The 40,950-nt window shown below is 42.2% G+C and carries 34 protein-coding genes and 4 pseudogenes; 18 read left to right on the forward strand and 20 right to left on the reverse strand.

All coding sequences use genetic code 11. From position 1 onward, the window contains the following. The coding region (locus ACM0OZ_RS36790; RefSeq protein ID WP_414587785.1) for a VOC family protein at positions 1-516 on the forward strand (516 nt) is incomplete at its 5' end. A 14-nt stretch (positions 517-530) separates the two neighbouring features. Next, positions 531-1,151 (forward strand): TetR/AcrR family transcriptional regulator, encoded by a 621-nt coding sequence (locus ACM0OZ_RS36795; RefSeq protein WP_414587786.1) that lies wholly within the window; start codon positions 531-533, stop codon positions 1,149-1,151. A gap of 624 nt (positions 1,152-1,775) precedes the next feature. On the opposite strand, the gene ACM0OZ_RS36800 is transcribed toward ACM0OZ_RS36795, so the two are convergent. The 3 genes and pseudogenes from ACM0OZ_RS36800 to ACM0OZ_RS36810 form a co-directional block, all read right to left on the reverse strand. Continuing rightward, complete coding sequence (locus tag ACM0OZ_RS36800; protein ID WP_414587787.1) at positions 1,776-2,249, reverse strand: nuclear transport factor 2 family protein; 474 nt, start codon at positions 2,247-2,249, stop codon at positions 1,776-1,778. A 38-nt stretch (positions 2,250-2,287) separates the two neighbouring features. After that, the gene (locus tag ACM0OZ_RS36805; protein ID WP_414587788.1) at positions 2,288-3,370 is read right to left on the reverse strand and encodes an RNA-guided endonuclease InsQ/TnpB family protein; all 1,083 of its coding nucleotides are present in this window, start codon (positions 3,368-3,370) and stop codon (positions 2,288-2,290) included. A gap of 260 nt (positions 3,371-3,630) precedes the next feature. Continuing rightward, positions 3,631-3,753: pseudogene (locus ACM0OZ_RS36810) on the reverse strand (helix-turn-helix domain-containing protein); the annotation flags it as partial. Between the two features lie 52 nt (positions 3,754-3,805). Between ACM0OZ_RS36810 and ACM0OZ_RS36815 the strand changes: the two are divergent. Both ACM0OZ_RS36815 and ACM0OZ_RS36820 read left to right on the forward strand, forming a co-directional pair. Further along, positions 3,806-4,048: a hypothetical protein gene (locus ACM0OZ_RS36815; RefSeq protein ID WP_414587789.1), complete on the forward strand. Its 243-nt coding sequence runs from the start codon at positions 3,806-3,808 to the stop codon at positions 4,046-4,048. 200 nt (positions 4,049-4,248) lie between these two features. Beyond that, complete coding sequence (locus tag ACM0OZ_RS36820; protein ID WP_414587790.1) at positions 4,249-5,934, forward strand: NAD(P)H-quinone oxidoreductase subunit 4; 1,686 nt, start codon at positions 4,249-4,251, stop codon at positions 5,932-5,934. Positions 5,935-6,504: 570 nt separating this feature from the next. Here the strand turns inward: ACM0OZ_RS36820 and ACM0OZ_RS36825 are convergent. The 3 genes from ACM0OZ_RS36825 to ACM0OZ_RS36835 form a co-directional block, all read right to left on the reverse strand. Beyond that, on the reverse strand, positions 6,505-8,088 hold the full coding sequence (locus tag ACM0OZ_RS36825) for an alkaline phosphatase D family protein (protein ID WP_414587791.1): 1,584 nt from the start codon (positions 8,086-8,088) through the stop codon (positions 6,505-6,507). Positions 8,089-8,536: 448 nt separating this feature from the next. Then, positions 8,537-10,060, reverse strand: coding sequence for a flavin monoamine oxidase family protein (locus tag ACM0OZ_RS36830; RefSeq protein ID WP_414587792.1), 1,524 nt, complete (start codon positions 10,058-10,060; stop codon positions 8,537-8,539). A 289-nt stretch (positions 10,061-10,349) separates the two neighbouring features. Next, entirely contained in the window at positions 10,350-11,138 is a 789-nt protein-coding gene (locus ACM0OZ_RS36835; RefSeq protein WP_414587793.1) for a hypothetical protein, read from the reverse strand. Between the two features lie 545 nt (positions 11,139-11,683). Here ACM0OZ_RS36835 and ACM0OZ_RS36840 point away from each other — a divergent pair. The 3 genes from ACM0OZ_RS36840 (at position 11,684) to ACM0OZ_RS36850 (ending at position 16,354) form a co-directional block, all read left to right on the forward strand. Next, positions 11,684-13,315 carry an AAA-like domain-containing protein gene (locus tag ACM0OZ_RS36840; protein WP_414587794.1) on the forward strand — a complete coding sequence of 544 codons (1,632 nt, stop codon included), beginning with the start codon at positions 11,684-11,686 and terminating at the stop codon, positions 13,313-13,315. A gap of 130 nt (positions 13,316-13,445) precedes the next feature. Beyond that, entirely contained in the window at positions 13,446-15,947 is a 2,502-nt protein-coding gene (locus ACM0OZ_RS36845; RefSeq protein WP_414587795.1) for an AAA-like domain-containing protein, read from the forward strand. A 260-nt stretch (positions 15,948-16,207) separates the two neighbouring features. After that, positions 16,208-16,354 (forward strand): hypothetical protein, encoded by a 147-nt coding sequence (locus ACM0OZ_RS36850; protein ID WP_414587796.1) that lies wholly within the window; start codon positions 16,208-16,210, stop codon positions 16,352-16,354. 17 nt (positions 16,355-16,371) lie between these two features. Here ACM0OZ_RS36850 and ACM0OZ_RS36855 read toward each other — a convergent pair whose 3' ends face one another. The 3 genes and pseudogenes from ACM0OZ_RS36855 to ACM0OZ_RS36865 all read right to left on the reverse strand — a co-directional run. Next, positions 16,372-17,088, reverse strand: coding sequence for a hypothetical protein (locus tag ACM0OZ_RS36855; protein ID WP_414587797.1), 717 nt, complete (start codon positions 17,086-17,088; stop codon positions 16,372-16,374). Positions 17,089-17,353: 265 nt separating this feature from the next. Beyond that, positions 17,354-17,548, reverse strand: a complete 195-nt coding sequence (locus tag ACM0OZ_RS36860; protein WP_414587798.1) for a hypothetical protein — start codon at positions 17,546-17,548, stop codon at positions 17,354-17,356. Positions 17,549-18,088: 540 nt separating this feature from the next. After that, positions 18,089-18,325: pseudogene (locus ACM0OZ_RS36865) on the reverse strand (RNA-guided endonuclease TnpB family protein); the annotation flags it as partial. Positions 18,326-19,011: 686 nt separating this feature from the next. On the opposite strand from ACM0OZ_RS36865, the gene ACM0OZ_RS36870 reads away from it, so the two are divergent. After that, positions 19,012-19,698 (forward strand): GntR family transcriptional regulator, encoded by a 687-nt coding sequence (locus tag ACM0OZ_RS36870; protein WP_414587799.1) that lies wholly within the window; start codon positions 19,012-19,014, stop codon positions 19,696-19,698. Between the two features lie 29 nt (positions 19,699-19,727). Continuing rightward, the gene (locus ACM0OZ_RS36875) at positions 19,728-20,441 is read left to right on the forward strand and encodes a haloacid dehalogenase type II (protein ID WP_414587800.1); all 714 of its coding nucleotides are present in this window, start codon (positions 19,728-19,730) and stop codon (positions 20,439-20,441) included. A gap of 705 nt (positions 20,442-21,146) precedes the next feature. Here ACM0OZ_RS36875 and ACM0OZ_RS36880 read toward each other — a convergent pair. The 3 genes from ACM0OZ_RS36880 to ACM0OZ_RS36890 form a co-directional block, all read right to left on the reverse strand. Continuing rightward, entirely contained in the window at positions 21,147-22,748 is a 1,602-nt protein-coding gene (locus tag ACM0OZ_RS36880) for a hypothetical protein (protein ID WP_414587801.1), read from the reverse strand. A 152-nt stretch (positions 22,749-22,900) separates the two neighbouring features. Beyond that, on the reverse strand, positions 22,901-23,974 hold the full coding sequence (locus tag ACM0OZ_RS36885; protein ID WP_414587802.1) for a hypothetical protein: 1,074 nt from the start codon (positions 23,972-23,974) through the stop codon (positions 22,901-22,903). Positions 23,975-24,440: 466 nt separating this feature from the next. After that, entirely contained in the window at positions 24,441-24,617 is a 177-nt protein-coding gene (locus tag ACM0OZ_RS36890) for a hypothetical protein (protein WP_414587803.1), read from the reverse strand. Positions 24,618-24,675: 58 nt separating this feature from the next. Here ACM0OZ_RS36890 and ACM0OZ_RS36895 point away from each other — a divergent pair. Then, positions 24,676-24,992: pseudogene (locus tag ACM0OZ_RS36895) on the forward strand (amino acid ABC transporter ATP-binding protein); the annotation flags it as partial. Positions 24,993-25,008: 16 nt separating this feature from the next. Here the strand turns inward: ACM0OZ_RS36895 and ACM0OZ_RS36900 are convergent. Then, on the reverse strand, positions 25,009-25,515 hold the full coding sequence (locus ACM0OZ_RS36900) for a sterol desaturase family protein (RefSeq protein ID WP_414587804.1): 507 nt from the start codon (positions 25,513-25,515) through the stop codon (positions 25,009-25,011). Between the two features lie 482 nt (positions 25,516-25,997). Here ACM0OZ_RS36900 and ACM0OZ_RS36905 point away from each other — a divergent pair, with 482 nt between their 5' ends. Then, on the forward strand, positions 25,998-27,050 hold the full coding sequence (locus ACM0OZ_RS36905; RefSeq protein WP_414587806.1) for an isopenicillin N synthase family dioxygenase: 1,053 nt from the start codon (positions 25,998-26,000) through the stop codon (positions 27,048-27,050). Positions 27,051-27,053: 3 nt separating this feature from the next. Here ACM0OZ_RS36905 and ACM0OZ_RS36910 read toward each other — a convergent pair whose 3' ends face one another. Beyond that, positions 27,054-27,464: a phosphomannose isomerase type II C-terminal cupin domain gene (locus ACM0OZ_RS36910; RefSeq protein ID WP_414587807.1), complete on the reverse strand. Its 411-nt coding sequence runs from the start codon at positions 27,462-27,464 to the stop codon at positions 27,054-27,056. Positions 27,465-28,114: 650 nt separating this feature from the next. Then, positions 28,115-28,501, reverse strand: a complete 387-nt coding sequence (locus tag ACM0OZ_RS36915; RefSeq protein WP_414587808.1) for a phosphomannose isomerase type II C-terminal cupin domain — start codon at positions 28,499-28,501, stop codon at positions 28,115-28,117. 987 nt (positions 28,502-29,488) lie between these two features. On the opposite strand from ACM0OZ_RS36915, the gene ACM0OZ_RS36920 reads away from it, so the two are divergent. Beyond that, on the forward strand, positions 29,489-30,001 hold the full coding sequence (locus ACM0OZ_RS36920; protein WP_414587809.1) for a hypothetical protein: 513 nt from the start codon (positions 29,489-29,491) through the stop codon (positions 29,999-30,001). Between the two features lie 143 nt (positions 30,002-30,144). Next, positions 30,145-30,831 carry a class I SAM-dependent methyltransferase gene (locus ACM0OZ_RS36925; protein ID WP_414587810.1) on the forward strand — a complete coding sequence of 229 codons (687 nt, stop codon included), beginning with the start codon at positions 30,145-30,147 and terminating at the stop codon, positions 30,829-30,831. Positions 30,832-30,894: 63 nt separating this feature from the next. On the opposite strand, the gene ACM0OZ_RS36930 is transcribed toward ACM0OZ_RS36925, so the two are convergent. Beyond that, positions 30,895-31,788 carry a LysR family transcriptional regulator gene (locus ACM0OZ_RS36930; RefSeq protein WP_414587811.1) on the reverse strand — a complete coding sequence of 298 codons (894 nt, stop codon included), beginning with the start codon at positions 31,786-31,788 and terminating at the stop codon, positions 30,895-30,897. 104 nt (positions 31,789-31,892) lie between these two features. On the opposite strand from ACM0OZ_RS36930, the gene ACM0OZ_RS36935 reads away from it, so the two are divergent. Next, positions 31,893-32,696, forward strand: coding sequence for a methyltransferase domain-containing protein (locus ACM0OZ_RS36935; protein ID WP_414587812.1), 804 nt, complete (start codon positions 31,893-31,895; stop codon positions 32,694-32,696). On the opposite strand, the pseudogene ACM0OZ_RS36940 reads toward ACM0OZ_RS36935, so the two are convergent. The 4 genes and pseudogenes from ACM0OZ_RS36940 to ACM0OZ_RS36955 form a co-directional block, all read right to left on the reverse strand. After that, a pseudogene (locus tag ACM0OZ_RS36940) lies at positions 32,675-32,839 on the reverse strand (IS1 family transposase); the annotation flags it as partial. The gene ACM0OZ_RS36935 and the pseudogene ACM0OZ_RS36940 overlap by 22 nt on opposite strands. A 164-nt stretch (positions 32,840-33,003) precedes the next feature. Beyond that, positions 33,004-33,519: a GIY-YIG nuclease family protein gene (locus ACM0OZ_RS36945; protein WP_414587813.1), complete on the reverse strand. Its 516-nt coding sequence runs from the start codon at positions 33,517-33,519 to the stop codon at positions 33,004-33,006. A gap of 450 nt (positions 33,520-33,969) precedes the next feature. Further along, positions 33,970-34,242: a dienelactone hydrolase family protein gene (locus ACM0OZ_RS36950; protein WP_414587814.1), complete on the reverse strand. Its 273-nt coding sequence runs from the start codon at positions 34,240-34,242 to the stop codon at positions 33,970-33,972. Then, positions 34,206-34,562: a DUF4440 domain-containing protein gene (locus ACM0OZ_RS36955; RefSeq protein ID WP_414587816.1), complete on the reverse strand. Its 357-nt coding sequence runs from the start codon at positions 34,560-34,562 to the stop codon at positions 34,206-34,208. Before ACM0OZ_RS36955 ends, ACM0OZ_RS36950 begins: the two co-directional genes overlap by 37 nt. 266 nt (positions 34,563-34,828) lie before the next feature. Between ACM0OZ_RS36955 and ACM0OZ_RS36960 the strand changes: the two genes are divergently transcribed. From ACM0OZ_RS36960 to ACM0OZ_RS36975, 4 genes are all read left to right on the forward strand, one after another. Further along, positions 34,829-36,295 carry a hypothetical protein gene (locus ACM0OZ_RS36960; RefSeq protein WP_414587817.1) on the forward strand — a complete coding sequence of 489 codons (1,467 nt, stop codon included), beginning with the start codon at positions 34,829-34,831 and terminating at the stop codon, positions 36,293-36,295. Positions 36,296-36,585: 290 nt separating this feature from the next. Then, complete coding sequence (locus ACM0OZ_RS36965) at positions 36,586-37,467, forward strand: aspartoacylase (RefSeq protein WP_414587818.1); 882 nt, start codon at positions 36,586-36,588, stop codon at positions 37,465-37,467. 129 nt (positions 37,468-37,596) lie between these two features. Further along, a complete protein-coding gene (locus ACM0OZ_RS36970) occupies positions 37,597-38,994 on the forward strand; it encodes an ATP-binding protein (protein WP_414587819.1) in 1,398 nt (465 codons plus the stop codon). A gap of 258 nt (positions 38,995-39,252) precedes the next feature. Continuing rightward, a complete protein-coding gene (locus ACM0OZ_RS36975) occupies positions 39,253-40,566 on the forward strand; it encodes an amino acid permease (RefSeq protein WP_414587820.1) in 1,314 nt (437 codons plus the stop codon). Positions 40,567-40,950 lie beyond the last annotated feature (384 nt).

Below are 40,950 nucleotides of genomic sequence, written 5' to 3' on the forward strand. Positions count from 1 at the left end.
CGAAACTCGCGTAGTGAGTTAGAACCCCCTGCATTTATGCATGGGGTATCTCAGATACAGAATAAAGTTCAAGCACAAATCTCAGGCATTGATCATCTAACCCTTCCTGTGCATGATCTCGACCTTGCTGAGCGCTTCTACACCCAAGTTTTAGGTGCCAAGGTAGTGTACCGAACTGAGCGATCAAGACAGATGCCCTTCATTGCCATCACGATTGGAGACAGTCCTTTGATCGATCTATTTTTCCAACCTTGGGGGCAACCTGCTGTGAATCAGGTCAATCCCCATCTTGCTTTTGCAGTCCGTGGTGAAGACTTGCTGGATCTCAAGCAACGCCTGATTACTAACCATGTCCCCGTTGCAGGTCCCATTCGCTTTGGACCACCCGGACACGGATCGCTCTATTTTCACGATCCTTCTGGCAACCATCTGGAATTGTGTGCCAGAGATTTTACGGGCGAAGTAAATTTAGAACCGTATAACATGGAAAAGCTATCCTATCAATGGCAAGGTTGAGCGCACGGTAATCAATGACAACGACAAGGCAACGGCTTTTAGATGCAGCAGAGCGGGTGATTCGCACAAAAGGGTTAGCAGCAGCCTCAACCCGTGAAATTGCCCGTGAGGCAGGCTGTGCGGATGGCACGCTCTACAACCACTTTGCTGATCGCGCCGATTTATTTGTGGCGATTTTCTTAGAAAAACTGCTGCCGGACTATTGGGATGCTCTGTCAAAATTGCCCTATCGCATTGGCGAGGGAACGGTTCAAGCTCACTTGGAGGAGTTAGCGCAAATTGCCCTTGCCTTCTACTACAAAGCCGCCCCCATGAGAGCGGCTTTGTTTGCGGAACCAGAGCTACTTGAACGATATCGGGAAGCACTCAAATCACAAGCTCAGAACCGAAAGCAGGAGCGTCCTGCCCCTGTGTTAGCCGCCTACTTACGGGCAGAACAGCGGCTCGGTCGCGTCGCTGCCCAGGCAAATCCAGCGATCGCTGCTGAGGCATTTTTTGGAACCTGTGCAAGTTATGCCTTGAGGCAGTGCTTTTTTGGTGAGCCTCCGAACCCTGAAGCAGATCGTCAGTTTGTGCAAGAACTGGTGCGATCGCTAATGGAAGGATTGTCACCCCGCGAACCTTCAAGCGATTGATATTGATGGTCTGGGCAACTGCGATCGCAAGCAAAAAGCAGTTGATCACGTTTCCTGTGCAGTTTGCCAATTTGGATCAACTTCAGCTGCGTGTTAACATCCACGCTTAGGTTTTGCTTGCTAGAAATTGCACGATTGCAGCAGTATCTGAGTGAAGTACCCCATGAGTGCTTCGCTGAAAAAGGGGCTTCCAATTCCAGTTCCGCAACGACGGTCTTATTCGTATGAGTGAGTTTCCCGTCTCATCCGCCGACGCCTCCTCAAACACGCCAGAACCCTAGGTCGGGAAACCCTCCTGCAGTACTGGCTCCCGTGTTTGATTTGGTCTTACTCCGCGTCCACAGGCAGCCGCCCGTCAACCAAGGGCAGTTAATTTCTTTTCCGTACATTCCTGTATGGCTTATCTTTTACCGCAGAGGGTAATCATACGAACCAGTGACCGGAATCTTTCCCCCTTGCTCTCGCTAGTTACTGACGCCGCGCATCCTTTCTGCTACTTCGTGTTGTGGTCAGCCGAGTGGTGAGGGAGCCAACCAATAATAGTGTAGCACCTGAACCGGAGAAATTCTGGGGAAAACCTAGAAATACGGGCGCGATTCTTCGGACATTCACGGACGCGCCCCCTCAGGGTGAGCATACGTCGCAAATGCCCTCCTGAGCGCCCGCTCTCAATCTCCACCCTATGAGTACATTGAGGGTGGAGCCTTCCGCGCCTCGGTAAAACATTTGGGATTCAACAATTTTTCCATTGCGCAGTTTATAGACGTTTACTGCTGGCAAATCGATCCTTCTGCCGCTGCTCAGTTCCAGTCCTTTCAACCGCCAAAGCGCGATGACATACTCTGCACAGTCCAGAAAGACAGCATCCAATTTTCGCTCGGCTGGGGAGGGTTTGAAGGGATTCCAAGTTTGAGCAGCGCCTTCAATATGCTGCTTTGCTCCTTCAAGACCATGATAGATGCCGCCATACGGCAGTGATTCTGCATCGCGGATGACAATCTCAGGATCATAGGTGGCAAGAACTCCAGCGACATCGCGTTCTTCTACAGCCTTAAATAGACGGTGAGTATTTTCTATATTCTCTTGACGCTCCCACACCTAGAAGGTGTGGGATTCTTAAAGACTAAGCCAAGTCTTCAATATCCCATAAACTCAATTGAGTTGGCGGGTTCCCAGGCACACCTTGGAAAGCTATTTCTAGCACGGTGTTGCTTCCTTTTACCCGTTGTCGATTCAACGGTGGGCGTTTCAAACAGTATTAACTGTTTGGGTTTCACAGAGTCCCTGCGTACCTTTTTAAGTTTCTTGATTACTAACCCGTTTTGTTGTACAGCACGGGTTTTGATGTTGCCCGCTGCTTGTTTGTCTGCGTGTGCTTCATGTCCGCATGATGTGCAAACAAACTTTTCTCCAAAGCGAGACAAGGCATCAACGACGCCGCACTTAGAACAGGTGCGGCTTGTATTTTTTGGGTCTACCTTGAAAAAACTTTTTCCCGACTTCGCAGCCGCGTACTGAATTTTTTCTATCAAAGTTCCCCATGAAGCATCGGAGATGGAACGATTCAAACCGCGTTTAGCGGATTGACCATTTTTGAGAAATCGACCTTGTTTAACATCATCAGGCTTGGGTTTACACTTTGCCTTCATCCCTTTGATGTTCAAGTCTTCTACGCTAATAGCATCAGCCTTATTAACTATCTTGTTGGCTACAAACCATTGATAAGCACTACGTTTATCGGCGTGTTTTTTGTGGAGTCGAGCCAGTTTTTGTGCTTCAAATTTGCGATTAGCGCTACCAATATTTTTCCTGGATAATCGTCGCTGCCTGATTTTTAAAGTACGCTTTTCTTTTTTGGAGGTACTGGGGCGAGGATTGTCAAAGTCAGAACCATCTGAACAATGAACAAGCTTAGTCAATCCCATGTCCAATCCCACAATAGTATTAACTTCTTTTGGGGTCGGATAATCAGGAACCGAATCATCTTTAATTAATATACTCGTGTACCAACCATCTGCTTTTTTACGCAGTGTTACAGTACGAATCTGGAATCCTTGTGGAATAGGACGAGAATTATAAAAACGCATCCACCCTATTGATGGCAGATATATTTTGTTCCCATCGAGCTTAACGTCACCTGGCTTGTACTGGAAAGAACGAAAGTTAGACCTGTTTTTAAATGAAGGAAATCCGCGACCATGTTTAAAGAAGCCTTCCATTGCCGTGTCAAGACGCTTACCCTGATCTGCAACACGTTTGAGTGGATCGCTTTATACCAAGGTCTAGCTTGCTTCATTTCTGCCAAATAAGCATCTTGCATTAAACTTACAGAACGCTTTTTGACTACTCCGTTTTTGTCTGGGTTTTTCCAAGGATTATGCAAGTTTGAGTTTTTGCTCAAAGAACACGTCAACGGATATTGCTCAGATTTGGTTCTGATGTCGCAATATCCACCCATGATAAAGGTCTGATAGTAGCCATCAATGCGATCAGCTAGAAACCAGTTATACAGGCTACGCTGCATATCTAGCCAAGAATCCATCATTTGAGACTGACTTTGTTTAGGGCGTAACTTGTATTGGTAACTGACCTGCATTGACATATATTCCTTATCGACCTATTTTTAGCATAGACGTGCGTACTAATTACTGTCAATGACTAAAGGACAAAAAAGACTAAGAAATACTCCCGTTTTTTACGACGAGCTCAAAAAGTCTCATACCGTTAAACTAACCGATACTGCTTGGCACGAAATCAACAAAGTAGCTCAACAGCAAGGTATCAGCGCTAGCGAGTTGATTGAAAGATGGGGACGGGGACTAAAGGAGCCAGCGCTGCAGGAGGGTTTCCCGACAGCAGGCGACTGGCGTTCCCCTACGGCTTCCTCCCACCCCTGAAGGACGTTAAAGGGAGAAAACTTCTTGGTTTTCTCCCTTTAACTGGTGGGCTTCCGCCTTAAATTTTTGTGAATTTTGATAATCATCTCTGCAATTATAGATATCCCTATATGGCTAGCTGGGGTAAAGACTAATTTATCAATGTTTACAAAGTTGAGTACAATAACTTTATTCAAATATAAGTACTTTTGCTCACTGTTATGAGAGTGGATCAATTTCCTTGGCTCACCATGATTGTGGTGCTGCCACTCGTTGCTGCGCTGCTTATTCCCGTACTACCCGATAAAGATGGCAAGCGCGTGCGGTGGTATGCACTAGGCGTAGGAATCGCGGATTTTGTCTTGATGTGCTACGCCTTTTGGAAGCATTACGATGCGAGCAACGCTACTTTTCAACTTGCACAGAAGTATGCCTGGGTGCCTCAGTTAGGTTTTAGCTGGGCAGTTTCAGTTGATGGACTATCTGTCCCACTCGTGCTTCTAGCAGGATTAGTAACGACACTTTCGATCTTTGCAGCTTGGCAGGTTAATGTTAAGCCCCGACTGTTCTATTTCCTAATGCTGGTGCTCTATTCTGCACAGATAGGGGTGTTTGTAGCCCAAGACTTGCTGCTGTTTTTCATTATGTGGGAGCTAGAATTGGTTCCCGTTTACTTGCTTGTCTCTATTTGGGGCGGGCAAAAGCGCCGCTACGCAGCAACTAAATTCTTATTGTATACCGCAGCTGCTTCTATATTTATTCTGGTAGCAGGGCTGGCAATGGCTCTCTACGGCGGCAATATGACCTTCGATATCGCCGCGCTCAGCATGAAGAATTTCCCACTAGCGCTAGAATTGCCACTTTATGCAGGATTGCTGATTGCGTTTGGCGTCAAGCTGGCTATTTTCCCTCTGCACACTTGGTTGCCTGACGCACATGGTGAAGCTTCTGCTCCGGTATCAATGATTTTGGCTGGTGTGCTGTTGAAGATGGGCGGATACGGATTGATTCGCCTGAATCTGGAACTTCTGTCTAACGCACACATTTACTTTGCACCGATTCTAGCCACTCTGGGCGTTGTCAACATTATCTATGGTGGGTTGAACTCCTTTGCCCAATCCAATATGAAACGTCGCCTAGCATATTCGTCAGTGTCCCACATGGGTTTCGTACTGCTGGGTATTGCGTCCTTTACCGAGTTGGGAGTCAGCGGGGCGATGTTGCAAATGATATCGCACGGTTTAATCGCAGCGGTGCTGTTCTTCCTGGCAGGCGTAACCTATGATCGCACTCACACGATGGCGATGGACAATATGGGCGGTGTTGGTCAGGCGATGCCCAAAGTGTTTGCTCTGTTCACAGCAGGTGCGATGGCGTCACTAGCTCTCCCCGGCATGAGTGGCTTTGTCAGCGAACTCTCGGTCTTTGTTGGCATGACGACCAGTGATATCTACAGTTCGTCTTTCTGTACCGTGACAGTCTTCTTAGCCGCAGTGGGAGTCATCCTCACGCCGATTTATCTGCTCTCGATGTTGCGACAGGTATTTTACGGTTCTGGTGTCGCACCTACCTGTGATATTAACAATGCAGGCTTGGAGAATCAAGAGGATGAGGGAACACTTTGCTTCGGTACGGACTGTCTCCTACCTACCGAGGCAGTCTATATCGATGCTAAACCACGTGAGTTGTTTATTGCTGCCTGTTTTCTGCTGCCGATAGTTGGCATTGGATTCTACCCCAAGCTGGCTACGCAGATATACGATGTGAAAACTGTCGCTGTGAATGCTCAGGTTCGCCAATCCTATATCCAAATTGCACAAACAAATCCGCAGATTTATGCTAAGGGATTCTTGGCTCCTAGAATTACAGAGCCTGAAGTAGCGCCCGTTTTGGGAATTGTCAAGTGAACTTATCGACCCTTACTTCTATGGAAAATCGATCGCTCTTTCAGGGGCGATCGCAGGGTTTGAACTGCAACTTTAGGTATAGCAAAACTTCCTTCAACTTCTAGGCAAATCTAATCATCTATAGTCAATTGTTCCAATTTTGGTGCAGGTAATTTAGCTATCCATGCCCTGACGACATCTGAAACAGCTAGTCCTCTTCTTTTAGCTTCTTGTTCTAGTTGTAATACTAACGATATCCTATTCCATGGCAACATTTCCAGCTTGGAAAACCATCGGGTGCAGATTTGTAATGCATACTTTAGAGTGAGAAAGGGGTTGCCGACAGCAACCCCTTTCTCACTCTCTCACAAGGCTGCGTGGCGATTTCACTTCAAAGATGGGCTTTACCACCCCATTAAATAAAAGTCCCCTAACTTACAGCACTTTTCATTGATGTTTTCATTTATTTGAACCACATCGAAAGTAGGGGTACAGCAATGCTGTGCCCCGGAGAGCGTGGTCTATTTACCTGAAAATAGCTGTAAGGTTTAATACAGCCAAAAGGTGAACTATCTGGTGATGCTGCTTTCCCTAGCTAATTTGCTCAGCGCCTGGTTGCCCATTCAAAACGATAAATGAAGCAAGGTTGCTAATTGTAGCAGTGTCTCGATTAGCAGTTGTCGAAACGCTTCGGTAGTCACTCTGCCAAGTGTCGTGTGTAACTGAAGCGCGGACATAGCCACGAACATCGCCGTTAAAGAACTTGACGTGCGGATTTTCTGATAGGCTTGCTTGGACGTTAGAAGCCCACGGACATAGAGAGCTAATTGACGTACCAGCAAATTCGGTTGCTAATGTTTTGGAGTTTGGGTCGTCAAAGTTTTTCTTCAAGTCCTGGGTGCAGAAAGAGTGCCAGTCTCCTGTAATAACGACAGGATTCGACGGATGACGACTCTCAATAAAATCTAGAATTCTTTGCCTCGCAGCGGGGTAACCATCCCACTGGTCCATATTAAATGCCTGCCCTGGTCCTGGTTGGTAGTCAATTTGCCCAAACCAAATTTGCTGAGCAAGAACATTCCAACGGGTGGAAGATTTACCTAATCCTTGGAATAGCCACTTCTCTTGTTCTGTGCCAGTCATAGTCAGTGACGGGTCAAGTCGTTCCGGACAGTCTGGTGCTGATGGGAAAGTTTGCAAGCAGACTTGGTCGGAACGATACTGGCGAGTATCAAGAACATGGAAAGAAGCTAGATCACCAAAAGTAAACCGTCGATACAGCCTCAAGTCGTCCCATGGAAAGGATGGTTTAATGCGTAAGGGCATATGCTCGTAATATGCTTGGAAAGCTGCTTGACGGCGTTGATAAAATTGTTCGGGTGACTGATTGTCTGGGTCTTCTGGAACAAGACCTGCCCAGTTATTGTCCACTTCGTGGTCATCCCAAGTCACAATCCAGGGGAACGCTGCGTGAGTTGCCTGTAAATCTGGATCACTTTTATACAGACCATAGCGGTTGCGATAGTCGTCTAAAGTGATAATTTCTGGACTATTGTGCTGACGTACTCTATTCGTATTAATTCCGCCTTCATAAAGATAATCACCTAGGTGAATAACAAAGTTCAGGTCTTCCTCAGCCATGAATTTGTAAGCTGTGTAGAAGCCGCTTTGGTACTCTTGGCAGGAAGCAAACGCAAAGTCAAGTCGGCTAACAGGTGTGCGATTATCAGGCAATGTACGGGTGCGCCCAATAGGGCTAATTTCACTCCCTGCTTTGAATTGATACCAGTAAACTTTGTCTGGTTCCAGTCCTCGGACATCAACGTGTACAGAGTGAGCTAAATCAGCAGATGCGACTGCAATTCCTTTTCGCACGACTTTTTTCATATTGGGATCAGTCGCCACCTGCCATTGTACTTGGACATTCTCCTGTGGCATACCACCCCCGTTAATTGGATCGGGAGCTAGCCGTGTCCACAAAATAACTCCATGGGGCAGTGGATCGCCAGAAGCAACACCAAGAGTAAAGGGGTAGCCAGAAAACTTTGGCTGTGCGAGTACCCGATGTGACCATTGGCTAGCAACAGTAAAACCTACTAAACCTCCAGCACCAATTAACAGGTTTCTCCGTTTAAGTCTTACCTCGAGCAAACGTTCAAAATTTAAACGGCTCACAAGTTCCTCCTTGTCTGTTATTGTCAACCCAAACAGAAGAGAGTATTGATTTCGTTAGGTGTGGTTAGTACAGAGACTTTTTCAGCAAAACTCAATATGGGAAACGACTGGTTAGGATGTAGCAATGCTAGTTTCCCGCAGAATACGCCCGAAGTGTCTTTGCACCCGACGATATCAATTTCACTCACTTAGCCTTCTTGTTTTCCTTTTTTTCTCAAACAGAGATTATCACCGGAACGTTAAGTGTGCTTCAAATTATTATCAATTTGCGGTTAAAACTGAGTTAATAGTGTGGGGTGGCGCTACGAGGAGAAAGATAAAAAAGCCCGCTTTGGGGCGGGCGAAACAAAAAGGGATTTATTAGCTGAATTGAATATGGACTGTTAGTTGTTAAATTTTCTTGATGCTTACCTCCGAACTGTAATAATTTAGATGAACGTGGTTATAACTACCGAACTCCAACTGTGACCATTTGAGGATTTTTGCTCCAAGAATTGGCTACGGGCACAGCAGTGGATTGTGCAACGCTCTTGTGCTTAACGATATCGTAGACCGCTTCCAGTGCTGACTCAATCGAACCTTGTAACCATGCTGGGAAGCGAGAGCAGTGTTCACCAGCAAAGAACAGAGTGTTTTGAGGTCTTTGCGCTTTGAGGTAACTGCTAGAGCCATCTGTCGAATCCCAGTGAATTGTGCATCCGCCAGCACTCCACTTGTAGTTACCCCAAGCAATGGATGCTTTGTCCACTATCACACCAGGTGTATTCAGTTCAGGATGAATCTTGCTTACAGTGTTTTGGACGTAATCAAAGCGCTCAGACTCAGACATCATCCCCATGCGTTGAGCATCGTCACCGATGGTGTAGCTAGCCAACATCACGCTACCATGCTCAGGATTGAACTTTACGCTAGGGTAGTATGTTTGACGCACACCTTCACCACTGAAAGAAGCACCACCTTTGATGCCTTGTTTATCCCAGAAAGCCTCGCGAGTGTGAAAGGCAACTTTCGTTCCGGGGCAGTAAACAGTGTTGTGAATTGAATCGAGTTTATCATCATCAAAGCCGCTCAATTCCAACTTGCGTAATACACTGAAGGGAATCGTGCATAGTACATAATCGCAGTTCTTGGTGTGCAACTGTCCGTTTTCCTTCCAAGTGATTTGGACATAGTCATTTTGCACGCGCAGGGCAACGATTTCTTGGTTACACTTGATAGAACCTTTGATTGAAGCTGCCAAACGTTGGATGAGTTGATCCATCCCACCTTTGAGTTGCAACAAGTCATGGCTGGTTTCTGTCATGATGTCGCCGAGGAAAATATCCAATCCTTGAGAACACTTTGCCCGGAAGCTTGGGTTTTGTCTCAGGAATGAGTGCAAGTCAATCGTTTCGCCGTCTTCGCTAAAGTAGGGGTTTAAATCTAAGCGCTCTAACTCATCCATCAAGTGAGAGTTCAAGTCGCGTTCAAAATCAGAACGGAGATTACCAGGAGCGATAGTATTAATAATAGTTTTGAGCCAAGCTGCAAAGGCGCGAGTTCTTTCACTGTAGCGAGTGTCACTGAAAATACCGCCTTCTGTTTGTTGCAGAACACCAGGTGCGTCTTTCATTTTCAGCACTTGTCCGTTGATGTTCATCATTGCGTTGCTTTCCTCAAACACTGTCATAAACTTACACAGTTTGTCAGACAGTCCCATTTCATGTACGTAGTGCAGAGTCATTTCGTGGTCGTTTGGGATACGCATTGCTCCCAGTTCGGCGTAGGGTGCATCAGGGGAGTTACCAAAGCGGTGTGTCCATACCCGTCCACCGATGCGTGGGCTACCTTCCATAATTTCGACTTCATGTCCCAGGCGCTCTAGCTCATATGCTGCTACTAAACCTGCGATACCTGCGCCCAGTATCGTGATCCGTTTGCCTTTTTGAAAGTTTACCAGTTGGAATTGCTCAAGTAAAATTTTGGTGTCCATTGTTCCAGCTTCCCTTTTTTGTTTGTGTGGCGGCGGTTTTGATTTCAACCGCCTCTGTTCTTTCATAAGGGAGACTAGAAATTTTTATGCACTTCTGAAAGCAGGGCTGTTTCATTCCACAAGAGAGAAGAGTTTGTCAATATCGTTAGATATAAATCGTTGGGCGCAAGTGACAGAAGAATAACCATTACGGTGCAGAACATTGAGGGCGATTGGGCGAAGCCCACTGCCCTTCGGGCAATCGCTCCGGGTGCGTGTCCTCTGGACTCAGCCAATCGCTTTTTAGCTGCTAAAAATACAGAGCGCCCAGTATCTCTTCTGCTTTCTCTCTTTCCTCTCTCGCAGTTCGCAGCATCATCCATTCAGTTGCGTCCTTTGGATTCGGAAGCCTGTTGATGAGTTCGTTGGCTTCCCTGATTTGGCTGAGGAGCGATTGAATTTCTTCGCTCTGAGTATCCATATATTGTGCCAATTCCTCCTGTGCCCCCTGCCAGCTTTGGGGTACTTCCTCATGGCGCTGGATGAGATTAGATAGATACAAGGGGAGCGGTAAGCCTGATTTTTTGTATCCGCTTTCAATGGCGAGTGCCGCATCTCCATCCGTGAGGCGCAATACAAGAGTGCGCGAGCCTTCCCGATTCCTCTCCCATTCGATCACAGGCTTGGGCATCTTTGGCTGTGGTGGCTTCTGGTGCTGTTTAATTTTTTGAGCAGCAGATAACTGGGTGTCGTTCTCAGTCAAGTGTTCGACGGCGTCCCCATTTCGCTTCTGTCCAAGTTGGAGCAAGACATATAAACCAAGTTTTGGGGACAACTTACTGGGGAGATTATCGGCAATCTCAGCAGCTTTGATGAACTTATTCAACTGAGTTTTTACCAGTCCTACGCTCTCTAGTCCCCTTACATACTGGCGCTTTGTTTCTGCTTTTACCTCAGCGAGGTACTGCCCAAACTTTAATTGTTGCTCGTTAATAAACTCGTACCACTCTTTTACTCTGAGAAATCTCTCGTCGATTTCACCAGAAATGCCAGAAAATTTTGGGCAGGCGATCGCATCCGTGATGTTTTCTGTTATCATGGCTTTAAGAAATATATAATGTTTCAAACAAAAGCGCCTACTTTGTCAGAGCCGGGCGCTTTGTTTTATTTATTTTACCACGATAGCGGGAATTTCTTAGAGGAAATTGGAGGGCGATTGCGCAAAGCGCAGTGCATAAAGGCGATCGCACTCCGCGCACTGCCCCGAATCGCAACCTTTCCAGTATTCAGACAGCCTAGTCGCGATTTAGGGCAGTGGCTTGGGCTAATCGCAAGAAAAAATATTTGAGTGGAATCCGGAATCCTGGAATCTGGTTTTGTAACTTACTTTGTCACTAAAAAACAGTGACGCATCAAAACTTATCGATGATTTAATTTATTAACTTTTAAAATCACTATAACTAACCAAGCCACACTGTTTTTCAGCAGTGTGGTCTTATAATATGCATTTTTTATTCAATCCACAAGTACTGCGGTACAGACACCATCCTTTATTATTAAGTGCATAAGCAATGAGTGCTTGCACTTATACAAAAGAGTCTGTGTCAATGCGAGGTCATAACTCTTGAACACCTTAAGTTTCTCATGAGTGATAATCCCAGTCCAAACCGAAAAATCCTGCTGATGTCAGCAAATCCCTCTGGAACAAGCCCATTGCGTCTGGATGAGGAGATGCGCGAAATAAAGGAAGGGTTAAGACGGGCAAAGAAACGCGATCGCTTTTCAATAGATCGGGCAGAAGCAGTACGCTACAGAGATATACACAGAGCTATTCTGGAATACGAACCGCACATCATTCACTTTTCCGGACACGGTTCTTCTGAAGATGGTTTGGTATTTGAAGATGAAGCGGGTCAAATCAAGCTAGTTGATGCAGAAGCATTGGCAGGATTGTTTGAACTGTTTGCTGACCAAGTTGAGTGTGTTGTCCTTAATGCTTGTTATTCAGAGTACCAGGCAAGGGCGATCGCACAACACATCAATTATGTTGTAGGCATTCGTCAGGCAATCCAAGATAAAGCAGCAATTGAGTTTGCTGTGGGTTTTTATGATGCACTCGGAGCAGATAAGAGTTATGAGTTTGCTTATAAACTAGGTTGTAGTCTCATTCGGGTAGCAGGGATACCACAGCAACTCATTCCTCAACTTATGACTCAGAATAATTTACAATCCCAACGTTCAAAAGAAACACTACCTGGAAATTATACACCAGAACCAGATGAAATCATATATATTGAACGACCGCCCATTGAGGAGAAAAGCTTTGGTGCGATTGTACAACCAGGGGCGCTGATTCGCCTTAAAGCACCGCAGAGAATGGGAAAAACTTTACTATTGGAGAAATTGCTCGACTATGCGAGAGAGCAGGGTTATCAAACAGCTAAATTAGATTTGAAACTTGCTGATACTGATACCTTAACTAGCTTAAAAAGTTTCTTGCAGTGGTTATGCGTTGATGTTTCTGATAGTTTAGAACTTCAACTTAAGGTGAACGAATACTGGCAAGATATCTACGGGCTGAATAAAAACTGTACTCGTTACTTTCAAAAGTATTTACTCTCAGATATCAAAACTCCTCTGGTCTTTGCTATAGATAATTTTGAACGGTTATTTGAATATCCTGATATTTTCTCCCCATTTTGCTTGCTTCTGCGGAGTTGGTATGAAACAGCGAAACAAGGGGACAAAGTTGGTAATATTTGGAAGAAACTGCGGTTAGTTGTGGTTCATTCCACCGAAGTTTATCCATCCTTGGATACCAATCATTCACCGTTTAATGTTGGATTAGCGATAGAGTTACCTGAATTTAACCTTTCTCAGGTCATAACTCTTGCCAACCAGTATGAATTAGATGGACAGTTGGGAGAAGATGGATTTCGTCAGTTGATGCAGTTGGTAGGAGGACACCCATATCTTATACAACAGGCTTTAGCCAACCTCAAGAGTCAGCAAATCACTCTAGAAGAACTTTTAAGCCTTGCGCCGACGGAACAGGGAATTTTTAGCGACCATCTGCGACAGGAACTGTGGAATTTACAACACAATCCTCAGTTAGAATCAGCTTATAAAAAAGTGGTGATGGCAGATGAACCTATGAGACTTGATGCGGAAGTTGGGTTTAAACTGCACAGCTTGGGGTTAGTGAAATTCTCTGGTAATGATTGCGTTCTCAGTTGCGATTTATATCGTCAGTATTTTTCCATGCGTTTGGGGTAATATGATGTCCAACGAATTAACCATAATCCTGACGTTACCCCTCCCTAACCCTCCCCTTGCCAAGGGGAGGGTGCCGATAGGCGGGTGGGGTAGATTTGTCATGGGTAATAGAACCAACATGATATAAGCTATGGTTGACCAGTATATCTTTTCTGGAAGTCTACCCGAAGAAGCCACCACTTATGTGACGCGAGAAGCTGATGGCGAATTGTATGAAGGACTCAAGGCGGGTAAATTTTGTTATGTGCTGAACTCCAGACAAAGTGGAAAGTCCAGCTTGCGTGTGCGAACCATGCGCCGATTACGAGAGTCTGGCGTAGAATGTGCAGCTATTGACCTTTCTGCTGGAGGGATTCAGAATGTCCCACCAGAACAATGGTATGCAGATTTGATTGATACGCTCGTTGAGAGTTTTGGATTGGATGTAGAATTTGGGGATTGGTGGTCACAAAATCAGTTAAATTCGCTTGTCACGCGATTTCGGAAGTTTCTTGAAGAGATACTGCTTGCTGAGATTAAAGAGAATATTGTCATTTTTATTGATGAGATTGATAGTGTTCTCAGCCTCAATTTCCCCACAGACGACTTTTTTGCATTTATCCGTGCCTGTTACAATCAGCGTGTTGATAATCCTGAATATAATCGCCTCACCTTTTGTTTGTTGGGAGTCGCATCACCAAGCAATTTGATAGAAGATAAGAAGCGCACCCCGTTTAATATTGGGAAAGCTATTTCTCTCAAGGGATTTCAACTGCACGAAGTCGAACCGTTAGAGAAGGGGTTGCACGGAAGGTATTCTGATTCTCAAGCAGTGATGAAAGAAATCTTACACTGGACGGGAGGACAACCGTTTCTGACGCAAAAGCTGTGTCAGTTTATGGTGGAATCAGAAAGAGATAATCCTCGTACTGTTGAACAGGTTGTGCGATCGCGCCTGATCGAAAATTGGGAATCCCAAGATGAACCCGAACACTTCAGGACTATTCGAGATAGGATTCTCAGGGATGAACAACGCGCATCTTACCTGCTGCAATTGTATCAGCAAATCCGGTGTTCAGAAGAGCAATCTGAGATTACAGCAAATGAGACTCAAGAGCAAAGCGAACTACAGCTTTCAGGATTAGTCGTTAGACAACAAAATAAGTTAAGAGTTTACAACCCAATTTATAAAGAGATTTTCGAGCAGAATTGGATTGAAACTCAATTAAGAAATTTACGCCCATATTCAGAGAATTTTAAGTTTTGGGTAGCTTCTGGGGGTAGCGATGAGTCCCGACTGTTGCGTGGAAAAGCATTACAGGATGCATTAGAGTGGTCAAAAGATAAAAGTTTAAACTATCAAGATAGAGAGTTTTTAGCAGCGAGTCAAGCGAAGGAACGAGAAGAGGAAATAGCTGCATTGGAAAAAGAAGCTGCATTGGAACGTGAGAGAAAGGATAGGGAAGCAGCAGAACAAAGGAATCAAATACTGGCGGAAGCTAATAGGAAAGCTCAACGGGAGATTCGTAAAGGAATTGTTTTTTTAAGTGTGACATTATTTGCAGCAGTTATCTTCGGAATAGTGGCGGTAATTTCTGGCTCTAAAGTTATAAAAGCTCAAAAGCAATTACAGAAAATAGAAAGGTACATTGTAGATGCCCAAAACCTCAGAGAACTAGCGAATAAACTATCAAGCTATCGTTTGTATTCTGAAGCATCCGAAATATCCAGACTAGCAGAAGTGTCCAAGCAAATTAAAGACAGTCTTATACTTAATCAAGCATTTCTACACGCTTCTAAATCTTTGGCTTATCAATATTTAGAAAAGTGGGATGAAGCAAAATTTTACATTGAAAATAGCATGAAGTTATTAAAGACACGGGAGAACGAAGAAATTTCCAGGAAATATTCTAGTCAAGATTTACAAATAAAATTATTTGCTTGGACTATTTTCGGTAAATTCCTCAAGCAACAAAACAATAATCAAGAAGCAATCAAAGCTTACAAAGAAGCTTTTAATATCTTGAAAACTCATAATGATATTACATTGGAAAACAATCTTCCTAAAATTATTGATCGTAATAGTATCAAATCAATTCATAAAGTATTAATTGAGCTACTACCGGATAGTGAAAAAAAAATTCGGTCTGAGGTTGAAACGTCTCTCAAAAATTACTACCTATTTGAACTCGAAGACTTAATGAAGGCGAGAAATTGGAAGGAAGCCGATCAGACAACAACGCAGCTTATATTTATCATTGCCAAGAGAGCAAGAGAAGGTAGCTTAGACATTGACTCAATAAATAATATTTCCTGCCCAGACCTTAAAAAAATTGACCAGCTTTGGCTAACACACTCGGATGGACATTTTGGTTTCAGTACCCAAAAACGTATTTTCTTGAACACTGGAAATAAACTGGATTTAAGACTAGAGAATGTAGACGAAGAAGCTTACAAGCGTTATAAGCGTTATGCTGTTCGTGTGGGGTGGTATGATGAAAAGCGTAAAGAATGGAAATATACGCATTTTAGCGATCTCGATTTGAATATTACTGCCCCCATTCACAAGAATGTCCCCAAAGGGTACTTACCATCACTACTCTACCCATACCACACGATCCCTAGTCAGTTCTTCTCTCGCTGCGACTTGTAAACTTGATTAACACATAAGCCTTTTAGTTAGTTGTAACAATATTTTTACAAAAGCACTTTCTACGAAAACATAAGCATTTCACCGATTTCGATACCTGGCACTCGCTTCGCTCAAAGTCAAAAGCCAAAAGTCAAAAAAACGGCTCTTGCTTTTGACTTTTGATTTTTGATTTTTGAATTCTCCAAAGGGGTTGCTTCCCCAGTGATAGCTTTCTGTTGGTTTTGGCTGTGGTTTATATTTCTTACTAAACCCCCAATAATATGAATGCCGCACATTCTGACAAAGATTTCCCCAACTCCAAAAATAGCTGGATGCCATTGAGTCAACCCATCATCACTCAACAAGAACGTTCGTGCCGTTATACCTCCCTGTTCACACAGAAATTACAGCAGTTTGCAACTAAGTGAGCTAGACAACCTAGACTTCAGGCGCCAGATATGAAAGCTGTTTGACTCCTGACTCCCGTCGCCTGACCCTCTCTTAAGCCTGACTCTTGACTCCTCAATTCTGCTGTATCATCGCCATTGAGGATTTTGTCATCTACCAGGCGCTCGACACTCACCCCACCATCAACCATCAACAAAAGCGCTTCAGAAATGATTGTTTGAGGAAGTTTCCCAGTTTCTTTGACCAATTCCTCCAATACAACTCCCGCCTCTTGGTCATAACTTTTCCCGCTCTCCCAATACCGTCGCCCATTCTTATCCAGTTTCCAGACACTGACCTCTTCCTCTTGAGCCATTAGCTCACGCTCCATTTTCCGCATCAGCTTCGCGTCGTCCATCTTGGCTTGCACAGCCTCTTGAGTCACCTTATCACCAGTCGCGGTAAAGTAATCTCGTACAGGCTCCATCATGGGTGTGACTAACTGAAGCGCCATGATTGTCCCAACCTGCCATAACACCAATGGCAACCGGACAAGCTTTATCCGTTTATTCGCGTCGCGTTCTGTAATACCGTTTTCTTGCAAATACTCTTGCCACTTGCGCTTGTTCTTGCCACACTCTTGCTTCTTATCCGCCAATTGCTGTGCTATCTGCCGACTTGCATCCGCCTCTCTCTTAAGCAGTTCCTGAATTGTAGGATTTTTTTGTAAATTTTCTTCAGAAGCGATCGCAGTTGAGTCAAGATTTGTTATCATGGCTTTAAGTTTAATAAATGGACTGAACAAAAGCGCTCAAAGTTTGCGAGACTGCCGGGCGCTTTTGTTTTTTGTATTGTACCATGCTTTTTTAATTAAAAAGCACAATAAATATAAATTTTAGTCGTATTTTTCAGGTTTATTTTTGTTACAAAACCCCCATATTTAGGCGCACATTCTTAGGGCGTGATTTCCCCAACTCCAAAACAGCTGGATACTACCAGACTGCCATAACATCAATAGCAACAAGACTTGCTTTATCCGTTTATTTGCGTCGCTTTCTGTCAAATCCTTTTCCAAATCCTCTTGTCACTTGCGGTTCTTCTTGCTTCTTTCGGGCTAATTCCTCTGCTATCTGCTGCCTTGCAAGCGTCTCCAGTTTAATCAGTTCCTGGATTGAAAGATTTTTTAGAAGATTATTCCTGTGAATGCGCTGAATCTCGGAAAAATTTGATTTCATAACTTTAGTTAATGAATAATAACTAAACAAAAGCGCCGTCGGTCTCTAAACTTTGAGCGCTTTGGTTATTGTATATTACCATGCTTATATAACTAAAAAGAACAAGATACAGCAGATTGCATTTTTCTTGAGGTACAGCTTTTCAACTCAAAAGCCAGATATAGAGGAAATTTTACTTCTGACTCCTGACTTCTGACGTTACTGAATTGCTGCTGTATATAGATTTCAGCCCTGTTCCCCAGGCTTATATTTCAAACTTTTAGATGGACGAGTAACAGCAGCAGTTTTGCTCTTATTAATGATTTGTGTGTTGAAATATTTGATTTCATCTTTTGCAGTGAGCGGTTACCAGTTACCAGTTATCAGTTATCAGTTATCAGTTATCAGTTACCAGTTATCAAATTGATAAACCCGATTTCCAATTTTGACCCTATTACCACTAAGAAACTCGTAACTAACACATTTAAAAACCCTTATAGAGCAGGGCTTTTAGCCAAACAAGAATGCAGGTGTTTGTTTGATTTGTTCCGAGGGGGTTTAATACTTTTGATTTGTTACCTTCACTTTTGACTTCCCCCTCGTGGGGCGCTTATATCCTGCTTGTTTAAGGGTGAATGATTTATACTTCTTAACTTTTTTGAATCCTGGTGGACGAACCCCCTTCTTATTGTGCTTAAAAAACAATTGATAGGCTTTTTCAATGCGCTGACAAATATCTTGCACTGCTTGAGAACCTACTGAGTGCCACAGCGGATTACGCTTCCGCAACTTGGCAATATGAGATTGAAGTAGAGCACAACAAAGAGTGCTTGCAGAAGCCTAAAGACAAAGAGAAAGCCGCTCATGCGCGGAGGGGGCTTTAAACCCAGTTTTCCGGTAATAAACCTTGAAGTCAGAGCTAGCAAGTTCGTCTACTACCGCCAAATTTCCCTTTCCCCATGTCTGCTCACAGAATTGACGGGCGATGTCCTTTGGACAGGCACTTTGTGCGATCGCCTTGTTTTTTTTCTTGTGCTGACATGACTTATACAGCAGATTGCATTTTTCTTGAGGTACAGCTTTTCAACTCAAAAGCCAGATATAGAGGAAATTTTACTTCTGACTCCTGACTTCTGACGTTACTGAATTGCTGCTGTATCTTCCTTAATGTGATTAACGTACAGCACATTGCAAGTAAATGAAGTACAATTTTGAGGTCTAAAAGCTAGACATAAAGCCCTTTTTACTTCTGACTTCTGACTTCTGACTCCTGACTCAGGAATTGCTGCTGTAAGTTTTTTTCCGCGATTGTACTCATTTTATCCCTGATGCTAATAACCAGTCATTAAGGTTTGATGAAAATTGTCGATTGTTGACAATCGACAATTTGCCAGATACAGTTTGACTATCAGTAGTTTGCATGAAAAAAGCAGTCGCAAGTCAGCAACTGCGCTCAACTTGTTCGCATTTCTACAAAGATCAAAATGAAAGGGAAGCAACCCCAGCCTGCCATCCTACCTCGGAGCTTAGATGTTCAAGCAGCTGATGTCATTCGAGAACAAATTCTCAATGGTACACTTGCACCGGGAACTCGTTTGCTAGAAATCAATCTGGCAGAGCAATTTAATCTCAGTCGAGCAACTATACGCTCGGCATTACAGCAACTAACTTATGAAGGCTTGGTTGTACAGTTACCCTACAAAGGTTGTACTGTTTCGGGGCTGAGTTCGCAGGATGCTTGGGAGCTATACACGCTGCGGAGTGCGCTTGAGAGTCTGGCGGCGGGACTGGCGGCTGTTGCAATAACACCGAGTCAGGCAAAAGAGTTAAATGCTGGCTTACAACAGTTAGTCAAAGCTGTCCAGAAGGGGAATTGGAGCCAAATCGCTGATGCAGACTTTACCCTACATAAGGCAATCATTCAACTTGCCGGTCATCGTCGATTACAGGAGCAGTACAAAATTGTTGAACAGCAAATCCGCCTTTACATTATTTCCTGCAATGCAATACATCCAGATTTAGATGACATTGTAGAGCAGCACCGGAAATTAGTAAATGCAATTTGCTCAGGGGATGATAAGAGTGCGGAGCAAATTGCCCGAGACCACAATATAGACGGTAAAGCACTAGTGGAACACCTACGGGCAATAGAAAAACAAAATCTAGACTAACCGAAGTATTGAATTAGGAACCATACATCATGATTGACCTGAACCAATATGAAATCTTGACTTTTGACTGCTACGGAACCCTGATTGATTGGGAAAAAGGAGTGATCGAGGCGTTGCAACCAGTTCTCTCAACCCATCAGATTCAACTGAGTGAGAACGAAATCCTTGAGTGGTTTGCTCGCTTTGAATCGAATCTGGAGCAGGGAGACTACCGCAAGTATAAAGATGTTCTGAGGGGGGTTGTACAAAAGTTTGGGGAGCAGTTTGGATTTACGCCTTCTCCCACAGAGTTGAATGCGCTTGTTGATTCTATCAAGTATTGGCAACCCTTTCCTGATACAGTTGAAGCCCTGAAGGCTCTGAAACAGCGATTCAAACTGGCAATCATTTCCAACGTTGATGATGAGCTATTTGCTTTGACAGCAAAACATTTGCAAGTTGAGTTTGATGAGATTGTAACCGCCGAGCAGGTAAAAAGCTACAAGCCTTCACTGCAAAATTTTCGAGTGGCGCTTGAAAAAATTGGACTACCCTGTGAAAAAGTTTTGCACGTTGCTTGTAGTGTTTACCACGACATTGTTCCGGCAAATTCCTTAGGGTTATCAACGGTTTGGATAAATCGCAGACTAGGTCAAGAAGGTTCTGGAGCTTATCTACCAGCTCAAGGCAAAGCAGATTTGGAACTGCCAGATTTAAAAAGTCTAGCTGCAATTGTTGGCAACAGTGTTTTCTCAGCAAAGTGATGACCTTCGCACAATTGCTCTGATGGTAGGGCAATCAATCCGGTTTTCACTCCAGGCTTGAATCCTACCCGCTCATAGAAGTGCAACGTCTCCTCCTTTTTTTCTTCATTTTGCACATACAAAAGTTTCATCGAAGATGACACGGGGAGACGGAGACGCTCCGCGTCTTTGCGTCTCAAGTGTCTTCGTCTCCAAGGGTACCGGACGCGAAGCGTCCAAGGGTCTGAAACCCCGCTTGAATCAGAGATTCAGGCGCTTAAAGTCAGGCGGGGTCTCAATCCCCGTCTGACTTTTCTCCGTGTCGCCCTGCTAGTAAGGCTGGGGCGGCTTGTAATTCGTTACGAACGTGTAAAATTCTCTACTAAGGATATGGGACAAAAGCGAGTACTAACAGGGATAGACAATGGTGCTGTATAATCGCTAACTACTTAAAGCAATTATTTGACTCAATGAAGTGCCACCTTCAATGCAAATTTATTTCTACTGGATTCGCTGGTAGAGAAGATGAAAGCATTCACGTAAAAAAAATCTTCCACAAAATGACAAAAAAAATTTCAAGTAAGATTTTTTCACGAATTATTGAAGACTACCATATATAGAAATCCGGTTTGATTTCTGAACTTACTCGTAGAGGTAGGGAACTCTTAATTCTTAACAGGGAATAGGAAATAAGGGAGGTAGAGGTGTACTGAGTTTTTTCAAAAATCAAATACTAGTCCTATATTTTGAAATCACATACATACCAAAGTCTTGATAGAAATATGGTTTACCCAATTTCGATTCTGAAGTTACTATCAATTTTTCACTAGATTCATGTTTGTTTGAGAAATATGAGTCGTGACCTTTGATTAAGAATAAGTTAAATTTTCTTAATTTTAAATTTTTAGATTTTATAGTATAAAGTATATTTGACAAGAAATCGTTGTAACCTTCAACATCTCCAGTTAGAACAATAAAAAATATATCTAATTCTTTTGTATTTAGATTAATATTTGATATTTTTTCATTGAAATTCTTGCTTACTTGGTCAAGTTTCTTAGGTTCCCATACTATAATTTGTTTTTGGGATGGTATATTTTTAAAGTAATAATTGACTGTTTGTTGAATAAATGCAGGATAAAATATAACCAAGTCATTTGGTTGCCATTCTGATTCTACTAATCGAGCCACTGCTCGATTTTCTTCTACAGGTTTATAGGCTTGATTGGTTATCCAGTTTGCGGAATAGCTGATGCTTAATATAATTAAGCATACAATAGATGCCATTTTAATTTTTTTAGTCGGTATAGTTGCTATCTGCAATGCTATAAATGCAGTAAATGGTACTAGACTAGGCAAAAGAATTCTATAATAAAATATTGGACTATCTATTATTGAATAAATTAAAATTTCTAGCCATAAAATGACTGCCGTAACAAGAAAAGTAAAACTGGTTCTCCATTTCCCGAAAAAAAAGGAAGTAGCTAATATAGCTGAAAATAGAAACGCAAACCAGGGAATAAATTTAATAGGTAAATATAAAGATGATAAGCCAAACAAATATTTAGCAGTAGATGAGATTAAATAGAAGTTAACACGGGGCATCCACCACCAAGTATCTTGAATTTTCTCTAATTGATTTAGCCAGAAAAATTTAAAAAATATAAAGGTAATGGTTGGTATTATTATTGTTACGGCAAGTTTTAATAATTGTATGTTTTTTTTAGATAAAAAAGCTTGAATTCCTATGAAAAAAAGAATAACAGGTATTAGCATTACCCCAACTAAATGTGTAGATACCGCTACAGTTAGGCTTAATGATAAACCTATATATCCTAAATATTTTTCTGGCTTAGTTATTATATGAGAAGCAAATAAAAATGCTAATGATGTTGCAAAAACTACCAAAGAGTAAGCTTTTAGCTCTTGTGAGTATCTGAGCATTATTGGTGTTGTTGCTAAGTATACTCCTGTAAGCAGACTAGCTAGAGTTGAGTATTGTTTAATCCAGCTAATTACAATTCCTAAAGTTCCTAGACTCAAAAAAAGTGAAAACAATCTGAGAAATTCTTCTTGTTTGCTGATTTTACCCCAAAAATAAAGCAATACATAATACAAAGGTGGATGAACATCTGTTCTTAACTGCTTAAACATTTCAAAAATATTTTGATGTGAAATCTTCAGAACAGTGAAAGCTTCATCATTCCACAGTCCTTTATTTAAGCCTATAAGACCTAGAATTAGTGCTAATAAAAGGATTCCAGACAGAGCATAAGGGTAAATCTTATTGATGCTTAAAGAAGGAGAATTAGCTGTTTTTTCACTCATTTCTTTTAATGTTTATTTTTCGTTTAGCATTTCACCACCTTTGAAGGGCAGCTATCTATATAGAATTTAGGCATTGGAGCTACATCTCTGCTTACAAATCACTTGGCATCTCCATGACCGCTCTTGTTTTCGTTTTCGTAAGTCGAAAGATTTCATTCTCCCATTTCTGAAGAGAGAAGTTTAGCTCTGCTTTGCCTAGAAGATAAAACTATCGATTCAATCAAGGCAAATGGAATGAGACATAGAGGCCACAAGAAATATTGCAAGAACAGCACTGAATTAAAATACACAAATGTCATCATGATCATTGTGCAAGATACAAACATGCTTACCTTTTCTTTTAGGAAACTCAGGTAAAGCATTCCCATCAAGAATAACATGAGCAACTTGGCTCTTAATCCTACAATCCAGGTGAATTTTTGAGAAAAAACAACATCGACTGACGGCGCACTTTCTATGTGCAAACTTCCTAACCGCGTTGCTGAAAACAAGACGGATTTGAAGAAGCCCTCAGCATTCCAAATTAGAAAGGGCAATGATGTTAAAACAGGAATGCTCAATATAATACAAAATCCAAAAACTAGATTTTTCGTGCACCTATTTTTAGCTCCATTTTTCCAGATGTGTATGAGATATAAAGGCAGCAAAAATATTGCAATCTGCTTAATTCCCAAAGAGACACTAAACATAAGCAAAGAAAGTCTTGTCTTCTCTTTCAAAAGAACTAAAGAGAACAACAAAAAAAAGATCGCTGCAAATTCCAGATGATGAACACGTACTACATAGATACTCCAGCGACCTAATAAGATGATTGTAGAAGCTACAAAGCCAAGTATCCATAAACCTCGCTTCTGAAAGTATCTCAGAGTTAAAGCCACTATACCAATGTGGAAGGCAAAAGAAATAGGTCGCCACAAATATAACCAATCACGAAATTCTGGAAAACCAAGCTTTTGAACTAGTGCAGAAAAAAGATAGGCAAGTGGAAAATAAGTTGCATATTTATCATTGACCCTCATATCACCTGTCAAAATTCTGGCATAGGGATTTTCTCCAGTAATAATCCTTTTGCCTTCCAGCCAAATATAGTAGATATCCGCCTCTTTTAAAGAATCAGAAGGTGTTAGCCAGAATTTAATATGTATTAACAAACCTGCAGAAACTATGAGTAGGAGAAGAAAGCAATATTTTTTCTTCCATCTATATTTAGCTGTTACAGGATGCATTACTTGACCCTAACTAAAATCTTTATATCTAGAATAGGTAGAAAAAGTGAGGAACTGGTAAAGATTTTGTAAAGTTTTATTAACAGAAATTGCTATGGTTGCAATTGAGTCAAAGCAATATAATCCTTTATTTGTAAAGTGCGTAAGTTCTAGTTTATTATTGGGCTACCTGCATCAATATAGTTAGTACTGCGACTTTTCTATTTAATACTTGAGGCTTCATTGATTAAAAGAAACATTTTTATTTCTTGAAAGAGGGTTAATAAGGCAAAACCACATATTCAATATCTCGCTTGGCTGAAGAAAATTTTGCTGTCCGTATGTGCGTTGTCCACGTCAGCTTTTGGTTGAGCAAGCTTTTGAGCTAGGGCGATCGCTCCACATCAATAGAGTTATCTTGAAAAAGATAATCACATTCCATCAAGGTTACAGGTTTCTGTACAAACGCGATGCCAATGTCTTGCTTTCACTTCACACTCTGCTTGTTGTACTTCTTTGCTTTTTCTACATCTCCCAAGCAAAAGTAAGCCTCTGCTAAAGATTGCAGACAACTAGCTTCCCCCTGGCGATAGCTTAACTGACGAGCGCTGTACCAACCCTCTCGGTAAATCGAGATTGCATCCTTGATCCAGCCTTGAGACATATAAAAGTCTCCTATTCCCCTTAGATTTTGAACTTGTAATTCGCCAGCACCTATTTCCTTGGCGCTCGCCAGAGCATTAGCGGGAGCAGCCCAAAATTATGCTTTTTGATGAACCTACTTCTGCTTTAGATCCAGAGATGGTGCGTTCTTGTTTTGGATGTGATCAAAACCCTCGCCGCTGATGGTATGACAATGGTAGTCGTCACCCATGAAGTCGGATTTGCTCGCGAAGTCGCTGACCGCGTAATTTTGATGGATAGCGGTACGATTGTAGAGGAAGCTACGCCAAGTGCCTTTTTTCAAAATCCGACGCACGATGGCGCAAAGCGCCCGCTTCGCGATCGCACTCGCAAGTTCTTATCTCAAATTCTCTAGCCGAATATAAATAATGTTATTGAGACACGATCCGGTGCGAAAAACGCAACCTCAACAGGCGTAGCAAACGCAACCAGCCTTGAGCTGGCTGTTCAAAGAATGTGAAAATATCCCCGTAACCCTGGTTGGTTTTTTGATGGTGCTGCCAATGTCTTTCTGGAGTTGTGATAAATAGAACCCGGCACAAAATATCCAGTGACTTTGGAGTTTGCCAATCCAAGATGCTCGTATGTCTCCACCATACATGAAACTGACCAAACAGTAGCCCACACAAAACACCTATGGGGGAAAAGTACCACAGCACTGCTGCTACCAGTAAATAAGGTAAAGCACCCAGAATACCATCTAGAAGAACCTGGAGATTGAGCGTCAGAATAGCGTAATGGCGAAAGTTCTTCTTGTAGGAATGGTGAGTTTGCACATGAAGATGACCAAAAACATGCTCAGGTACGTGATAGCAAAAAGTAGAAAGGAAGTCGCCAACAACAAGTAGTATCCAAGCACACGCGATCGCCTTAAACATTTTTACTCCTCAAGTTCAGTAAAAACCACCACACAAAAAAGAATCCAAATCTGCATGCTGTAGGCGTTTCCATATACGTGGTTTGCAAGGCTTGGCACTGGGTACAAAGCATACAAAACCATAGCGCTGTCAAGCATTTTGCAAGGATTCTCGCTTTCGACTGAGATTTTTAGATCCTGTTGGTTTTGCTTTGAATGACAGTTTTAGAATGATTTATTTTCTACAACCAACGGCATTACCAGTTGTTAGGCAAAGCAAAGTAGCATTTGACTAGCAATTTTAGAGAGTTTTGACTGTTTTCAGCTATTGATACAATTGCATATATCTAAAGTACGATATACTTACCGTAGTTTAACACAATTCTCTCTAGATACCTTAGATAACGTAAGATAGAAACAGCAAAAGTTGAGTTAAAATTTGTACAAGTTTAGGTTAAGGTTATCCTTAACTGTTTCCAGGACAATCCTCAGCACAATCCTAGGATGGAAATCTTGCAAGTTAGAAATGATGGGTTTTCACAGGTGGTTCCAATCATTGACATCAGTGCGCTGGTGTCTGGAATTGGCGTTAGCGAAGCTCCTCCAAAGGAGGCTCGCCACCAGGTAGCGGCTCAAATTGGACAAGCGTGTCGCGAGTATGGATTCTTCTACATTGTCGGACACGGGGTGGACGAAGCATTGCAGCAGAGGTTGGAAAAGCTTAGTCGGCAGTTCTTTGCTCAAGATTTGCAAACCAAGCTTCAAATCCGCATGGCTTTGGGAGGTAGAGCATGGCGGGGATACTTCCCAGTTGGGGGTGAACTCACCTCAGGAAAACCTGACTTGAAAGAAGGTATTTACTTTGGCGCTGAGTTAGGAGACGACCACCCGCTTGTAAAAGCAGATACCCCCATGCACGGTTCTAACCTCTTTCCATCGAACATTGGGCTATTTCGCGAGACAGTACTTGACTACATGGCAGCAATGACCCAGCTTGGACATACGCTAATGGCTGCCATTTCTTTGAGCCTCGGACTAGAGGAGTCCTACTTTGCTGATCGTTACACATCAGATCCGCTTATATTATTCCGGATCTTCAATTACCCCCCTCATCCATCACCCTCTGATGGTGAAAAGAGGTGGGGTGTAGGCGAACACACTGACTACGGCGTCCTGACAATTTTAAAGCAGGACGACTTAGGGGGATTGCAGATAAAGTCGAAATCGGGCTGGATAGATGCGCCCCCTGTTCCAGATTCTTTTGTATGCAATATCGGCGATATGCTAGACCGCATGACGCGAGGACTATATCGCTCCACACCTCATCGCGTTCAAAATAAGTCGGGAAGAAACCGCCTTTCTTTCCCATTCTTCTTCGATCCCAACTTCAACGTCGAAGTGAAGCCAATTGAACTGGACAGCGTGGGGGTAGTGCCTGATAACAAAGAGGAACGCTGGGATCGGGCTAGTGTTCACGAATTTCGTGGAACGTATGGTGATTACGTATTGAGTAAGGTATCTAAAGTTTTCCCACAGTTGCGTCAAGCGGTTTTTTGACGCTTACTCACTCTCAGCTACAGACCTGACCAAAGTCAAATCTGATGGGCGCTCTGTATCATTTTCACCGAGGTACTCACCATTCTGAATTTCCAGGATAATCAGCGGAATAAATCCTGGATTTTCTACTTTATGCAGCGCTGCGGGAGGAACAAACGTTGACTCGTTTCGATTCAGTACTCTTTCTTCGTTACCACAACTCACCTTTGCAATACCAGAAACTATGATCCAATGTTCACTACGGTGATAATGAATTTGTGGTTTAATGCTGTGCTTGGGCTTGATTTCAAGACGATTAATTCTATAAGTCTCTCCTTCCTCTATGAGTTCGACTTTACCCCAATATCGGATATCTGAATGTAAAGAAGAAGATTGATTGAGATTTGACAAAACATTATTTTCATTGTGAGTCATAACTAGATTCTCAACTAGACAACCATCACTACTGTTCAGCAATCTGTCAGTAAAAGGGGCCGGCATTGTGATAATTTGTAACCAAGTACCAACCTCGGCATGGAAAGTTCAGCAATCAAATTAGAAACTCGATACTTCATACATTGTATACCCAGCTTCTAGAGGATTCTAACTCTCATCAATTAAAAATACAAGATTCAGATCGGGCTACAATAGTATTAATTTATAATAAATTTTGTAATTTTATAATTTCACGCATCAATAAGAATTTGCTTACTTGACGAGTAATTTGTCAAGGATACTAGTTAACTAAAGCTTTTTAATTTGACTGATAAGAATATGTGTTAAATTTAATTAAAAAAATTATATTTAGTATTACCTACTACAATTTAGGAGTCAGGTGGAAAACAAGTATAAAACTTACAAAACGTCGGTTAAGAAAAGTTTCTTATACCGATTCAAAAAATGTTTGCGACAGATAACCTCCCCTTGCTAACGCGCACCCTCCCCTTAGCAAGGGGAGGGTTAGGGAGGGGTATTTTACTATGTGTTGCATTCTTTTTTCAAATTGGTATTATCGTTTACTCCAAGAAAAAGTTAGTAGTTTGTACGGTGGGCACTGCCCACCTTTTGTAGCATCTGTAGAGAGCCTAAACCAACGTCAAGTCCAATGGGCGCTCTGTATCATCCTCTCCCAAGTACTCACCATTTTGAACTTCCAGAATAACTAGCTCAATAAATCCTGGATTCTCTACCTTATGAAGCGTTGCGGGAGGAACATAAGTTGATTCATTTCGATTTAGTAATATTTCCTCGTTACCACAAGTTACCTTTGCAACACCAGAAACTACGACCCAATGTTCACTACGGTGGTAATGAATTTGTGCTTTCATGCTGTGCTTAGCCTTGATTTCAAGACGATTAATTCTATAAGTCTCTCCTTCCTCTATAAGCTCAACTTTACCCCAGTATCGGATACCTGAATGTGAAGAAGATTGATTTACATTTGATAAAGTTTCATTCTCATGTTGAGTCATAACTAGATTCTCCACTAGACAACTATTGCAGCAGAATTGACATCTGCTTTTATCAGAAAATTTCTAGAAAATATTGTATCAAATTTTACTAACATTGCAAGTGATTGGGTTTCGCTACTGTTCAACCCAATCTACAGATTGAGTACTTTTGGAGCGGCTGATACAAAACCGTAAATTCCCAGATATTGATGCTTATCTTGCATCAAAGTAGTATTAATAACGCTCGTAGCCTGCTAGCTATAAGTAATCATAATTAATACCTCCTCTGCTGGTTAAAAATTTGTTGGATAAAAAGTATTACAGACTACAAAAAATCAGCGATCGCTCTAGTGGAAAAACTTTTCGATTTACTGAAGGAGTCTGTATTGGGTAATTGCCTGTTGCTACCGATAAACTATATCCATTTCAGGATGTCTATCGTCATATTTTTCTGGCATATTAATTATTGTTGCCTCCTTAATTGCCTTCTCAATTGGGGAAAGAAACCGTGCTAAAAAAGGAAAATAGTACGTGCTTATAATTGCAATCAACTTCAAAGGCTTGAAAATATGTTAATTCAACTTCAGTTTTAAGCTGCAGAGTAGACGACCTTGAATGAAGATGTCAACTACTTGCTGAACACTGATTATATTTTATACTAATTTTTTTTACGTCTAAGTTATTACTGCACTGATGGTATTAACAGTTTTCAGTTATCAGTTATCAGTTATCAGTAAAGAATGAGGTGTTTATCCTTGGGGGAAACACCATACCAATTGGTGGTAGGCGTTGGTGGTGAGCCACTGCGGTCTTGGGGTTTCCCCAAGTAGAGCAAGTGGCGTTCGCGAAGCGTCTCCGAAGGAGATACCCGGAGGGCAACTTTAAATTCCCCACCATACGCGCCCGATAACTGTTCACTGCGGCTGGTACTGGTTTAAATATCTAAAATGCATTTATGGACTTGAAGAGTTTTCATCGTTTGTTGCACTCTTTCATGGCTAAAAATAAATGTCAACACGAGATCTGAGCGAATTGTTACTAAAAAATCCTGTTTTAATTGGTATTTTTACAGGTACAATTGGTGCTTTTATTGGATCTGTGATAACTTTGGTTAACACATTTTTATCTAATATATTTCAAGAACGTAGAGATAAACAACAAATATTGAGAGATAATTTGCTACAATTATATAGAGATTGTATTTCTGTGCTAGCTTGGTTTACCCAATTAGGAAAGTGCCAGACTGTTGTTGTTAGTGAACTTAGAGAAAAGACAGAGGCATTAATAATAAATTTTGACTTTTTGTCTATCTATTATTTAACTGATTCTAATTTTACGGATTTGATTTCTATCAAAGAATCTTTGGTAGATTTAGTAGAAAAATTATGTTGTTGTACTTCGGAAACAGAAAAACTAGCTGTAGCTTTTAGTACATCAGATGTGAAAGAGGTACGAGAAATATCCAGATTATTAACAAATCAACTAATAAAATTAGCATCAAAGGATTCAAGATTAACTTGATAACTTTACTTTCAAGATCCCAAGAATCCCACGCCTTCAAGACGTGGGAGTGTCAATCCCAGTAAAAACTTATCAGCTTCGGTTGGTCAGCGGAACCCCAATCACGACTAGCACTCCACCCAAAACTAAACAAGAAGCAATTTATGACAGATGATATTATTCAACAACAAATTACTTACTATAGTGCCAGAGCCGAGGAATATGATGAATGGTTCTACAGAACTGGACGCTATGATCGTGGGGAGGAAATCAACCAGCGTTGGTTCAATGAAGTTGCTGTGGTCAAAAACGCATTATACCAGATTGGTGCGGTAGAAAATATCTTAGAGTTAGCCTGTGGAACAGGTATTTGGACGCAGGAACTTTTAAATATTGGCAAGCAAATTACAGCGCTTGATGCTTCCCAAGAAGTGATTGAAATTAACCGCAGAAAGTTAGGTTCTCCTAACGTGGAGTACAGACAAGTCGATTTATTCTCATGGGAACCCGACGCTGAATATGATTTAGTATTTTTCTCCTTTTGGTTGTCTCATGTACCACCAACATTAGTTGATTCGTTTTTAGCAAAAGTCTATACATCGGTTCGCGTTGCTGGACAAGTTTTTATCCTTGACTCTCGCTTTGAAGCAACATCAACAGCTAAGAATCATATTCTAGAAAACAACGGCGATATTTACATCACACGAAAGTTAAATAATGAGCAAGAATTTAAGATAGTTAAAATTTTTTATCAGCCGGAAGAACTGCATGACAAGCTAACGCAAGTAGGATTTCATGCTGAGGTGAAAGTGACAGATAACTATTTTATTTATGCAAAAGGTATCAAGTGAAATGCGTTTGAATTGAGAAAGTGATTGAGCCAAGCTAGACAGGATACGCACCCTAAAAGAGTGTCAAAGTTGTTCTTTAGTAACGCTGTTGACAACTTTGAGGAACTCCCGCAACACTGGTATTTCTTCCTCACCTCGCCAGACCACTGCAGTTTCGATTAAAGGTGTTTGTTGTGCAATCGCTCTATAAACGACTCCAGTACGCTGAAGATTTTGCAAAGAGGACGGCACAATTGCAATGCCAATTCCGGCTGAAACGAGTCCAATAATTGTCTGCATTTGGATTGCTTCTTGTCCTACCTTCGGAGTGAAATTGCCTTGCTGACAAAGAGCCATAATCTTGTCATAAAGTCCGACTCCTAAATAACGAGGAAACAAAATAAACTGCTCATTCGCTAAAGATTGGACTGCGATACTTTCTTGTTGCGCTAAGGGATGAGTTTCAGCTAACGCTACAATCAGAGTTTCTTGCTGAATGCACTCCCAATTTAGGGTGTCATCTTCTAAAGGTAGATGCACAAAGCCAACGTGAATCCGGCGATCCCGAAGCGCTTGCTCTTGCTCAGCCGTCGTTAACTCCTGCAACACCAATTCCACCTCTGGAAACTGTTGCCGAAATTCTTGCAGAATACCAGGCAGTAAATTATACGTGACTGGACTGATAAACCCTACCCGCAGTTGTCCGATTTCTCCTCGTCCCGTACGTTGAGTTGCTTGAATTGCTACTTCCAGATGCGCCAAAAGTTGATAAGCTTCTCGTAAAAACACCCGTCCAGCCTCTGTAAGCTGCACCTGTCGCTTAGTTTTGCGGTGAAACAATTCGACTCCTAATTCTGCTTCCAACTGCTGAATTTGTTGACTCAAGGGAGGTTGAGCTATATGCAGTCGCTCAGCAGCTCGACTGAAGTGCAGTTCCTCAGCTACAGCAATAAAGTAGCGCAGGTGTCGCAGTTCCATAATTTTGATATTTTAAAAGTTTCAAATACAAACAAATATATATTGGACATCTGAAAATGGTCTATTTATGATGCTCATACAAGAACAATTCAGGAGTGAAAACGATGCCCGAGAATTACACTCCAGGCTATTCAACCAATGCAACTCAGTTTATGATGCATCGCACAGCACAATTTCATGGAGCGTTTTTCATGCCTTATCTGCGTCCGGGGATGAAATTGCTCGATTGCGGTTGCGGTCCTGGTACGATAACTTTGGGTTTGGCGCAAGCAATCTTTCCTGGTACAGTGACGGGAATTGATCAGGAAGCTTCTCAAATTTGCATTGCCCGCGAAAATGCTGCAAAGCAAGCGATCGATAATATTGATTTCATCGAGGCAAGTGTTTATACCTTACCTTTCCCTGATAATTCGTTTGATGCAGTCTTTTCTCATGCTTTATTCGAGCATCTTCAACAACCTTTACAGGCGCTAGAGGAAGTGTTGCGAGTTCTCAAACCTGGAGGGGAGGTGGGGATTCGCAGTCCAGACTGGGGAGGTTTTTTGATTGCGCCTTCTACGCCGGAATTGGAGCAAGCACTTTCGTATTACAAGTTTCTTCAGCAGCACAATGGCGGTAATGTCTATGTGGGAAGAGAGTTACGTGCTTTGCTACGACAAGCTGGGTTTACTCAAATCAAAGTTTCTGCTTCCTACCAGTGCTATGAGCCGTTAAGTTTGGCTACAGAATATCTGGCATTGCGAATTGAGGGTTCTCAAAAGGTTGAGCAAGCGGTGTCCAAGGGATGGGCTGATGTGCAATCAATTACGATGATGAGTAAAGCTTTGCGGGAATGGAGCCAGCACCCAGATGGATTTTTTGCCCAAACCTGGTGTGAAGTGGTAGGTCAAAAAAGTGGCGTTGCATAAATGCGGGATGAATCAATCAATACTTGTATTTTATTATACTTTAAATTAGGAAGTAATAATCGAATTGAGTATTTAAGCATGTCCACTGACTTGGAGTAGCATAATGTTTTTCGATCTAGTCTTGCTAAGTAATGTCTAAGCCTTATTGCTAGAAGAGGGATTCAGTATTCAGAATTATGACGAAAAAACAGGGTTTCGTGGGGTTGCAACAAGTAAAATCTGGTTTGAAAAGACGTAAAAACGGATTTTTCATTCTCGCGTTTTATTACGGAATCGGTGTTCTAGTCACGTCCCTCTCCCATCAAGTCTATCTAGTGTCCCCTGCATCGTGCAGTATACCCTCCATAGTTGGAATTATTAGTTGCTCTTCTTCTGCTTGAATAGTTTTTATGACTAATTCCCTTATCCAAGCCGAACCGCCTTTAGCCATGACCTTTTTATAGATATCTTTAGGCAGTTTTTCTATTTTCAATGTTGACGAATAAAAACCATCATAAGAAACATCATTTAGATGTGGGTGAACACGCCTTATAAAAGCATACTCGTAAGTGTTTAAAACTTCTTTTTGAAAGTACATCCAGATGATTTTAGCATCTTCTATTTGCCGGAAATAACGAGCTAGATGATGCCCTTTAATTCGGTTTTTTATATTCTGTGCCTGACCAATGTAGTGGATGCTATCACGGTCTGCCACAAAGTATACCCCAGATTCTTCAGGTAATTTATTCTTTTCTGAGTAGGGTAATTGACAAGTTAGAGCAAGGATATCTGCTACAGTCAATGATACGGCAGCGTCCTCAGCCTGTTTAGCATCCTCTAGCATTTGTTTGGGTGTCTTTAATATTGCGTTTAATGCATTACACTTAGATTCTAACAATCCTACGCGACTATCTTTTCAAAGTTTATACCTTATATGACCGTATGTTCCGGGAGGTGAGGGCATTGAGGCTGCTACATTAGAATCACGTCTAAAGTTCTTGAAAGCTGCCCATATACCGCTTTACTGGAAAGACGCACCTGTAGCACCATTTGGATTTAATCGCAAAGCTAAATCACAAGGGAAAATTTATTTTGTCTCAATATTGGCTCGTTTCAATCCAAAGTTTAATACGTTTGGGTTTGAGTCAATGATTGGCGTTCCAAGCGACCAGGCACCGCGAAATTGGTCAAGGGAACTCTTCTGTTTAATAGGTGGAACCGCAGTTAGCTTATGCAACGCCACAACTTGTTCTAAATATCTTTAGCTTATGGAATTGACTAATTAATGAGGGATTTAGATTTTCTGAAGGTTCTGTTGGAACAGTTCTAGAACGTGTTTCCACGCATCAGCAGCCGCTTCCGGGTTGTAGCTGGCGCGGCGATCGCCCCAAGAACCGTGTTCTGCTTCATAGCGAAAGACTTGATGGGGAATCTGATGTTTTTGGAGTTCCGCTTCAACCTGCTCGGTTTGCTCGATGGGGATTCTTGTGTCTTTGGTACTAAAGAAGGCGTAAATCGGACCTTTATAACCTAGAGTGGTGTCTGGTGATGGAACGCAAGCTTCCACGAGCCAGAGCGGCTGACATAGGTACTACTCATCATTACTGTGAACGGTTCGCGTCCCTTACGCTGTGCAGTAGCTTTATAGATCACAACAGCACTGTCTGTCGTCAATTGCAAAATTCGGGGCGCATCGTCGATGCGCCAAAACAAGAATGGTGGTTGCCCCGAATTGACAGCGAGCGTGGTTTCCTTGTTCAATACCCCAAAAGTTCCCACCGTAAGGGCATCGTCAGTGAGGTATCCCCGAATTAAGTCAACGTTCGCAGCAGAGCTAGCTTCCCAAAACTGTTCCTCAAGTGCCATCAAGGTTTCTTTCAAATCCATCTTTGTTTTCTTTCCTTTACCAAGGGAAACATCTTGTAATCAATATATTGAATCACACGCTAGAATGGTTTGTAATGCCCGCAAAACATACTCATTTATTCCGGTCAACGCATGATTTTCATTGACGGCACACTGACCGCAGTCATCGCTGTCTGACTCTGCTAAAAAAGATTTCAAGCTATTTGCAATTAACTTGAGCCACAGCGGATGATTGCGAGCTGGTTCCAAATAATGTGATTTGCATTAAAAAGTCTCTAAATTACTCAATGGCTATTTTCTTTTCAGATTTCTTTGATGTTTCACCGGAGCTAATCGAGAAATATGGAGCTTTCAATATATCGCTAATCAACGATCTACCCTTATTCGTAGATCCATTTTTACTGTTTAACAGTGAAAACGCAACCTATCAACAGCTTCACGAAGATGTCATTCGCTATATGCGCTTTTTAAAGGAAATGTCTTTGTCAGGCGCGATTAATCCACGTTTAGTAGATGCCTGGTTTACGTTCCCTGAAGTTAAGCAAAACTGGCTTGGGTTCAGTGTAAAAGGCAATAAAGGTCATGGACTTGGAAAAGATTTTGCTAAGGCACTGAACAGAAACTTACATTCTGTATTTAGAAATTTTGGCGAAGAGACAATTACGCGCAGTAGCCACTTAGAAAAACTATGTCTTGTTCGTGAAGGTGTGGGGCGTGATAACATCAGCGACTTTACAACAAACCTAATCAAACATTTCCTTGCTACATATACTCAAGATTTTGCATTAAACAATTTATCTAAAAGTCAAATTAAGTCTATAAGAATAAATAAGGTGAAATTTAATTATGATACGCGTACCTGGATCTCTGCGACTTTTCGACTACCCTACATTAATGGTGATTATGTTCTCCTTACTCCCAAAGATCTATTAACGAAAGACGAGTCATGGATTAATAGACCAGAGCTTTTAGAGCGTTTTCAAGAAATTGCTGGTGGATTACCGAACGAAGTCTTGCGTGCTCAAGTCAATGAGTATCTTTTGCGTATTCTTCCTACTGATCCAAAAGCAACAAAAAAGGAGATTCAAACTGCTATCAGCTTAGCAATAGATAGATTTCCAGAGGTTATTGATCATTACGTTAGGATTAAGGAAGACGAGGGTGATGAAGCAACCTCTGTTGCAGAAGAACGTGTTGCAGAGGTGAAAGCCCGTTTCGTTGAACAAATTCATCAACTGGTGAATGAGTACTTAAAGCCAATTGGGTTTTATCAAAGCCTAGGAAACACATATTTGGAGGCGAAAGAACGAGTATTCTTTCTTAAAGATGTTATTGAAAACAAAGGCGGACATCGTTTGTTTTATGTTAAGGGTAAGCCTCTTGAACGAGAAGCAGACCTTCAAATTCTATACCGTTTAACATGGTTCTCTACTCCTTCTGATGTAAGTAGAGAAGTAAATGATGGACGTGGAACCGTCGATTTCAAAGTGTCACATGGAAAGGCAGACAAGACGTTAGTTGAATTCAAGCTTGCTAAGAATTCGCAATTAGAAAAAAATCTTGCAAAGCAATGCGAAATCTATGAGAAATCTAGCGACTCAACACATCCTTCTTTGAAGGTAATATTGTATTTTTCAAAACATGAACTTGCCAAAGTAAACCGAATTTTGGAACGTCTAAACCTTAAAGGTTCGCCCCATATCATACTGATTGATGCTTGTGATGATAATAAGCCTTCTGGCTCTAAGGCTTGAAGGTATTGAAGAACGCATCAGTATGGGAAAGCTTATCAGATAGCTTGTTGGTCAGTCTTACAATATCTACCTTTACAGTCTAAATTCACCCACTTGCCAGTATAACCCCTCTAAAACTAAAGTAAAGTATACTCCTGGAATGCACGTGAGTATTAAAGTACTCAGGGCAGAGGTTTCATTAGCTCTAGCCCTTACTACATTTAGGGCGTTTATTTCTGCCCATCTACTTATAATGCTGGGACAATATCTAAAGTATTTCATTTATTTACCCCAAGCCCTCTACAACAATCATGGAAAAATTTAGACAGGTTGCCATTGTGGGAGGAACCCACGGAAACGAATTCACAGGTGCATATCTCATTAAAAAATTTGATAATTTTCCAGAACTAGTCAAAAGACCTAGCTTTAAAACACTGGTAATGCTTGCTAATCCGCAGGCTTTTCAAGCGAACAGGAGATATCTTGACAAAGACTTAAACCGCTGCTTTTCTATAGAAGACTTGAATAATTCTCTAGGGTCTTCCTATGAAGAAAATAGAGCAAGATTTATTAATCAAATTCTAGGACCAAAAGGCAATCCGCAAGTTGATTTTATCATGGATTTACACAGTTCCACAGCTAACATGGGACTAAGTATCATCCTTTTGGATGACAATCCATTTAATATAAAATTGGCAGCTTATTTGAGTTCAATCCAACCAACAGTGAAAATATATAGTTGGATTGAACCAGAAAAAGAATCATTTTTTTTAAATTCTATATGTGACAAAGGTTTTGGTATTGAAGTTGGTCCCATTCCACAAGGAACTCTCCAAGCAACTCTGTTTCAAAAAACTGAAGAGCTTATTCATGCCATTCTGGATTATTTGGAGAAATATAATCAAGGCGAAATTCCCCAAGTCAGCCATAGTGTAACTATTTATCAGCACTTAAAAGTCGTGGATTATCCTAAGAACGAAGATGGGGAAATTGAAGGCATGATTCATCCTCAGCTTCAAGGTAGAGATTATGAGGAATTGAAACCAGGTGAACCTCTGTTTCTCACTTTTGATGGCAAAACTATTTACTATGAAGAAGAATCATCGGTTTATCCTGTGTTTATTAATGAAGCTGCTTATTATGAAAAGGGAATAGCGATGTGTTTTACAAGGAAAAAGCAGGTATCAGGGTAAAATTGTTAGTCAGTGCTGATGACGAAACGCAATTGCATTGAGATGGAAATCGTTACGAACTTGTGCAATCTTGTACTTAGTGATGTGCGATAAGACTTCAAGCCTTCATATTCAGAGGGAGATAGCCAAATGCTGTGCGTCGATGATTTGCTGACACTGGATGCCTTTCGGCAGCTTCCGCAAGCGCGACTGGCATGGGTATGCGATCGCGTCAAACCTATCCATTTGCTCCAAGGAGAAATACTCTTGCCAGAAGGTGACAAGAGAAGTACAAAAGGCGTCTTTATTTTGGCTAAAGGACGAATGAGCATTACTCGTTTGCAGGATGGAGTTGAAATGCCTATTGGACAGCACGATGCTCCTAATTATTTTGGGGAAGTTCCGGTGTTGACCGAAGAACCAGCGCTGGTGACCATGCGAGCGGTAACCGACTGTCACCTTCACGAAGTTTCTGCTGTTGACTTCCTAACGCTGCTGCACGAGTGTCGCGATTTCGAGCGAGCTGTCTTTCGCATCTTTCAACAACGGTTGCGGGGTCTGGAGTCTTTTATTCGCGTTCGCGAGAAGATGGCTGCACTGGGAACTCTAGCTGCGGGATTAGCGCATGAACTCAACAATCCAGCAGCAGCCCTGGTGCGATCGCTCAATGGGATCATTCCCGCAGTACAGGAACTGGAGCGCATGAACCTGATCTATGGGCAACGCCAAGTATCGCCTGAACATACGCAGCGATGGCTAGCAGTGCGAGATGCTGGGTTTGATGCTATTGCCAATAATCGTATTGACTTGATTAGTTTAAGCGATCGCGAAGAGGAACTGTTGGAATGGCTAGAAAACTACGGAGTTGACCAGGCGTGGAAACTAGCAGCACCTCTAGCAGCCGCAGGGATCGAAATTCAGAGCCTTGAGGAACTAACTCAGCCCTGGAAAAATGACCCCACAGAACTGCGTGATCAAGGACTTCGCTGGCTGGCATTATCCTTTGAGGTCTTGTCTATGATTCGTGGCGGACTACGTGGAGCTGAACGGATTGCTACGCTTGTCAGTGCGATGAAATCCTATACCTATCTAGATCAAGGGGCACAACAAATTGTCAACATCCATGAAGGACTAGAGGACACCTTGCAGTTATTCTGCCATAAGCTGAAATACGGCATTACGGTGCATCGCTCCTACGATCCTTCCCTTCCCAAAATTTTAGCCTACGGCAGCGAACTTAATCAGGTCTGGACTAATCTCATTGACAACGCCATTGACGCAATGAACGGTCAAGGCACCTTGGAAATTACCACATTCTCTAAACCAAATCATGTCCGGGTTGAAATTATCGATTCAGGTTCAGGCATCCCAGCAGATATCCAATCCCGCATCTTTGAGCCATTTTTTACGACCAAACCCGTAGGTAAGGGATCGGGTCTTGGCTTAGAAAGTGTCCGGCGAATTGTGGAAAATCGTCATCGCGGCAGCATTTTAGTTGAGTCTGTCCCCGGAAGAACTTGCTTTACCGTCTGGTTGCCCACCCAATAACAATTCACTCATTCAAAATTCGCTCATTCAAAATTCAAAATTGAAGACAGTTTCAGTCGGGGTTGAAATCTCCGTCTGAAACTGAGATTACCTATAGACAAAGGGGTCTTAAACCCCCTAATTTACGATAACGTTATGAATTTATGAAAAGTTGTACTTAGGGCAGAAGTCCTGAAAGGGTTTTTGCTAAGATAATTTACATTAATTTATATTCTGTTTCATATTGTTTCAGAATGTGCCTACCTTAGTAAAACCCATATGAAGGCTGTTCTCAACTCGCAGACCCCACAAGTCACTCGGTTATTTTCTAACCTTGAACTCTATGGCAGTAAACTCAGTCATCAACCGGGTAGTATTTTAGGAAGTACTGCACTTATTGCTGGAACGACAGTTGGTGCTGGTATCCTCGCATTACCTGCGGTGACTCTGCCATCTGGCGTTGTGCCATCGACAGTTTTACTTATTGCTGTTTGGCTTTATGCTTTAGTCTCTGGTCTTTTGATTGCAGAAGTGACTTTGAACACGATGCGTCTTGTGGGGCGTCCGAGTTTAGGTTTGTTGGCGATGATTGAGAGGACGCTTGGGAAGCTAGGTGCGCGGGTTGCTGGTGGCGCGTATCTGTTCTTGCACTACGCCTTGCTTGTAGCGTATGTTGCCCAAGGTGGAGAGATTTTAGTATCTGCGGTTGAAAAAGTGTTAGGTGTGCAGAATGTTCTGCCTGCTTGGGTAGGGACAACCGCCTTCACTCTCTTATTTGGCAGCATCATGTATCTTGGGCGAGAAAAGTTTGTGGAGAAATTAAACAGCGCGTTTGTGGCAATTGTCCTTGCTTCATTTCTTGGACTGTTGTTGCTGGGAACAACGCACCTTAACACTTCCTCTTTCTCATTTCAAAATTGGAGTGCGCTTCCTCCAGCCGTTTCAGTGATGTTTGTGGCGCTGTTTTACCATAATGTTGTGCCAACGGTTGTGACTCAACTTGAAGGAGATGCCCGCAAAATACGTCAATCCATCTTTATTGGTTCTGCGATTCCCTTGGTCATGTTCTTGGCTTGGAATGCCGTGATTTTGGGAAGCGTCAGTCCCGATATAGTACAAGGTACGTCTGGTGGTGAAACTGTTTTTGACCCACTGCAAATGTTACGTAGTGGTGGCGCGGGAGAATGGTTAGGAGTGTTAGTGTCCATTTTCTCGGAGTTTGCGATCGTCACATCATTCATTGGGTTTGTCTACGGTTTGCTGGATTTCTTCAAAGATATTTCACTTGTTGGACAAGGTGAACCGTCTAAGCGCCTACCGCTTTATTCACTGATTCTTTTTCCGCCTATGAGTCTCGGGGCGCTCAATCCCAACATTTTCGTGGCTGCTTTAGATTATGCTGGAACATTCAGTGTTTCAGTTTTAGGAGGGATTATTCCTGCCTTGATGATTTGGAAGCAACGTAAAGAGCAGGAAGAATCGAATAGCATCAGTCAACCACTTGTTCCTGGCGGTCAGGTGACGCTGATTGTGATGATTGGTGTTGCGTTGGTTTTGATAGGGAAACAAGTTGTGTCAATGTGGAAGCTTTAACCTTGTCACCAAACCAAATGCTATTTTGGCGGCTTGTTGCAATAGACCTCTTGCAAAAATGCTTAGAACTCTTGCATGCAGTCAATTTTTTTGAAGGTATAGTGGTTTTTAGGTAAATGAACCACATTTGTGACCTCTCTCCAAACCTCTCTCCACCTCTCCCTAACCCTCCCCTAACAGGGGAGGGAAGAGGAGCAGCTTTTATTACTGAGAGAGGCTTTGAATCTTTCCCCCTTCCCTTGTAGGGAAGGGGGTTGGGGGGTTAGGTTTCTTGGCGTAGTCTAATTAACTGACTAACACTTAGTCAAGCAATTGACATTCAAATTTCCAGGTGCAAGATATGAGCCTCTAACTAGCGGCGCGGAGTCCGCTAGTGATATATGA

Source organism: Scytonema sp. PCC 10023, from assembly GCF_963920835.1.
Classification (GTDB): domain Bacteria; phylum Cyanobacteriota; class Cyanobacteriia; order Cyanobacteriales; family Nostocaceae; genus Kalymmatonema.

Bases quoted from the DNA above. Each gene is read 5' to 3' on its own strand.
- ACM0OZ_RS36855 (WP_414587797.1), bottom strand. From the start codon at position 17,088: ATGATAACAAATCTTGACTCAACTGCGATCGCTTCTGAAGAAAATTTA.
- ACM0OZ_RS36975 (WP_414587820.1), top strand. From the start codon at position 39,253: ATGAAGGCTGTTCTCAACTCGCAGACCCCACAAGTCACTCGGTTATTT.
- ACM0OZ_RS36955 (WP_414587816.1), bottom strand. From the start codon at position 34,562: ATGGATTTGAAAGAAACCTTGATGGCACTTGAGGAACAGTTTTGGGAA.
- ACM0OZ_RS36850 (WP_414587796.1), top strand. From the start codon at position 16,208: ATGAATGCCGCACATTCTGACAAAGATTTCCCCAACTCCAAAAATAGC.
- ACM0OZ_RS36970 (WP_414587819.1), top strand. From the start codon at position 37,597: ATGCTGTGCGTCGATGATTTGCTGACACTGGATGCCTTTCGGCAGCTT.
- ACM0OZ_RS36900 (WP_414587804.1), bottom strand. From the start codon at position 25,515: ATGTTTAAGGCGATCGCGTGTGCTTGGATACTACTTGTTGTTGGCGAC.
- ACM0OZ_RS36840 (WP_414587794.1), top strand. From the start codon at position 11,684: ATGAGTGATAATCCCAGTCCAAACCGAAAAATCCTGCTGATGTCAGCA.
- ACM0OZ_RS36930 (WP_414587811.1), bottom strand. From the start codon at position 31,788: ATGGAACTGCGACACCTGCGCTACTTTATTGCTGTAGCTGAGGAACTG.
- ACM0OZ_RS36870 (WP_414587799.1), top strand. From the start codon at position 19,012: ATGAAAGGGAAGCAACCCCAGCCTGCCATCCTACCTCGGAGCTTAGAT.
- ACM0OZ_RS36830 (WP_414587792.1), bottom strand. From the start codon at position 10,060: ATGGACACCAAAATTTTACTTGAGCAATTCCAACTGGTAAACTTTCAA.
- ACM0OZ_RS36915 (WP_414587808.1), bottom strand. From the start codon at position 28,501: ATGACTCAACATGAGAATGAAACTTTATCAAATGTAAATCAATCTTCT.
- ACM0OZ_RS36845 (WP_414587795.1), top strand. From the start codon at position 13,446: ATGGTTGACCAGTATATCTTTTCTGGAAGTCTACCCGAAGAAGCCACC.
- ACM0OZ_RS36880 (WP_414587801.1), bottom strand. From the start codon at position 22,748: ATGAGTGAAAAAACAGCTAATTCTCCTTCTTTAAGCATCAATAAGATT.
- ACM0OZ_RS36835 (WP_414587793.1), bottom strand. From the start codon at position 11,138: ATGATAACAGAAAACATCACGGATGCGATCGCCTGCCCAAAATTTTCT.
- ACM0OZ_RS36885 (WP_414587802.1), bottom strand. From the start codon at position 23,974: ATGCATCCTGTAACAGCTAAATATAGATGGAAGAAAAAATATTGCTTT.
- ACM0OZ_RS36910 (WP_414587807.1), bottom strand. From the start codon at position 27,464: ATGACTCACAATGAAAATAATGTTTTGTCAAATCTCAATCAATCTTCT.
- ACM0OZ_RS36805 (WP_414587788.1), bottom strand. From the start codon at position 3,370: ATGGAAGGCTTCTTTAAACATGGTCGCGGATTTCCTTCATTTAAAAAC.
- ACM0OZ_RS36945 (WP_414587813.1), bottom strand. From the start codon at position 33,519: ATGCTAGAGGATGCTAAACAGGCTGAGGACGCTGCCGTATCATTGACT.
- ACM0OZ_RS36960 (WP_414587817.1), top strand. From the start codon at position 34,829: ATGGCTATTTTCTTTTCAGATTTCTTTGATGTTTCACCGGAGCTAATC.
- ACM0OZ_RS36935 (WP_414587812.1), top strand. From the start codon at position 31,893: ATGCCCGAGAATTACACTCCAGGCTATTCAACCAATGCAACTCAGTTT.
- ACM0OZ_RS36890 (WP_414587803.1), bottom strand. From the start codon at position 24,617: ATGTCTCAAGGCTGGATCAAGGATGCAATCTCGATTTACCGAGAGGGT.
- ACM0OZ_RS36820 (WP_414587790.1), top strand. From the start codon at position 4,249: ATGAGAGTGGATCAATTTCCTTGGCTCACCATGATTGTGGTGCTGCCA.
- ACM0OZ_RS36905 (WP_414587806.1), top strand. From the start codon at position 25,998: ATGGAAATCTTGCAAGTTAGAAATGATGGGTTTTCACAGGTGGTTCCA.
- ACM0OZ_RS36965 (WP_414587818.1), top strand. From the start codon at position 36,586: ATGGAAAAATTTAGACAGGTTGCCATTGTGGGAGGAACCCACGGAAAC.
- ACM0OZ_RS36860 (WP_414587798.1), bottom strand. From the start codon at position 17,548: ATGAAATCAAATTTTTCCGAGATTCAGCGCATTCACAGGAATAATCTT.
- ACM0OZ_RS36875 (WP_414587800.1), top strand. From the start codon at position 19,728: ATGATTGACCTGAACCAATATGAAATCTTGACTTTTGACTGCTACGGA.
- ACM0OZ_RS36920 (WP_414587809.1), top strand. From the start codon at position 29,489: ATGTCAACACGAGATCTGAGCGAATTGTTACTAAAAAATCCTGTTTTA.
- ACM0OZ_RS36795 (WP_414587786.1), top strand. From the start codon at position 531: ATGACAACGACAAGGCAACGGCTTTTAGATGCAGCAGAGCGGGTGATT.
- ACM0OZ_RS36925 (WP_414587810.1), top strand. From the start codon at position 30,145: ATGACAGATGATATTATTCAACAACAAATTACTTACTATAGTGCCAGA.
- ACM0OZ_RS36815 (WP_414587789.1), top strand. From the start codon at position 3,806: ATGACTAAAGGACAAAAAAGACTAAGAAATACTCCCGTTTTTTACGAC.